Raw genomic sequence first — 57,671 nt, 5'->3', positions numbered from 1 at the left:
ATGCTTGCCTGAACCACTATTACCCTATATTATAACGCCTCTTTGATGTTCTTTAGAATTTCAAACTGCCTTGATAGCTCAGTCGGTAGAGCAGAGGATTGAAAATCCTCGTGTCCCTGGTTCGATTCCGGGTCAAGGCACCATATTTCTCTTTATTGAGACGAAAAAGCCCACAAGCAATTGTGGGCTTTTTTTTGTTCTAACTTAAGGGAGTACATAGGTATTTGAGGCTAATGATGAAAGTACCTTTGTCATATTCCCTTCGTTAATCATCTTAACTGTTTTTTACTGAGCCAAGCGTATTCTTGACGCTTACTTAGTTATGGGTTTAATCACCCAAATTGAAAACTATCACCACTCACCGTTTTATTCAGGTTATTCATCGCAGTAAATTTTTTGAAAGTAAACTTTTGTAAAGTCATTACAGCTTTTCATTAATACTGATTACAATTAAAGCATTAAAAATACTATAAGTGGTTTCATCTTTTATGGAAAACCGTTTTCGAATACAGATCAAACACAGTGTTATAACTGTTCTAGCAACAACCCTGTTGTTGGCTTGCTCGAGTACATCTGAGCTTGATAAAAATATTAGAAATATTAACTTACCTGCGACTTGGCAACAAAGTGAACAGAATTTGCAGGTTGAAAATAACTGGCTAGAACAGCTTGATAGTCCTCAAGTTCAACAATTAGTGAGAACAGCACTAGCATCAAATCACCAATTAAAAATTCAAGCGTATAATGTTGAAATTCAAAAGCAACAACTGATCATTTCTGGCAGTACACTTTGGCCATCGCTTGATTTGTCTTTGCGTTCGGGTCGAAATAAATACAATGACTCTGATACTTACACTAATTCAAGCTCAGTTAATTTGAATTTAACTTACGAACTTGATTTATGGGGGAAACTATCTTCAGCTGACCAACAAGCTAACTTAACGTTTATGGCTGAACAGTCGAATTTTGAGCAAAGTAAACAGCAATTAGTGGTTGATGTTGTCACTACGTGGTTCGCGGTTGTTGAGGCAGAAAAGCTACTGTCACTTTATCAAGGTCGTGTAAAAAACTCCCAACAAAATTTAGACATTATTGAATCAGGCTATAACAGTGGCTTAAGTGAAGCACTTGATGTTTACCTAACACGTAATGAGCTAAACAATGAATTAACTCGTGTTTGGGAACAAAAAACAGTAAAAACTCAATTAATTAGACAGTTGGAACGTTTAGTTGGTGAGTATCCCACAGGAACATTGTTAGTTGATGCTGATTTACCGCTACTAACCTCTGATATTCCCTTAGGATTGCCATCGGAGCTTATTAGCAGAAAACCTGAGTTAAAGTCTAGTTGGTATTTATTACTTGCTAAAGATGCTGGCCTCGCTTATGCACACAAACAACGTTTTCCAAGCCTAAGTTTAACAGCGTCGGTAGGAGACAGCGGCATTGATATAGATGACTTGCTATCAGGATCATCGTTAGCATGGTCATTGTTTGGAAATATTTCTGCACCACTATTTAATGCTGGTCGTTTGGCTGCTAATGAAGAGCAAGCACGGTTAGCGTTGAAACAAAACGAACAGCAATATCTTGAGCACTTATATAATGCATTTACTGAGGTTGAGAATGCGGTGACCCAAGAAAAAAGTTTAAAAAATAGCTATAAAAGTATGTTAGCTGCACAAGAAAATGCCAAAGTTGCCGCGACACTTTCTTTTGAACAATATCAAAGTGGTTTGGTTAATTATACTACGGTGCTTGATGCTCAATCACGATCGTTTGATGCACAAAGTACCTTGATAAAGCTTAAAAATCGCTTGATTGCCAATCGCATACAACTACATTTAGCACTCGGTGGCGACTTTACTGTGCCTGAGAAAACTGCCACAACTATTAATCCAAAGGCTGAATAATAATGTCTTCACAACCAAGTTTACATACAGAAATAACACAAAAACCAAGCACGCTAAAAAAATTGATCATCCTAGCTGTTATTATTGGCGTTACATTATCATTAGTCGCTTTGATTTATAGTAACCCGCCACAATCGAAAAGGGCTAAACCCTCAAAAGCGCCCCAGATGACAGTAGCAACAAAGATATTAGCGCCGCAACGTTATCAAGTTATGGTGGAAAGTTTTGGTACGGTAAAACCTCGTACACAAAGCATACTTTTTGCGCAGGTTGCTGGCCAAATTACTCAAGTTAGTGGTCAATTTCGTGACGGTGGGTTTTTTGAAAAAGGTGATGTTTTAGTACAACTTGATGATCGAGATTACCGGTCAGAAGTCAAAGTATCACAAGCAAATCTTTTATCTGCCAACCAAGTATTACTTGAAGAACAAGCAAGAGTTCAACAAGCAGAAGCTGACTGGCAGCGGTTGGGAAATGGTAAAGTAGCCGGTGTTTTAGTATTACGTCAGCCGCAACTTGAGTCAGCAAAAGCAAAAGTACTTTCTGCACAAGCGCAATTAGATAAAGCTAAGTTATCATTAGAACGCACCCAAATAGTGGCACCTTATGCGGGACGCATTTTGAAAAAACAAGTTGATATTGGTCAAGTTGTTACCAGTAACAGTCAACTTGCCACCATTTTTGCAGTTGATTATGTAGAAATTCGCTTACCGATTAATAATAAAGATCTTTCCTTGATTAACTTACCTGAAGTATATCGAGATATTGGTGAACAGGGTAATAAGGACGATGTAAAAATAAGCTCTGATTTAATTGGCCATCAATCATGGAATGGAAAAATAATTCGCACCGAAAGTGCTATCGATGAACAGTCTCAGCAGCTCTATGTTGTAGCACAAATTAATCGCCCCTATGATGCAACAACCTCTTTGGGATCACCGATAAAAATAGGTCAATATGTTACTGCCCAGATAACAGGGAAAGAACTAAGCAATGTTTTGGTTATTCCCAGCAATGTTATTTATCAGGGAAGCTATGTCTACACAGTCGAAAATGGCTTGTTAATTCGTAAAGAGGTTTTACTAGGGTGGCAAAACGGTAAAGAGTCAATTGTTGAGTCTGGGCTCGTTGCCGGTGATGAACTTGTGCTAACTTCTTTAGGACAAGTGAGCTCTGGAACTCCCGTAGCCATTGAAGGAAATATCCCGAGTAAAGCAAGACAAAATAACCCAAAAGCTCGTCAGAATAAGGCAAAACTTGAAGGCACTAAAAGATCAAAGGGTGAAGCACAATGATCGCCTGGTTTGCTCGAAATCACGTAGCTGCGAATCTGTTATTAATTACTATTTTAATTTTAGGTTTATTTAGTCTCTCTGTACGGATACCGGTTGAGGTTTTCCCCTCATTTGCCTCTGATCGTATCAATGTGAATGTCTCGTTACGTGGTGCTACGCCAGAAGATGTTGAAAAAAGTATTTCTATTCGCATAGAAGAGGCGATACAAGACCTAGAAGGTATTAAGCAAATTGCTAGTCGTTCATCTGAAGGCTCTTCAGCGGTTAACATCGAAGTTGAAAGTGGCTACGATGCACGAGAAGTTTTGGCTGATATTAAAAGTCGTGTCGACTCTATCAATACTTTTCCATCAGATGCTGAAAAACCTGTAGTGTCGTTAGCGACTCGAAAAAGAGAAGTTATCTCGGTTAGTGTCGCCAGTATTTATGGTGAAAAAGAAACGCGCGAGTATGCAGAGAAAGTACGCGATGAGTTGTTAAAAATATCTGAAATTACTCAGGCAGAGCTTAGTGGTGTTCGTAACTACGAAGTTTCTATTGAAATACCTCAAGATAAATTACAACAATATAACTTAACTATCTCCCAAGTGTCAGCCGCGATAAATAATTCTAGTACCGATGTTTCTGCGGGCAATCTAAGAACCGAAGGAGGGGATGTTTTATTATTGTCAAAGGGGCAAGCTTATCGTAAAAATGAGTTTTCTGACATCGCGATAAAGACTCACACTGATGGTTCTATTTTACGTTTGTCTGATATTGCGTTGATCACAGATGCTTTTGAAGAAACACCGGTAAGAACCCGCTTTAACGGTAAGCAAGCCGCCTTTATCGACATCTATCGTATTGGTCCACAAAGTGCCATTGACGTTGCCGATGCAGTAAAAAACTATATTGATGAACAACAAGGAAATGTGCCGGTAGGTGTTGAGTTAAGTTATTGGGATGACGACTCTCAAATTGTAAAAAATCGTATTGCAACGTTAACAACAAGTGCGTTGCAAGGTGGTATTTTAGTCTTAGCACTACTGAGCTTATTTTTACGCCCGTCGATCGCCTTCTGGGTTTTTATTGGCATTCCTATTTCATTTATGGGAGCTTTTATAGCAATGCCTTTTTTTGGCATAACCCTTAACGTTATGAGCCTATTTGGCTTTATTTTAGTACTCGGTATTGTCGTGGATGACGCCATTGTCACCGGAGAAAATATTTATACCCATTTAAAAACAGCTAAGTCAGGGGAAGAGGCAGCCATAAGAGGTACTGAAGAAGTGGCTACACCAGTTACTTTTGGTGTATTAACCACTATTGCCGCTTTTTTACCTCTGGCATTTATTGAAGGTGCGCGAGGGGCATTGTTCGCACAAATTCCGGTCATTGTTATTCCTGTTTTATTGTTTTCTCTAATCGAGTCAAAGTTTGTTTTACCGTCACATTTAAAGCATTTAAAACTCCGTAGTCAAAAAACAAAAACATCTAAATTTAGCCAATTACAACAACGCTTTGCGGATGGCTTTGAAAACACAATTTTACGTTATTATCAGCCTTTATTAAAAAAAGCCATTAATTTTAAAACAGCGACATTTTTTGGTTTTGTTGGTGTTTTCTTAATTATCATTACCTTGGTCATGAGTGGCTGGACTAAATTTATCTTCTTTCCAAGAATACCCAGTGAGACGGTAAGAGCTTCATTAACCTTACCAGCAGGCTCACCATTTGAGGTAACGAATAAACATATCTTAAAAATGACAGAGAAAGCGGAAGAGTTACGTGAGAAATATATTGATGAGGCGACGAATGAAAGTATCATTATTAATATTTTGGCGACAACGGGTGGCAGAGGTGGCACAACCAATCAAGGCAGTGTTCGTTTTGAAATAACGCCGCCAGAGTCTAGAAGCTTATCAATTGGTTCAACACAGTTAGTTCGCGAATGGCGGGAGCTTATTGGGCCAATTCCTGGCGCTGAAAGTATGACCTTTAGAGCCGAAATAGGTCGGTCATCAGACCCTATTCAAGTACAGCTAAAAGCAAGCTCTTTGGACTCGCTTAAAGAAATTACCGATAAGGTAAAAATACGCTTAGCTACTTACCCAACCGTTTTTGACATAGAAGATAGTTTGTCTGACGGAAAAGAAGAGCTACAAATCGAATTAACTGAGCAAGGCAAAGCGCTAGGGTTAACCAGAGTAAGTATATCTAATGAAGTACGCCGCTCGTTCTTTGGCTCACAAGTTCAGCGTATTCAAAGGGGTAGAGACGATGTTCGGGTAATGGTACGCTTACCTTTGAGTGAGCGTCGCACGACTGCTGATTTAGAAAATATTCTTATTGGAACTCCCAATGGTGGTTCAGTGCCTTTGGCGCATGTTGCTCGCTTAATTCCAGGGAAAAGTCCATCAACCATCTCTAGAATCGATCGTTATAGAACGGCAAATGTCAGCGCTGATGTCGATAAAGAAAACACCAATATGACAATATTACAGGCCGATTTAAAAACTTACTTGGATGAGCTTCTTTTACAATATCCTGGTGTCAGTCATTCGCTCGAAGGTGAAGCTAAAGAGCAACGTGAATCATTTGGATCGTTAGCTTGGGCATTAGTTTTTGTTTTCTTTATTATTTATGCTTTGCTGGCCATTCCATTTAAGTCTTATCTACAACCTATTATTGTAATGAGCGTTATTCCTTTTGGTATGATAGGTGCTGTTATAGGTCACTGGATCATGGGCATGGAATTAACGATTATGAGCTTATTGGGCATGCTGGCATTAATTGGTGTGGTGGTGAATGACTCCTTGGTATTAGTTGATTTTATCAATAAAAAAAGAGCCGAAGGTATTAAGCTTATGGAAGCAGTACTTACCGCGGGCGCTTCACGTTTTCGTCCTGTGATGTTAACTAGCTTAACCACCTTTATTGGTTTAATGCCGTTACTTTTTGAGCAATCAACTCAAGCACAATTCCTTATTCCAATGGCTGTTTCTCTTGGTTTTGGTATATTGTTCGCGACATTTATTACCTTGATTTTAGTGCCGGTTAACTACTTGCTTGTTGAACAGATAAAGGCGTTTTTTGGTGTTAAGCCTACGGGGTATGTTCTAGAGCAAGTTTAGCTTTTACATTTATGGTATTTCAAGCAATAAAAAACCCAGTTAAAAACTGGGTTTTTTCATTTGAAATAAAACTAGAAATCTTCCAGCATAAATTCTAACGAGTCTTCATATGCTTTTAGCTCTTTTTCTAATTGGAATCTTTCTTTTATAAGTTCTATTTCACGCCATTTTCTTTTCTTATTAGTGCTTTCTGAGGACTTAGGTCTTTTACCAAACGAGCCCATTACTTGTTCAAGTTTATCCATAGAACACTCCTTTTTATTTAACAGCACCTTTTTAATAACACATTCAAGATGATAAGCAAATAATTAAAGCAATAAACTCCGATAATACTTGGTGATAAAGTAACTCTTTTTAGGCTTTATTTTAAACTAACCGTATGAAAAATAGCTATTAAAGTAACTCAGCAAGCTGTTTTTCTAATTTTATCTGGTCAAGGGTAAAATTTCTGATCCCTTCAGCAAGTTTTTCTGTGGCCATAGCATCTTCATTCATTGCCCAACGATAGCTACTTTCTGATAATTTTTCTTGAGCGGCTAATTTGGGGTGCTCACTAAATAATTTTTGCTCAAGCGGGTCATTACACTTTGATAGTTCGTCTAATAGGTTTGGACTTATCGTTAAACGATCACATCCGGCAAGTTGACGTATCTCATCTATGTTTCTAAAACTTGCTCCCATCACCACCGTTTTATAACCTTTACCTTTGTAATAGTTATAAATGCTAGTTACCGAGATCACACCAGGGTCTTCATCCGCTGCGTATTCACTTTTGCCGCTATCCTTTTTGTACCAATCTAAGATCCGGCCAACAAAAGGCGAGATTAAGTAAACCCCTGATTCGGCACAAGCTTGTGCTTGAGCAAAACTAAACAATAAAGTTAGGTTACAGTTAATACCAACCTTTTCTAGTTGCTCTGCCGCTTTAATACCTTCCCAAGTTGATGCCAGTTTAATAAGGATACGATCGTTATTAATACCTGCTTCTTTATACATCGCCATAAGCTTATGTGCTTTGGCAATTGAAGCTTGGGTATCAAAAGATAAACGTGAATCTACTTCTGTTGAAATACGACCTGGTACAGTTTTTAAAATTTCTAAGCCAATTAATACTGATAGTTTATCAGCGGCATCAATAACTTGTTGTTCTGTATTTGATGACTGTGCTTTTGCCCATGTTACCGCTTCGGTAAGTAAATGTTGATAACCTTCAAGTGATGCTGCTTTTAATAATAGCGATGGGTTTGTGGTTGCATCTTGTGGTTGAAAATTTGCGATTGCTTCAATATCGCCGGTGTCAGCAACTACAGTAGTCATTTTTTTTAATTGAGAAAGCTGGTTAGTCATGTCCTTTACCTTTTTACGAAAAACTTAAAATTGGAGAATTATTACAACATAAATGGCTGAAAAAGTGATAAACCTTTGATGTAATGCCTAATATGACTATATTTGTAACAAATTTTCAATATATAGCAAGTATGTTCGACATTTTTTTAACTATGACGGTAATTGGCTTATCATTTATCTTCATGTTTAGCGGATTTATTGTATTATATGGGTTATATATTTTGATATTGTATTAAACGGGACCGTTATGCTACTTGTTGTTTCTCCAGCTAAAAACTTAGACTTTGAGTCACCATTACCCACTAATAAATTTTCTCAACCTGAGCTTTTAGCGCACAGTAAAGATTTAATTGACCATTGCCAAAAATTAACACCTGCAGAGATATCAACCTTAATGGGCATTAGTGATAAACTTGCTGGGTTAAACGCTGCTCGATTTGGTGAATGGTCAATGCCTTTTACTGTTGATAATGCTCGCCCAGCGGTATTAGCGTTTAATGGTGATGTTTATACCGGATTAGACGCCAAAACATTTAATGAAGATGATTTTGATTTCGCACAAAAACACATGAGAATTTTGTCAGGATTATACGGTTTACTCAAACCTCTTGATTTAATGCAAGCCTACCGCTTAGAAATGGGTTCAAGGTTAGCGAATGATCGTGGCAGCAACTTGTATCAGTTTTGGGGAGACATTATTACTGACCATGTCAATGAAGCATTGGCCCAGCAGGGTGATAAAGTGTTAATTAACCTTGCCTCTAATGAATATTTTAAATCAGTAAACAAAAAAAAGCTTCAAGGTGAAATAATTACTCCAGCATTTAAAGATTGGAAAAATGGTCAATTTAAAATGATCAGTTTCTTTGCCAAAAAAGCACGAGGTTTAATGGCACGTTATATCATTGAACATCGCTTAACAGAGGTTGAACAACTTAAATCCTTTGATGTTGCTGGCTATCAATATAGTGAAGAAATGAGTCAAGGTAATGATTTTGTTTATACCCGTAAAGAAACGCAATAGTAGCGCTAATGCATAAGCCTGCTTTAGTTTATTTACTTAGTTATACTTAACCCACTAAGCTTTAAGTGGTAAATACATAGCAAGAGAACACAAAAAAGGAAAAGGAATGCTTACATTACTCGCTAAACTGTTCAATGCACTGAACTCAGAAAGCTCTACTCGGCAAATATCATTGGCCATAGCGTTAGGTTTTATCGTTGGACTATCACCACTGCTTACCTTGCATAATATTGCTTTTATATTCGTGGTTTTATTTTTAAGAGTCAATATCGGCGGTTTTATAGTCGCTTGGGGATTCTTTAAAGGGTTAAGTTATTTGTTGTCATCATTGATCGTCACTGTTGGTGAGTCATTACTAACAGCAAAGTCATTACACCCTTTATTTGATGCTTTATATCAGTCTTCGTTATTTAAACTAGGCCATCTTCACCATACTTATACGTTGGGTGCTTTGGTGCTTGGCTGTTTATTAGCGGTGCCGTTATATTATCTAAGTAATTTTTTAATTGAAAAGTATCGACTACATATTAAAGCCTTCTTTGAGAAGTTCCGTATTGTTAAGGCATTAAAAGCATCAAAGTTCTACCGTATTTATAGCCACGTTTCTGGCCAAGGAGAGTTGTAATGAGTCGTTTTATTCGTTGGAAAGGGCTAGTCGGTTTTTTTGTGGTCATGGGATTGATGATCGCTTTTATTTATTTATTTGCAGACGCTTTAGTTAAGAAAGGTATAGAAAAATCAGGCGAATGGTATCTAGGTGCTGAGGTTAATGTTAGTGAAGTTGAAATTAACTATTTACCCTTAACACTGAGTATTGAAGGTTTCCAAGCAACTGATCCTGAAAAACCTAGCCATAATTTGGTGAGTTTTTCACAAGCCTCAGCCGGTGTCGATGTTTGGCAATATTTATTTGGTAAGTTATATATTAGCGAGTTAAACGTTGCTGAGTTAAGAATCGATCAGCCTAGGCAGTCTGTAGGTGAAGTCTACAGACTTGGTGATGAAACTGAAAATGGCAGTGACGGTGTAGGTGATTCAATGTTACCTAAACTTGATGTTAGCCTACCTAAAGCTGAAGATTTACTCAATAATAGTGATTTGCTAACGGTCAAGCGTGGCAAAGCTTTAGAGCAAAGTTATCAAATCGAAAAGAAAAAGCTGCAAGCTGCTTATGAAACACTTCCGACTAAAGACGCGTTAGCAGACTATAAAAAGCAAGTAGAGCAACTCGCTAATATTAAGATAGAAAGTTTAGCCGATCTTGAAAAGCTTAATAAAGATTTTACTGCGCTAAAAACGAAGTTTGAAGCTGATCAAGTGCTCATGAACAAAGCAAAGCAGCAAGTTAGCGCTTCAAAAACATTATTAAGCGAACAAACTAAAGCTTTAAAAGATGCGCCAAGCGCCGATTGGAAAAACATTGAGAGCAAGTACCAACTTGACAGTGTCGATGGTGCTGATTTTGCTCACTTGTTGTTTGGTGAACAAGCAAGAGAATACTTTGGTTATGCTGATACTGTTTATCGAAATATAGCACCGCTAATTAAATCTTCAAAAGTCGACAAAGAAGCACCAGTAGCAAGCGATCAAGGTCGTTATGTGCAGTTTAATGATGAAACACCATTGCCCGACGTACTTATCGAACAAGCAAATTTTTCTTTAATATTGCCACAAGGTGAATTTGCAATTAGCGGCAAAGAATTGACACATCAGCACTGGGTACGAGGTAATAACAGTGTTATTAACGTTAAAAGTGACAATGTACAGGGATCGGGGGAATTAACCTTAGGGTTAGCTTTCTCACTAGATAAGCAAGATGTTTTAACAGGTAAGGGGCAGTGGCAACTTGCCGATGTCATCTTAAAAGATGTTTCACTACAAAAATCAAGTGCTTTTACTTTAGATCTTAACAGTGGCTTATTATCAGGTAAGGGGGCTTTTTCATTCATTGATGACCAAATTGACAGTGAAAATAAACTTAACCTGGCTAATACTCAATATAGTGGTGCTGGCACTTCGAAGTTAAGTACACTCTTTATTGACACAGTTCAGTCTCTTAAGTCGTTGGCGTTAACCATAGCTGCAAAAGGTAAAATAACGGCTCCGACGTTATCTATCTCATCACCACTTGATAACCAATTAAAAGATTCAATGGTGCAGCAAGTATCAACTAAATTAACAAGCTTCAAATCTGACATTAAAGCAGGGTTAAACACTAAGCTTACTCAAGCTTTAGGGGGAAGTAATAAGGAAGCCGAGTCTCTAATGGATGTTGAAGCACTGATTGGAGATAGCGATAAAGCATTAGATGAGCTGATTAACTCAGATATCGTCGCAGCGAAAAAGAAAGAGTTTGAAGATAAACAAAAAGATAAGCTCAAAGATAAAGCAAAAGAAAAACTAGGGAAGCTATTTGGTTAGGCTTGCTTAGCTTACTCATCATTAATGACAAGTTTACGCTCAGCTATCGTAGTTGCCAAAGGGGAGCTGAGCGGCCAAGCTAAACTCGTTTAATAAAGTCGTTTTAGTTTTTTCTGTAAAAAAAGCCTCAGCTTATTATTAAGTTGAGGCTTTTTGTTGTTAATTAGCGTGTTGTTTTTACTAAGCTTTAATGCCTAAACTGCTAAGGCCACCACTTTTCTTGCCCTTACTATTGTAGGTCATTGATGAGCGGTTATGATTCTCAAGCAAGGAGTTTTTCATGCGTTCAGCGGCAAGTGAAGATTGCTGTATGATTTGACCGTTAACCTGATTTTTGTCTTTACAACGCAGTAAAATAGCTTCAATTTCAGCAATCTCTTGCTGATGAATACCTGATTTAACTTCGTTTTTCAAAATAATATTTTGAGCGTTTTGTTCATCAAGTTGCTGTATGGCTTTTAGCAAAGCCTCTTTTTGCTCAGTCACGGCAGTTAATGCTTGTGGGCTTTGTTTTTGTAAGACTTCTTTTTCAACACTGAGCAGCTCTTCAAGCTGCTGTAGGTTATGTAACTGTTGAGCAATTAATTGCTCTGCTGCTAACGCTGTCATCAGGTGTAACTCCTGTGATTAGGTTAACAGTAAACTGTTAGCCTAGTTTAAATTCGAAATTTGCTATACTGGCAGCAAGCTTTTCAGGATCAACTTTATACTCACCATTTGCAATGGCTTTTTTGAGTTGATCGATTTTTTTCTGATCAACGGCTGGTGCGTCATTCGCTTTCTTTTGTAACTCATTTAACTGTTGAGCTTGTGGTGTTAAAGAGACTGAATCTTTACCTACAGATCTTCCTTGTTCACTACTTGCTGCATTTTGTGTGGCTTGCTGTTTGACTTGTACTTGTTGATCAAGCTTTTGCTTTACCTGACTGTTGTTTGACAAGTTATTGATATTTATAGCCATAATACTATCCTATAGATAACGGGTTGATATTCACTATCTTGTTATCGGCAAGCAGCCTAATAACTTAACCATTATTATAAATTAATTATCACTTCGTTGATAGCCGATACTCGCCCTGTTACCGTTCTACCACTGCCTTCATTTTCAACCGCTATTTGCTCGCCAAGCCCGCCGTCTTCAAGGGCTATGCCGGAGGTTTTTATTGTCAAGGTATTCGATTGCGCAATAAGCGTGACATGGCTGCCTTTGCAAACAAAACAAATATTTTTTTTAGTTAGAATGACACCCGCCCTCAACTTTCTTTTAGCTCTGGTACCAATAACGATTCTGGTATCATCTAAGCTCTCACCACGAATTCTATATTTATCGCGATATTCAATGGTGACATTTGAACTATCAACTCTACTGCCCTTACTAATGATACTTTTTGCAACAACTACCGGTATGACCACTTGAATTTTTGCAGGAATATAAAGATACCAAGACGATGGGTCGTCGCAATTTATTTTAACATTTACGTTTCTACCATTATGATTTTCAGGTATATTTGCGATTAAAGGTGTTAAACAAGGTTTAATAATAATTCTGGGATCTAAAGTAGAGACTGAAACGTTTATCTTTCCTTGCTTTGGCAATGGCGTGTTATTTTTTATAAATTGGGTAACAAAATCTTGAAGTTGCTGTCTGTCCATCGTTTGGGCAAAGGCTATATTTGAAAAAAGCGCTGAGATTAGCGAAAGAATGATAAATATCTTGAATATGCTCATAAATTTGTCAACTATTTGCTAGGGAAATTAAAATACTCGTCTATGCTTAATTTATGTATAGTTTAACAATAATTAAAAACAGACGAATACGCACTAAACGTCAAAAAATTGAACGTTCAATATGTATCTGTAAGCACAATCAAGAAGTGTGCCTTTTTGTGAATTAAGTAAAATGAGGTTTGTATGGCAGGAATTTTAGACTCAGTAAATCAACGCACTCAGTTGGTTGGACAGAATAGGCTTGAATTATTACTTTTTCGTTTAATCGGACCACAACGTTTTGGTATTAATGTTTTTAAAGTACGTGAAGTTATGCCTTGTCCGCGCTTAACCTTACTGCCAGGACAAGACCCTTTTATTAAAGGTGTTGCCCATATTCGTGGCCAAACCATTTCAGTGATCGATTTGAGCAAATCGACAGGTGGCCCAGAAATAGTGCCAGATGAAAATTCCTTTGTCATTATTGCAGAATATAATCGCAGTGTGCAGGGCTTTTTAGTTGGCGGTGTTGAGAGAATCGTCACGTTAAGCTGGAAAGATATCATGCCCCCTCCAGAAGGTGCTGGCAAATCAAGCTATTTAACGGCGGTTACAGAAATAGACAAAAAAATGGTCTCTATTTTAGATGTAGAGAAAATTTTAAATGAAATTAGTCCTATTTCAACAGAACTCAGTGAAGGTGTTGTTGATGCGAGTGTCGGAGTTAGTCTTGGCGAACGGGTAATTATGATCGCGGATGATTCAACCGTAGCTCGAAATCAGGTGAGAAGAGCTCTAGAGCCATTAGGCTTAACAATGTTGTTAGCTAAAAATGGCCAAGACGCTTTAGATCAATTACTTGCTATAGAAGCCGAGTGTCATACATCAATTACCGAAAAAGTGGCTTTACTTATCTCTGATATAGAAATGCCTGAAATGGACGGTTACACCTTAACCGCTGAGATTAAAAATAATGATCGATTGAAAGCCATGCCGGTTATTTTACATACTTCGCTAAGTGGTGTTTTTAATAATGCCATGGTTGCTAAAGTCGGTGCAGAAGATTTTATTCCAAAGTTTCATCCTGATGAGTTAGCCACAGCAGTAAAAAAATGGTTAAAGAAAGATGAACTAGCAAATAATGCTAATTAACCCATTGTTTTTAGCGTATTCTATCGTTAATTAATGATAATAATAATTTAAGGCGGAATATCGAAGTGTCAATCCGACAGCTTGATGATAGCAGTTATCATCAGTTTAGAGTCTTCCTAGAGAAGCAATGTGGCATCGTCTTAGGTGAAAATAAACAATACCTAGTAAAAAGCCGTTTAGCCCCTTTAATGGCGAAATTTGATGTTACCACATTAGGTGATTTAGTCACTCGTACTCTCAGTCCAATTGAAAGGCAGTTACGCGCCGCAGTTATCGATGCCATGACGACCAACGAAACCTTGTGGTTTCGCGATGAGTACCCCTTTGAACTATTGAAAAAACGCTTACTTCCTGAGTTTAAAAATCAAAGAACGCCTTTAAAAATTTGGTCAGCGGCAAGTTCTTCAGGTCAAGAACCTTATTCTATTGCGATGGCAGTTCAAGAATTTAAGCAAAGTAATCCTGCTGCGTTTTCGGGGGGTGTTCAAATTATTGGCACTGATATCTCCAATACTATGCTTGAGCATTGTAAGTATGGCCATTATGACAATTTAGCTTTGTCACGAGGTTTATCAGCCGAACGCAAAAGAATGTTTTTTGAAAATGGCGATAAAGGTATGTCAAAAGTCAAAGACTCGGTTAAGAAAATGGTTAGCTTTAGACAACTAAATCTTCTAAATAGTTATAGTTTAATGGGTAAGTTTGATATTGTATTTTGCCGTAACGTATTGATTTACTTCGCACCAGAAATTAAAAAGCAAATAATATCTCAAATTGAAGGCGTGCTAAATCCTAACGGCTATCTCTTTCTTGGCGCCTCGGAATCCTTAACGGGTTTAAACCAAAACTTTGATATGGTTCGCTGTAATCCTGGTATCATTTACCAGAAAAAGACTTAATATCCCCCCACTAAACTCCCCGTTGGCATAGAAATTGTATAGTTATCTTCATTGATTTGGAGGTAACACTATGGCTATCACTTTTGAAAAAGCACTTGGCATTCACCCACAAACACTTGCTGTTCGTTCTAAACGTGCAGAAGTTATTGCTAGTAATATTGCTAATGCAGATACACCCGGCTATAAAGCCAAGGGCATGGACTTTAAGTCTGCCTTAGCGCAAGCCTCTCAAAAGCAACAATCAGGTATGTCACGAACCCACGAAAAGCATTTTGATGTTCGCATTGCAACCAATAATGGTGTGCAATTTAGAACACCAGATCAACCAGATACTGGCGATGGTAATACCGTAGATGCACAAGTGGAACGAAACTTGTATCTAGAAAACTCAATGCAGTATCAAGCCAGCATTCAATTTCTTACTGGCAGGATTAAAGGCTTGAAAAAAGCCATCACCGGAGCAGGGCAATAATTATGAGCCTATTTAACGTATTTACTATATCTGGCACGGGTATGAGCGCTCAATCTGTTCGCTTAAATACCACCGCAAGTAACATTGCTAATGCTGATAGTGTTAGCAGTAGTGTTGATGCAACCTATCGAGCACGGCATCCGGTTTTTGCCGCAGAGATGCAAAAAGCTGCCGCAGGACAAGATGACTCAGGCGTAGGTGTCAAAGTTTTAGGCATTGTGGAAAGCGATCAGCCTTTAAACATTCAGCACTCTCCGGGACACCCAATGGCAGATAAAGATGGTTTCATTTATAAACCCAATGTAAACGTGATTGAAGAAATGACCAATATGATTTCAGCATCACGCTCATATCAAACAAATGTTCAATTGGCTGAATCAGCAAAAAATATGCTGAATAAAACCTTACAGCTTGGCAAGTAACAATTAAAGGTGGGATAAAATATGGAAACAGTAAGCGGAAGTAAACCTTTAGATGGCATGCGCTGGCAAAAGGAAGATGTTACAACGACGGATAATGGCAATGGTATGTTAACGCAAGAAGATTTCTTTGCGTTACTGACCAAAGAGCTTTCTCATCAAGATCCGACTAAGCCCGTTGAAAATAATGAAATGATTTCGCAAATGACTGCGTTTTCAACGACTGACGGTGTGGCAACGCTAAATGAACAATTTACATCATTTGCTGCATCCATGTCATCGAGTCAAGCATTACAAGCCTCCTCGTTAGTGGGGCGTAGCGTTCTAGTTGATGATAATGTTTTTGGTATGGCTGAAGGTGAAGCCGTTAAAGGCAAAATGATCACTGATAAAGCGGCAAGTAATGTGAATATTTATGTTGAAAACACCGCTGGAGAACTTATTCAAACAGTTCCTGTTGGCAGTGTGGCTGCAGGTGAGTTTACCTTTAATTGGGACGGCAAGATGACAAATGGCGAGCCCGCTCCACAAGGTGCTTATCGTTTTAGAATTGCAGGATTAGTGGAAGGTGAAGCATCAGAATTACAAGCGATGACCTATCGTAAAGTTGATAGTGTGACGTTAGCCGGTGCAGGTGGAAATATTTTATTAAATCTTAATGGTGGCAGTTCCATGGCACTAGCAGATGTGGTGGAAGTATCAGAAGGTTAAATTAATAGTTCTTCGAACTAAATAAATTTAAGCCACTGTTATTTCAATGAAGAGTGAATACTCGAAAATTAGAAATAATTAAGATAAACAGTTTTTTATATGAGGTGCAATTATGTCATTTAATATAGCGTTGAGCGGATTAAACGCTGCTCAAAAAGATTTGGATGTTACATCAAATAACATCGCTAACGTTAATACCACCGGCTTTAAAGAGTCGCGTGCGGAATTTGTTGATGTGTATGCAGCATCATTACTTGCTTCTGGTAAAACAAAAGTGGGTGACGGTGTTTTGACGGCAGATGTCGCTCAGCAGTTTCAGCAAGGTAGTATTCAGTTTACTAATAACGCGTTAGATTTAGCCGTTACGGGTAATGGTTTTTATGCAACAGTACCTGAACTTGACTCCTTAGAAACGTCATATACCCGAGCAGGTCAGTTTAAATTAAACGATAGTAACTTTGTTGTTAACTCTGCGGGTGAGCATTTATTAGGTTTCCCCGTTAACCCTGACGGCACCTCTGCGTCGGTAAGTTTAAGTACGGCAGAGCCTATTCGTATTCCTACGGCCTCTGGTGCTCCTCAAAAAACCAGTGAAGTAGATGTACGAATGAACTTACCTGCGGGTGATTCTTTCATTAGTAGTGCGCCAGGTAACTTTGATCCCGATGATCCTTTGACTTTTAACCATTCAACTTCAGTGACTATTTTTGATTCATTAGGTGATAGTCATATAATGACTTATTACTTTATTAAAGATAATCCTTCGTCTGATGCTAACGAGTGGATGATGTTTGCTGGCGTTGATGGCATACCGGTAGATTTAGCTGATCCAGGTGGACAGACAGATCCAGATCCAACGGCAGCTCCAGGAACGCCAATAACAAATCCACAAGGTGGCGGTAGTTCAGGTCCGTTATCAGCAAGTGGCGGTGTTACTGGCATGCGTATGTACTTTGATTCTTCAGGTGATTTTGTTGCACAATTACCTATGCCAGGTGACGGTGGTGCTATTACCGTGGCACTTGGAGCGACAATATTAGCCAATGGTGCTGATCCAACTCAAACCGTGAAAATTAATTTTAATCTAGACCCTCTTGGCCCTAATCCAAATGAACCTACGCAGTTTGCTTCAAACTTTGAAGTGACTTCGCTTGAGCAAGATGGCTTAGCGGTTGGTCGATTAACCGGTATAGATATTGGTAGTGATGGTTTAATTCGAGCGACTTACAGTAATGGTACCTCAGAACCATTATCACGCATTGCTTTAGTAAACTTTGCCAATGAACAGGGCTTAACGCAAATTGGTAATACTTCATGGAAAGAAAGTATTAGTTCCGGTGAAGCATTGGCTGGTGAGGCGGGTTCAGGTACTTTTGGTACTATTAATTCATCGGCATTAGAGCAATCAAACGTTAACTTAACCACAGAATTAATCGACTTAATTTCAGCACAACGAAATTTTCAGGCTAACTCTCGTGCACTAGAAGTTGATAACCAGCTAAACCAAACTATTCTACAGATTCGATAAATAAATCTTTAAAATAATCTAGTCTATGATAAATAAAAGAGATAAAACGTAAAATGTTTTATCTCTTTTTATGTTCAGGATGAACGGTATAGATGTAGAGCGAAACATAGCTATTCTTAGGCATCCATGTCTTCATCGCATTAATACTTCTTTATGTGTCAATGCCCGAGCAGCGGATGGTCTTTATCAAACCACCTTTCTTTCAAAACCTCAGTCGGTTCCTTTTCGTTGACGATAAAACGATTATTTTTCCATCTTCCTTTTCCTGTTCTATTTCTTCTGGCACTGTTATTGCATTTCTCATTGTAAGATACAATTTTAGAGATCTGTTATGGACAAAATGCTTTATATCGCAATGAGCGGTGCGAAACAAAATATGCATTCGCTTGCCGTTAATGCTAACAACCTTGCTAACGCTAAGACTACGGGTTTTAAAGCCGATTTAGCACAGGCGCGTTCAATGCAAGCTTTTGGCGAAGGCTTGCCTTCTCGTGTGTTTGCCATGACAGAAAATGCCAGCCAAAACTTTGACAGTGGTTCTTTGATGCAAACTTCTAGAGATTTAGATCTTGCCATTCAAGGGCCGGGTTGGTTTGCTGTTCAAGCTGAAAATGGTACTGAAGGTTATACACGTGATGGCCAATTTAGACTCAACGAAGAAGGTGCTTTAGAAACCTCTAAAGGTGAGCTTGTCTTAGGAGATACTGGCCCGATATTTATACCTCTACCAGTCAATAATATTCATATCAGTAAAGATGGCACCATCATGGTTCAGCCTGAAGGAGCACCGAGTTCTCTTCAAGAAGAAGTGGGTCGTCTAAAAATGGTTAACCCGAGGGTGCAAGAGTTAGCAAAAGGTGCTGATGGCTTGTTTCGTCGAAAAGATGGACTAAATGAGAATGCTGACGTCAATGTCAAAGTCGAAAATGGCATGCTTGAAGCAAGTAACGTAAACCCTATTGGGGAGATGACCGCGATGATTTCTTTGCAACGTCAGTTTGAAATGCAATTAAAACTCATGAAAACAGCGGAAGAAGTTGATGCAAGTTCAGCATCTTTATTACGTGCTTTCTAATTTAAATAAATAATTTTTGAGGTGATTTATGAACCCAGCATTATGGATAAGTAAAACAGGGTTAGATGCGCAAACAAAAGATATTGCGGTAATTTCTAATAATTTAGCTAACGCCAGTACCATAGGTTTTAAGAAAAGTCGTGCCGTATTTGAAGATTTACTCTATCAAACGATTAATCAGCCAGGTGGTCGCTCTGCACAAGATACAGAGATGCCTTCAGGCTTAATGCTTGGCGCGGGTACAAAAGTGGTGGCTACGCAAAAAATTCATACCCAAGGTGATATGCAAACTACCGATAACGCTTTAGATCTAATGATCCAAGGTGAAGGTTTTTTTGAAGTGCAACTCCCTGACGGTACATCGTCATATTCAAGAAATGGTCAATTTACCATGGATGAAGAGGGCAATATGGTTACACCGGGCGCGGGTTATTTAATTCAACCACAAATAACTATTCCGCCTGATGCGTTAAGTATTATTGTTTCTCAAGATGGTGAAGTCTCTGTAACTCTTCAGGGGCAACCTGATCCTGCTGTTATCGGTCAAATTAATACAGTTAACTTTGTTAACCCGACTGGTTTGCAGCCAATAGGACAAAATTTATACATTCAAACAGCGGTTAGTGGTGCTCCACAAGAAGGGGTTCCAGGTTTAGAAGGTTTTGGCATGATAGTGCAAGGCGCGCTAGAAACCTCGAATGTAAATACCACCGAAGAACTTGTTAACTTGATTGAAAGTCAACGGGTATATGAAATGAACTCAAAAGTAATTTCAGCAGTTGATGAAATGCTTAGTTATATTAATCAGCAGTTATAGCGTTAAGGAATCTCTTATGAAAATTCACTTAGTCTTAGTTATCTTTTTTTTATCAATAACGGGTTGTGCCAGTGTTGAACAGGCAAAAACGTTACCTGACGATCCTGACTTTGCGCCGATTTTACCCGAAATGGAAGAAGCCTCTATTATCCCGACGGGTTCACTGTTTAGAGCTAACTACGTTAATAATATTTATTCTGACTCAAAAGCTCATCGTGTTGGTGACATTATTTCAGTGACGTTAAGTGAAAGTACACAAGCACAGAAAAATGCTAAAACAGAGTTGAGTAAAGAAAATAGTGCCAGTTTAGATCCTATTATTGGTTTAGGCGGCGCTGCAGTAAACTTTAAAAATAATGCCATTCAATTTGGCTATAACCAAGGCTCTGACTTTAGTGGTGATTCAAAGTCTAACCAAGGTAATAGCTTAAACGGTCATATTTCTGTACATGTTTTGCGTGTTTTGCCCAATGGCAATTTGATGATCCGTGGTGAAAAATGGATGACTTTAAATAACGGTGACGAATTTATTCGCTTAACCGGTGTTATTCGCGCACAAGATATTAGCTCTAGTAACACCATTGTTTCTGGTAAAATCGCCAATGCGCGCATTGAATATGCAGGTACTGGGACTTTTGCTGATGTACAAGAACAAGGTTGGTTATCGAGTTTCTTTACTAGCTCTTGGTGGCCCCTGTAGGGTTAATTGAACATAAACTTTCAATAGGTATTATTATGAACACTTTTTTCACAAGTATGAAAGTTACTGTCTTGGTGCTAACATTTTTGTTTAGTTCGATGAGCTCTGCACAGCGAATTAAAGATTTAGCCGATGTTGCTGGTGTCCGAAGTAATCAATTGATAGGTTATGGTTTAGTGGTGGGTTTACCTGGCACAGGCGAACAAAGTCCATTTACCGAACAAAGTTTTAAAACCATGCTAAGTAATTTTGGTATTACTATGCCGGCTAATTTAAAACCAAAAATTAAAAATGTTGCTGCGGTTGCTGTTCATGCTGAGTTACCCGCATTTACTAAACCCGGCCAAAGAATTGATATTACAGTTTCTTCAATGGGCAGTGCGCAAAGCTTACGTGGTGGAACATTAATACAAACTATTCTCATGGGTATTGATGGCAATGCTTATGCCGTTGCTCAAGGCAGTTTAGTCGTTAGCGGTTTAGGTGCTGAAGGTTTAGATGGCTCAAAAGTTATTGTTAATACCCCAACCGTAGGCCGTATTGCTAATGGTGCTATGGTTGAACGTGAAGTTATTTCACCATTTACTTCTGGCGATTATATTACCTTTAATCTTAGAGATTCTGATTTCAGTAGTGCGAGAAGTTTAGAGCGAGTCATTAATAGCGAGTTTGCTAACATTAACGATCCCGCCACTTTTATTGCTCGCGCTATTGATGCAACTTCTATTCAAGTCAATGCACCAAGAGATGCGAGCCAACGAGTCAGTTTTTTGGCTGCCTTAGAAAACTTAGAATTCGAACCTTCACGTCCGGCGGCGAAAGTTATTGTTAACTCCCGTACTGGTACCATCGTGATCGGCTCTGATGTGCGCTTATTGCCTGCCGCCATTACTCATGGTGGTATTACGGTAACGATTAATGAAACACGAGATGTCTCTCAGCCTAATGCTTTTGCTGATGGTAATACGGCGGTGACGAATCAATCTATTGTTAACGTTAATAAAGATGATAACCGGATGTTTGTTTTTGATCCGGGGGTAAGCTTAGACACACTCGTTCGAGCGATTAATGAAATTGGTGCCGGCCCTGGTGATGTTATGGCTATTCTTGAAGCGCTATCACAAGCGGGTGCATTACGAGGAGAATTGATCATTATTTAATGATCAATAAAGCTTATGATTACACCGAATCAATCATCATTAACTTCATTGGCACCGCAGGCATCTGTGACCGCTAATTCTCAGAATTTTTTAGACATCAATGGCTTGAATTCTATTCGCCAACAGTCTAAAGAAACTGATAAAGGCTCAAAAGATGCGGCTTTACAAACAGCGGCCAAGCAGTTTGAAGCGATTTTTATGCAAATGCTGATGAAAAGTATGCGTAAAGCACAAGACGTTTTAGAGTCAGATAGTCCCTTTAATTCAGAAAGTACAAAATTTTATCGTGATATGCATGACCAACAAATGTCATTAGAATTATCAAATAACGGCTCTTTAGGTTTATCGGACTTAATCGTTCGCCAGCTAGGTGGTGACACTGAAAGTTTTACCCCGCAGTCATTTTTACAAAGTGATAATCGCTTCAGTAAAAGTAACGGCTTACTCAGTGAAGATAATAATAAAGGCAAGTCAATTGTCGACACAGGGATCCTTATTTCGGCAGAGGATCGTCAAACTAATGACTCGGGTGATCGTTCAACTAATAATAGACAAGCATTATTTGATATGCCACAACGAGCGCCTTCTTCGTCTAATACGGTAAATTCGTTAGATAACAAACCGTCTGTTTATGAAATGCTTGCCATGCAAGAGCCTCAGTATCAGCAACCTAAAGACTTTGTTATGGCATTAACTGAAGATGCTAAACGTGTTGAAGAAAAGTTAAATATTCCCTTTGAAGTTGTTATAGCTCAAGCCGCATTAGAAACTGGCTGGGGACAAAAAATCATCAAAACAGAAAGTGGTCAAAGCTCTAATAACTTGTTTAACATTAAAGCCGATAAACGCTGGGATGGCGACAAAATCAATAAGGAAACCCTTGAATTTGAACAAGGTGCTATGGTTAAAAAACGTGAGCCCTTTCGCGTTTATGAAACCATTAGTGACAGCGTTAATGATTACATGCAGTTTCTCTCAAACAGCGAGCGCTATAAAAATGCATTAGACAAAGCTGGCGATGTGGAACACTTCCTGCATAACCTACAGAGTGCTGGTTATGCGACGGATCCCAAATACGCAGAAAAAATTAAGGGAACACTACGAACCGTAACCAGTTTACTAAATAAGTAAATAAGCGCTCAGCATATAAATGCATTGAGTTTTGGTTAGGTTAGGAGTGAAGTCATGTCGGTTAACTTATATAACACAGGTGTTAGTGGTTTACTTGCCGCACAGCAGCAGCTGGCGACAACGGGTCATAATATTGCCAATGTTAATACAGAGGGTTATAGCCGACAACGCGCAGAACAAAATTCATCGGTAGGTTTATTCAGTGGCGGCAACTATGTTGGCTCTGGTACCTATGTTAACGATATTACTCGCCTATACGAACAATTCTCCCATAAAGAACAACTGCTTAATCAAAGTAAACTCGGTAATGCTGACTTATTACAAGGGCGTTTAACACAACTAGACCAAGTAATGAGTACCTCAGGTAACGCCGTGGTGGGTTCACTTGACAGTTTTTACCAATCACTCAATGGCGTTGCTGACAATCCTAATGATTTAGGTTTACGCAGTATTGTGCTTAATCAAGCGAATATTTTAAGCAAAGACTTTAATGAGCTGACTAATAATTTTGACAATATGACCAAAGCGGTCAACGGTGAAATTGAACAAATTGCTACTAAGATTTCTGAAATATCCAATGAATTAGCAAAAATTAATGAAACCATTATGCAAACTCAAGGATTAAATCAAACAGGGCAACCTAATGATTTACTTGATAAACGAGATCGATTAATTGGTGAGCTAAGTAAGTTTACCAAAGTGACTACCGTAGAAGATGCTAACGGTGTACTCACTGTAATGATAGGACAAGGTACGACATTGGTTGCTGGTATTACGCCAATGACAGTACAAGTTAAGGCTGGCGATCCCGATCCAAATAAAACCCAGCTAAGTTTAGTCAGTGGCAATAGTCGTGTGGCATTAAATGGTTCTACGTTAGGTGGCTCTTTAGCGGCAAACTTTGAATTTAGAGACCAGCATTTAAATCAAACGCGTAAAGAAATTGATCGCTTAGCTATGTCTATATCGTCAATATTAAACGACAGTCAAGCCAGTGGTTTAGATCTAAATGGTGTTCAAGGGGCAAATTTTTTCACCGATATTAATGCGACACAATTACAACAAGGTCGTGTGCTAGCTCCTTCATCAAACACGGGGACCACACAACCTCAAGTGGTTATCAACGACGTTTCTTTATTATCTACTGATGACTTTGAAGTACGTTACGATGGTACTGATTTTACGTTATATAATTTGACTACCGGTGGAAGCGAAAATCTAGGGATGCCTGGTACAGGTACGCCTGCAGGTACTCATACTGCCACTTCACCCGATTACGGTTTCTCATTTATTGAAACAGCGGGTGGCACGCTTCAGGCAGGTGACAAGTTTACTATTGTACCGACCAAAAACAGTGCGGCATTAATGCAAGCGACATTAACTGACGCTAATGCCATCGCAGCAAGTACAGCGATTGCGGTGACACCGTCGAGTAACAATATTAGCAATGGTAAAATAGAAATTACTAATGTGACTAACCCTGTTGCGGCGAGTGCATATGATATCACTGTTGACGTATATGAAACACCACCACCACCACTGCCAGCACCTCAAATACCTACCGGTATATATGAGTATCGAGTCTATAACACATCAACGCCACCACCTGGAACGCCGGCCATAGCATCAGGCAGTTATGCAACAGGGGCGAGTGCTATTATTGATATTCCTGCCGGCTCACCTGATTTTCAAATTGAAATTAAAGGTGATCTTGCTGGTTCAGGCGCTAATGCACGTGAAACGTTTACCTTAGGTAACGCTTTTGGCGTTGGTAATGGTAACCATGCAGTTGCTATGGCAAAGACCCAAGAAATAGGTGTGGTCAATGCGGGAAAACAAACCTTTAGCGAAAGCTTAGCCGTTTCAACCTCAATAGTAGGTTCAAAAGCGAGTAATGCTGATTTATCAGCAGATACCGCACAGGCCTTATTTACTCAAGCTTATAACCGCAATCAAGCGACATCAGGTGTAAATCTTGATGAAGAAGCTGCCAACCTTTTGAGATATCAACAAGCTTATCAAGCGGCATCACAAATAATCTCTACAGCAAATACTATTTTTGACACCATTTTATCGGCAGTCAGGTAAGGAATTTTTATGCGCGTTTCTACAGCTCAGTTTTACTTACAAAGTTCACAGCAAATGAGCCAAAAAAGCTCTGATGTTAATGATCAAATGGCTTACTTATCAAGTGGTAAACGAGTGTTAACCGCAAAAGACGATGCTATTTCTTATAGTACCTTAGCTGGCTATAACAATGACTTAGCCAACATAGAAAAATATAAACGCAATATTACTATGGCTGAAAGTCATAATAATATGCAAGAAATTGTTTTTGCTGATGCAGATCTTATTCTAGATAAAATAAAGTCTGATATGTTGCTTGCCAATAATGGTCGTATGTCAAGTGAAGACCTACAATCGCTCGCTGAACAAGTAAAAAGTAGTTTTAGTCAATTACTTGATCTTGCTAATAGTCAAAATGAAAATGGTGACTATATTTTTTCTGGCTATCAAACCGAACAAAAACCTTTCAGCCAAAATGTTGACGGCAGTGTTGCTTATAATGGTGACTCGGGTGTTAGAGAGCTACAAATTGCTAAGAATATTAATATAGCCACTAATCAAGCGGGCGATGCAGCTTTTTTAAAGGTTGAAAACCCCATAGGTAATTTTACCGCTAATTATACCGCGAACACCTCAGGTGTTGCGGTTGAAAGTGCCCAAATAACTAACCGTGATAGCTACAACTCTAGTGCGCTGCCGCACGACTACACTTTTACTTTTGACGCGGTCACTAATGATTTAACCGTAACAGGCAGTGCCGGCATAGTTTTTCCTGCTGCGCCCTATACCGCAGGTCAAACCATTTCCTTTGACGGCATCGACGTTACCCTAAACGGCAATCCTTTGCCGGGTGATAGCTTTACCATCAGCGAGCAAGATGAAGTGAGTGTTTTTGACACCATTAATGAGACAATTTCTTGGATGGAGCGAGGAAGTTCTACGATTGATCAAGAACAGCATCAAGTAGATTACAACACCTTACTTAACCAGCTTGATTCAGCGATGAACCATATAACGTCAAGGCGTGTTGACTCAGGTATTCGCTTACAAACACTTGAAAGCCAAGAGAACCGTCATCTTGATTCAGCCCTAAATCTAGCTAAAGGAAAATCTAATATCGAAGATTTAGATTTTGCCAAAGCTATTTCTGAGTTTGAACAATCAAAATTAGCCTTACAAGCATCACAACAAGCGTTTAGTAAGGTACAAGGGTTAAGCCTCTTTAATTATATCTAGAGATTAAATACCGTCATTTATTAAGTGGCACAGTTCATGCTTTATTATTAGTACGAATAAAAGACAAATAAACAACAAAAGTCGATATTAAATAACGCAGTTGTTTTTCAATAAGAGTAAAGAGGCTTTTTAAAAAAGCTTCTAATAAATAACATTAATACATTAGGAGTTTTATCATGGCTTTATCAGTAGTTACAAATACCTCATCGTTAAACGCACAGCGTAATTTAACAAAATCTGGTGAAGGCCTTGCGACATCAATGCAACGCTTATCATCAGGTATGCGTATCAACAGCGCGAAAGATGATGCCGCTGGTTTGCAAATATCTAATCGCTTAACCTCACAAATTAATGGTTTAGCAGTGGCGCAGCGAAATGCTAATGATGGTATATCTATGGCGCAAACAGCTGAAGGTGCAATGCAGGCTTCTACAGACATACTACAGCGTATGCGTGAGCTAGCTTTACAATCGGCTAATGGTTCTAATGCAGATTCAGATAGAGAAGCTTTGCAGAAAGAGGTTAGCGCCTTGCAAACTGAATTAACGCGTATATCTGATACCACTTCTTTTGGTTCTCAAAAATTATTAGATGGTACTTTTGGTACTAAAAGCTTCCAGGTTGGTGCTAACTCGAATGAAACTATCTCGATGAGTTTGAGTAGTATCGCTGCTACAGATATTGGTACAAACCAATTAACGCTTGGTGGTACTGGTTTAGGCGCTGCAGTAGCAGGTACTGGTGCTAACGGTGTTACAACTTTATCACCAGCAGTAACCATCACGGGTAAAGATGGTGTAGCGACTGCGTTTGCAACTACAGCCGATGACGGAGCAGATACACTCGCAACAGCTATTAATGCAAAAACATCAACCACAGGTATAACTGCTGATGCAAGGACCGTCGTATCGATTGACAGCTTAAGTGCCGCTGGTGCGACATCATTCACGCTAAATGGCTCAGCTATTTCAGCGACAACATCGAGTGTTACTGATTACGCATCGCTTGCGGAAGCTGTTAATGAAAAGTCAGGGGCGCACGGTATTACAGCAACAGTCGATAATGCATTAGGATTGGTGTTAACAGATGAAAGTGGTAAGGATATCACTATAGGTGGCTTAAGTGGCACTACCGCTGATATTCGTGGTGTCGAGCATGATGGAACAACAGCAAATGCCGCGGTTTTGTCTGGCGTCACTTCAGCAACTGTTGCTGGCTCAGTTAAATTAAACTCAACTGAATCATTTGCGGTAACAAGTGCCAGTGTGGTAATAGAACCAACAGCGGCTCAAATTTCAGCAAGCGTTGATGTCGGAAGTATAAATTTAGGCACTGATAAGGGCGCTCAAGATGCGTTGGACATTATTGATGGAGCGCTTTCTCAAATTGATTCGCAACGAGCGAGCTTAGGTGCTATTCAAAATAGATTTGGTCATACAATTAGTAATTTAGCAAATATTCAAGAGAATGTATCGGCTTCACGTAGCCGTATTCAAGATACTGATTTTGCTGTAGAAACTGCTGTGATGACTAAAAATCAAATCTTGCAACAAGCGGGCACCTCAATTTTAGCGCAAGCGAACCAAATACCACAAGCAGCTATTAGCTTACTTGGCGGTTAGTCTGTTTGGTTCTAGTTTTATTATTTGAAGTGTATAAAGAAGGCAGATAATTGATTGCCTTCTTTTTTTTGTTTAAAGGAGAATATTATGGGAATTAAAGAAAAACTTAATCGTGCTGGTGTTCTTTATAAACAACAAAACTTTGAACCTGCCGTTGATATATTAGAAAAAATATTGAAAAAAAAGCCAAACCTTTTTGATGCTTGCCAACTGTTGGCGCTTACGTTACATGGAATGGGCCATAATGAAGCTGCAATTAAATTGTTTCATAAAACGATTATAAATAACCCAAACCATGCTAGCAGTGTTAGCAATTTAGCTAATGTCTATAGTGATAATGGGCAATTGGAACTTGCGGAAAGTACTTATTTAAAAGCATTAAAAATAGATGGTAATCATAGTGACGCTTTTAATAATTTAGCTAATGTGCAGCGAAAATTAGGTAGGTATTTTGAGGCAGAAAAAAACTATCGGAAAGCTATTTTTTGCGATGCAAGCAAAGCCGAATACTTCTTTAATTTGAGTATATTGCTAAGTGAGCAAGGAATGTTTAAGCAAGCTATTGATATACAATTAAAAGTGCTCGAATTAGATTCAAACTATTCAAATGTTTATATTCATATTTTTAATAACTTCATGCTATTACATCGCTATCAGGATGCATTAGAGTTTGCTGATATCGGTTTATTGAGTAACCGTTTAAATGAGTTTCAGTTATGCGAGCTATTGATTGGTAAAGCTATTTTGTTTTGGCTTTTTGATAATGAGGGAGAGGCGCAGCAAGCAATAATTTTAAGTGAGATAATACATAATATAGAAAATAATCACTTGAACTTGAAAAACCACAAGGTGTTTCATTTATTTATCAAGGGATTACTTGAGTATCGTCAGCGCAACAGATCGAGTTATCAAACAAGTGAAACCCCACCCATTTATTTTATTTCTGAAAGTCATGGCTTTGCTGCTAACGGTATGACGGTCGATTACAAAAGTAGTAAACATGTTATTAAATCCCTTCTTATAACTGGCGCTAAAATATTTCATTTTACGCAAGATAGAGAAAATCAGTCCAAAGCAAGTTTAAATGTGTTATTTAATGGCTTAGCGAAAGGCAGCACTATTGTTCTTGGTTTTGGGGAGATTGACTGTCGAATAAATGAAGGTATTTTTAAATACTGCACTAAATATAATAAAGACTATCATCATATTGTTGATGACATGGTTGAAAAATATATATATATGCTAAAATCAACGGCAAAGACGAATGATTTTAATCTTATTGTTTATGGTGTTCCTGCGCCGCATCCATTTGTTTTGGATCAACTTACAGAGGCGCAAAGAGAAAGTTTTAAGTCATTACTTGCTTATGTTAATCTAAAGCTATCTGTTCATTGTGAAAATAATGATTTACCTTTTTTGGATGTTTATAAGCTTACTAACCTAAATGGAGTCAGTAATTTAAATTATCATAGCGATATTTTTCATGTCAAACCTTCGACTGTACCTGATCTTTTTAAGCAATTAATAGAAAAGATAAAATAAAATAAAAAAAATTAAAGTTAATTCTGTTGTTGCCGTTAAAGGGTGTAGAACGGGAACTTGATGACACATTTGATAGTTCTAAATCTAAAACCTATTTAACGCATTACATAAAAGTAATCAGGAGTTTTAACATGGCTATTTCAGTAAATACTAATGTATCATCATTAAATGCTCAACGTAACTTATCAAAGTCAGGTAACAATTTAGCTACTTCAATGCAACGTTTATCATCAGGTATGCGTATTAACAGCGCGAAAGATGATGCCGCAGGTCTTCAAATTTCAAACCGTTTAACCTCACAAATTAATGGTTTAGGCGTAGCACAACGTAATGCTAATGATGGTATTTCTATGGCGCAAACCGCTGAGGGTGCTATGTCAGCCTCTACTGATATCTTACAACGTATGCGTGAATTAGCATTGCAATCAGCAAATGGTTCAAACTCTGATTCAGACAGAGAGGCACTACAAAAAGAAGTAGGCGCTTTGCAAACTGAATTAACACGTATATCTGACACTACCTCGTTTGGTTCTCAAAAATTACTGGATGGTACTTTTGGTACTAAAAATTTCCAAGTCGGCGCTAATGCAAATGAAAGTATTTCTATGAGTTTGAGTAGTATTGCGGCAGCAGATATTGGAACTAATCAGGTAACACTTGGTGGTACTGGTTTAGGTGCGGCAGTAACAGGTACTGGCAATAATGGTGTGGCTACAGCTGCAACCGCGTTAACCATAACAGGTAAGGATGGTTTAGCAACAACGTTTGCTAGTACTGCGGATGACGGTGCAAACACAATTGCTTCAGCTATTAACGCAAAAACAGCAAATACTGGTGTGACAGCGGATGCAAGAACTGTAGTATCAATAACTGCTTTGAGTACAGCAGGAGCTACATCATTTAGCTTAAATGGCTCAACTGTTTCTGCAACAACCTCAAGTATTACCGACTATGCTTCACTTGCAGCAGCTGTAAATGAAAAGTCAGGAGCTCACGGTGTTACAGCCACTGTTGATGATACCTTAGGTTTGGTACTAACAGATGAAAGTGGTAAAGATATCACTATCGGTGGCTTGAGTGGTCCTACAGCCACAATCCAAGGTGTTGAACATGATGGCAAAACACTTAATGCTACAGCAGCGCTAACTACAGCGACTACAGCAACAGTTGCAGGGTCAATTAAATTAAACTCTACAGAATCATTTGGAGTTTTAGGTGGGGATGCTTCTATAGAACCAACAACTGGACAAATTTCAGCAAGTGTTAATGTTGGGAGTGTAAATTTAGGTACAACCAAAGGCGCTCAAGATGCGCTGGATATTATTGATGGAGCATTAGCTGAAATTGATTCACAAAGAGCTAGCTTAGGTGCTCTGCAAAACCGTTTTGGTCATACGATTAGTAACTTATCTAATATCCAAGAAAACGTTTCGGCATCACGTAGTCGTATCCAAGATACTGACTTTGCGGTAGAAACAGCACAAATGACTAAAAACCAAATATTGCAGCAAGCAGGTACATCAATCTTAGCGCAAGCTAACCAATTACCACAAGCGGCATTAAGCTTAATCGGTTAAGTGAGTAATCGCTAAAGTATAGTTGGGCTTAGTCCAGCCTAAAATGTAAGAAAGGAAGAGGCTATTACACCTCTTCCTTATTTTGTTTAAATTAGTAGTATATTTAGAGTCGTTATTTTATGTTGATACAGGTTTTTTTCTTAACCTAGAGCAATAATAAAATAACCTAAGGAGTCTATAATGAGTGTAATAGAAAGTAGTACAAACGTAAGTTTGACTAACTTAACTCCTGAGTTTAAAGGAACAGGCGAATCGGCGAAGGCGATAGATGATTCAACTGTAAATAAACTCATAGAAAAAAATAACAAAGAGCAATCGGCTACTTCTGTTAATGAGCAAGTTAAAGAAGACAACCAAGCACCATTAACACCACAACAACTTGAGAAAGTGGCGCAGCAATTGCAGGATTTTGTTGGTGAAATGAACCGGGGCTTAGAGTTTATTGTTGATAAAGATTCAGGACGAGATGTTATCAAGGTTATTGATAAAAATAGTGGTGATTTAGTCAAACAATATCCATCAGAAGAGGTCTTAACCTTAGTGACTAAACTTTCTGATATGGTTGGTAGTTTTGTTAACGCGAAAGTGTAGGTTTTTTTTGTTGTAGTATACTTGTGTTGTTATAGTTAATTTAGTTACATTTATAGAGAAATAGAGGAGGTCTTATGCCTGACTTAACGTTTACAGGAATAGGTTCTGGATTACAGGTTAGCGAAATTGTTAGTGCAATTGTTGGTGCTGAAACTGCTCCTTATGTTTCTAGGTCTAATAAACAGCAAGCAGAGATCACCACTGATATCTCTGCTATTGGTGCATTAAAGTCCGCCTTAGAGAGTGTCTCTAACTCTATTGCTGATTTGGCTGATGCTGATAAATATCAACAACGAAGAGCTAGTGGCGCTGATGGTTTTGTTGAATTATCGGCAAGTAAAGATGCTCAAATGGGTAATTACTCTGTAAAAGTTGATGCTTTAGCGCAATCTCACAAACTAATATCTGGTGCTATTGGTGATGCTGAAGCTGTTGGTGAAGGGACATTAAATATTGCTGTAGCAACCAGTAATTTTGATATTGCCGTTTCAGCCACCGATACCTTAAGTGACATTCGTGATGCTATTAATGACAGTGTTGACAACGATTCTGTTATTGCCACTATAGTGACCGATGATCTTGGTCAACACCTTATTATGACCAGTAAAGAAACGGGTGTTGCTAATGCTATTACTACTACCGTTAGTGATGTTAGTGATGGGAATGATACTGATAATCTCGGCTTGTCTCGTCTTGCTTATGATGTTTCAGATGTCGATCCGCTTAATCATATTACAAATTTAGCAGAAGTTGATAAAGCTGTAGATGCGCAAATTACCATTGATGGTACTTTGGTTGTTTCTAGTAGTACGAACGAATTTAAAAATGTTATTGACGGTGTTGATATCACTGCAAAAAAAATGCATGACGTTGATGATGATATAAGCAAAATTAGTTTCAGTGCTAATAATGCTAATATACAATCTGGTGTTGAAAAATTTGTTGAAAGTTATAATGAATTACAAAAGTTAAGTAAGCAATTGGGAGCAGCTGGAGAGGGGGGAACAGGCCCTTTAGCTGGAGATTCTTTATTACGTGGGGTTATGGGTAAATTACGTCAAGAGCTCAGTAAAAGTTTTGATGCTGGTAATGGCAATAGTATGTCTTTATCTGAACTCGGTGTGCGAAGTGATCGCTTTGGTGTGTTGACTTTAGATACTGAAGATTTAAATGAGTTTATTGAAAGTGATGTTGGTGGTGTACAGCAATTTTTTGTTGGCAGCGATTCAAATAATGGTTTTGCTAGTTCACTAAAAGAGCTTACTAGTTTTTATACTGACTCAGACGGTATTATTCAAAACCGTATAGACAGTAGAACCAGTCAATTAGATAGAATAGATGATGACCGTATAGCGTTTGGCCGTAAGATTGAATCATTAGAGGCGCGTTTATATGCTCAGTATAATGCGATGGATTTAATTGTGGCGGGCTTGAATTCTACTAGCTCTTATTTAATGGCCCAATTAGACAATATGCCAGGAGTGGTTAGAAAAAATAACTAATAAGTTATGAAGTGAAGCATGAGTCAATAAACCAATTAAACTTTAACTCTCGATAATTAACATGGCTAATTGATAGTAAATATCATTCAATGTTTGTGTAGGGTGGGATCCAAAACTAAACAATTGGAACTTCGAAAAAAACTCTAAGAAGATGATTATCAGTAAATGTTAAGATAACTGCTCTCAGTAAATTACTCAGTAAACAGTCTAGTCACCAAAAGTAATTAGTGAAATAGTCACCAGCTAAGGACTAGTGCCATTTAATGGATTTATAAGTTGCATATCCTTCGATAAAATAATAACAAGCGATTTTATAGCAATGATGCTATTTTTATAAAGGTTAGTCGATTGGCTATTGGTTAAATTACCCTTTGTCTTTACTCTACCAATGGTTGAACTGCTCCTAATGACTTCGTTGGCATTACCTTCTATTTTTCTATTTGCGTTTTGTTTTGTTGTCTTGCAAGGCCAGGTATTGATATTTCGACAATATTCTTCAAACGATCACTTAAATCAGGCGCCAACGTCTTTTTCCAATTGCAGTGTCCTTTTGGACAACAAGTCTTCGCTGTATAACACTACTAGTAGTTAATGGATTAGCTATTGATATAAGATTACCAGCATTTTTTATGTAGGTAATGTTGTTTACCTCAAATTAACCATCATAAAGCTAAGTATAGTTACCATTGGTTAAAAATTAAACGTGTTATTTGTGGGTGTGGAATGTTAATTATACAAAATGGATGCTAATTACACCGAGCTTTAGATAAGAGTTTTACAAATACTTAAAATAAAATAAAATGAAGTCATAGCACTTAATATTCCGGTGAAGAAACTTTTGTAGGTGTTAGGCGTTTTTACGAACCAATATTTGGCTATTAGGAGTAAAAATAACGCAGATAAACACTTAAGGATCGTTATTGGGAAAATTTGATTATCAAACTTTAGTTTAACTAATACTGTTGATAGGACTTAGCCACTTTTTTGCTTTTTTTAAGTTTGATGGCTTGATCATAAATGCCTTGTTTACATAGCTCAGATTTAGTTGTTAATTTGTTATCGAGGTCAAGCATTTCTTGTACTAACTCAGGTTGAGCACTTATTTCTTGAGCTTTATGCTGTTTAAATAAGCGCGTAATTAATAGCTCTCGTTTAGACATTAATTCAGTTATTTCTTTATTGGAAGGGTGTACTTCAGTGTTTTCTAAATCTTGAAGAGTGGCCTGCGAGATCGTGTTAATTTCTAGTATACGCGACAATATTTGTCGCGATATTTTATTAATTGTATCAAGTGATTTTTTGGTGCTATCAACCATTAAAAACTCACCTGATTTTGGCTTTCAAGTGGAATAGAGTCCCAACCTGATTTTATCGGTAAAAGGATTTGGATAACCTCCTCTAGTTTGTCAGAGTCATTATTACTGCTAGCAATTAGTAACTGTTCTGAACAATATTTATAAAGTGAAGCTAGGTTTTCTGAAACTTCACCACCTTGTTTAAAATCAAGAGATCCCTCTAAAACACCAATAATAGCGATAGCGTTTGATAGTTCAGTGCCTTTTTTTTCAAAGTTTTTTTGTGAAATTGCGCCTTTAGCTGTAGCTATATTACCTAATAACTTTTGAAATAGCATAGCAACTAATTGATAAGGTGATGCCTGCTGAGCAGTACTTTTATTGGTTTGTTGGTACTTTTTAAGTGATGCATGTGTCATAGACACCTCCTAGTTAGCTATACCTTCAGTATAGAAAACTTGTAGAATTGAAACAATAGCTGTAGTTGATAACGTTAAAAATTCGCTAATTTAAACTAATGGCTGGTTATTTACGGTGACCGCAAAGCCTTCATTTTTTGCTTTTTGATAAGCCTTTAGTAACACATCATGAGTTATATCTTCTTTGTTATTTAAGACACCGTTACTTATTACCTCAATATTATCCCAACCGCGAGTGACTAAATACTCTTCTATTTGAGTGATTTGTTGTTCAAAAGGCATTTCTTTTGAAAACATATTGAACTCATGACGGGTTCCTTTAGTAAACTCTTTATTATCATGCATTAATTCAGCAGTGCCATTTATGATCAACATCTCATTTCCTATTATGTAAAATATGGTTATTAATACCAACTATGCTTTTTTTATGCCAAATATTTAGATTGATTTTATTAATATTATTTATTTTATTAAGTGATTGAAGTTAAATGTAAATTATGAACTTTAGATAATGGTGCTAACCGTGATAATTATAAAAATAAATAAATTCAGCGTGAGCGGATGGCAAATTTTTGACACTCGCTTTAGCCTAGTAATTTTAATATAGACTCTGCTGCTATGTTGCTCTGTGCGAGTAAAGCAGTTGTTGCTTGCTGCTTAATTTGTAAAGAGGTTAATTGCGCTGTTTCTGTTGCAAAATCGGTATCTTGTATTCGAGAACGACTTGCAGAAACGTTTTCACTAATATTGCTTAGATTTGAAATGGTGTACTCTAACCTGTTCATAAAAGCACCTAAGCCCGAACGTTGTTGACCTATATAATTAAGTGCATCATCAATTTTTTTGATTGCTGATTGGGAATCTTCAACAAGATCTACATTAGCGAGCCCCATATTTTTACTGGAAAATCCGGCAATTGCTAAATCTATAGTTTGGTTAGCATCTGCACCAATTTGAAAGTTAGTTTTTGAGCCTGCTAATGTAAATGCCGTATTATAACTTTCTAAGGCTACTTCGTCGAAAACATGACTATCCCAGTTAACACCAGCGCCATAATCACCAGCGTTATTATCGTCATCTCCACTTACAAAAAAAGCACTGAAATTAGCCGTTGTCGGAGCACCGTTTGCGCCGACGATAGTTTCTGCTCTGCTTGGGCCGCCCGATGCATCTAAACCACCAAAAGCGCCGTTGTCAGCATTACTGGTATTTATATCACTGGTAATAAAATCTTCAAAAGTAGTGCCCGCCATAATTTCAGACCTGAGCGCCTCAGTATTTGCATAACTTGTGGTAGAGTTTAAAGCAGCATCAAACGTTTGTCCGCCTGCAAGTGCGCCCATAAAAGATTTTATGCCCGTACTGCCAATCTGATTTTCTAGGTAACGCATAGCAATATAGCCGCCAGAATAGACCCCTGCCACTTCAGTTGGCGTTGAAAGTGGAGCACTATTATTGGAAAATATTGAGTTTAACTGTGATTTTATTGCAGGAACGCCTAGGTTTGATATATCAGCAGCGACTCTGGAATCAGCACCACTAACAGCTTCAGCGGTACCCTCTACAAACCAAGTAGGCGTGTTAGATAAGTCCATTTGGTTTGCCATAACGGCATGGACCACTTCATGCAACAATGTCGATTTTAAAAGTTTTGTTTTATCAGCATCAAGTGAAGAAAAATCAGCTAAATCTATAGTCATAGTTAAATTGGCGCCTGTGCCACTAGCATAGGCAACTGAAGCTAATACGCCGCCAATAGCGTCAAATTCTAGATCTATTTTAAATTTAGCCCCATCACCTGTTAAGCCTAATACATCTTGAATGATGTCTTCAGATTCGGCTAAAACACCACTTTGAAGAATTTGAAGAATATTTCGTTCAGCTTCAGTTCCTCCACCTGAAGCAACTTGATCCGTTTGCTCAAAAATATTATTACCCCCAAAAGAGGTGGTACTATTAATTCTGTCTAATTCTAGCTTTAATTGCTCTGATTCTTTATTTAGAGCGCCCTTATCGTCTGTAGATAAAGACCCATTACTCGCTTGTAGTGATAAGTCGCGCATTCTAAAAAGAATATTTGTTGATTCTGTTAAAGCACCTTCAGCGGTCTGAGCCATGGAAATACCATCATTAGCATTTCGTTGTGCCACCGCTAAGCCATTAATTTGTGAAGTTAGTCTATTAGATATTTGTAAACCAGCTGCATCATCAGCTGCTGAATTAATGCGCATACCAGATGACAGTCGAGCAAAGGTGACCGATAACTTATTCGTGTTATCGGTGAGTTGTCGTTGTAAAAACAAGCTTGTTACATTGGTATTTATGCTAACCATAGCACTCTGCTATCAACAAATTATCCTAGAGTATTTATCGGCAAATTTTTACTTATCTTTAGACATTTTATATTTATATGAAGATAGCGATATTTATCATTGAGATAGAGACTCGGTACCTGACTTGATTTATCGAGTGAAAAATTCCTATACTATTTAAGTCAATTTTATGACGTTACAGTGTCAATTTATTGTTGCTTATTTACTATATCTCGCTAGAATAAAATTATAGATAACAAAAATATGGTTTTTTTAGATATATGCAGGGTCAAAAACATGTACTTGTCGTTGATAACGACATTGCCAGACGCGATCAAATAGCGACCGTATTATCATTTGTCGGTGAACATTTTTATGTGTGTCCTGAAGATGATATTGAGCAGTATTTTAAAGAAACTGATAATATTCTTACGGTGGTTTTGTGTGGCAAGGTCAGTGATTTACTGGTCGATTTTGTTAAAAAACACCCTGAAACACCTTTTATCCTCCATGATGTACTCGACGCGACTTTATTAAGTGGTGCTGTTAATGTTTTAGGCAGTTTAGCTGTGCCTTTAAATTATGCTCAGCTTACCGAGCAAGTACACCACTGTCATCAATACCATAACCAATTACCCTCGAAGCGAAATCACAACGGTCCTAATTTGTTATTCCGCTCTTTAGTGGGCGCCAGTGAACCTATGTTACAAGTGCGCTTTTTAATTGAACAAGTGGCTAGTACGCAAGCGAGTGTCTTGGTTTTAGGTGAGTCAGGTACGGGTAAAGAAGTTGTCGCACGTAATATTCATAATTTATCTGACCGCGCTAAGGGGCCTTTTGTTCCGGTTAACTGTGGCGCTATACCCGGTGAATTATTGGAAAGTGAATTATTTGGTCATGAAAAAGGTGCCTTTACGGGCGCTATTTCTACCCGTAAAGGGCGTTTTGAAATGGCCGAGGGTGGCACGTTATTTCTTGATGAAATAGGTGACATGCCTCAACCCATGCAAGTTAAGCTACTTCGTGTTCTGCAAGAACGTACTTTTGAGCGTGTCGGTGGCGCAAAGAGTATTAAAACCAATGTGCGTATTATTGCTGCAACCCATCAGCACTTAGAAGATATGATCACCGCGGGCACATTCCGCGAAGATTTATTCTATCGTCTTAATGTTTTTCCTATCGAAACACCGGCATTACGTGATAGAAAAGAAGATATTCCATTACTGATTAAAGAACTTATTTCTCGTTTTGAAGCAGAGCAAGGACAAAGCGTTCGTTTTACTGAGCAAGCGATTGAATCTTTAAAATTACATGCTTGGGCAGGTAATGTTCGAGAATTATCTAACTTAATTGAACGTATGATCATTATGTTTGCTGAGCAAGTGGTTAATGTCAGTGAATTACCAGCAAAGTATCGTCATATTGATGTTGAAGAGTATCAACCTGAATACCCTGATGAGTTGCAAGAACGTGATGCGATAAATGAGCTATTTTCTGGCTTTGATTATGATGACGAAGAAGATACCAGTAGTTTTGCTGACCAACCAGAAGAAGCATCTGTGGTTGATGTTTTGCCAAACGATGGCTTGAATTTAAAAGAATACTTAGCGGAACTTGAAGTGTCGATGATAAACCAAGCACTTGAGAAAAATGACTGGGTTGTTGCACGCTCGGCAGAACTATTAGGGATGCGTCGAACCACATTAGTTGAAAAAATGCGTAAGTATAACTTACAAAAAAACACGAACTAATATCCTACGTTAACCAGGTGTATTGATTGTTATATCCGTTATTACACCAGCCGTTGTACTGGAAAGTATCGCGACGGTTAGCGTCTTTGTCTTTGGTTGAACTGAATATTATTAGACAGTAAAGCCAAATCTTTGACGGCAAGAATTGTTCTAAAAATCGCTTCTAACATCATGTAAATTAATATAAAACCTCTTTGGCATAATTAATGCTTTATTCAGTTGGTATTTTTAAATTGAGTAAAGTATATGGCCGTTGCAGTTTCACATTCATCAGCATCTTCTAAATTGTCTACACCCATTCATTGTGTGGAAGATAATCTGTTTCATAAAGCTAAATTTGCTTTTACTCCGCAGTCATTTGCTCATAGCGATACGTTAGAAAGTGAAGCATACCGTGGCGAGCTATCGTTACTTCGTCAAAAGTCTAATCAACTTGAGCAAATTATTGATGTTATGCCGACCGGGATGATAATGCTTGATGGTAACGGTATTGTTATTAAAACCAATAAAATTGCTAGTTTGTTACTCGATGAACCGATTCTTGGTCAAGCTTGGTTTGATGTTATTAAACGCTCGTTTAAACCTCGTGCCGACGATTGGCATGAAGTGTCATTGAAAGACGGCCGCCGGGTTAAATTAGAAATTACTGCTTTAGGTGATCAACCTGGCCAGTTAATTATGATCACTGATTTGACCGAAACGCGTTTATTACAAGATAAGCTTAGCCATATGCAGCGTTTATCGTCATTAGGTCATTTGGTTTCAAAGCTTGCTCATCAAATTCGCACACCACTTTCTGCCGCTATGTTATATGGCGCAAATTTAAAAAATAAAAAGCTTTCTTCAGAGGATCGAAGTAGCTTTCAAGACAAATTAATGGCGCGCTTGCACGACTTAGAACAACAAGTAAACGATATGTTGTTGTTTTCAAAAAGTGGCAAGCAAAAAGTTGTTGAACCACTTTCAATTAATAAACTCATTACGCATTCAGTTAACGCCGTAGAAGCATTAATTGTTCAGGCCAAAGCGAAAGTAAACATTAAGCTTTGTGATGATGATTGCCAAATCTTAGGTAATAAACGTGCGTTAAGCGGTGCTATTGAAAACTTAATTCACAACAGTTTACAAGTTATTAAGCAGGGTGCGGAGATTTCCATTACCACCTACTGCCAAAATGAATACGCTTATATTAGTGTACAAGATAATGGTCAAGGTATTAGTGAAGAGCTTGCCAATAAAATTTTTGAACCTTTCTATACATCAAGGGCACAGGGAACCGGCTTAGGTTTAGCGGTGGTAAAGTCAGTTGCTAAGGCTCATCAAGGCGATGTTCGCTTAGTGAGTAAGCCAGGAGAGGGCGCGCACTTTTGTATTCACTTACCTATTTTAGACACAAACAATGTTAACGGGGAGAACACTAATGAATCAAAGTAAAATATTAGTTGTTGAAGATGATGCAGGATTACGTGAAGCCCTGATGGATACTTTAAAGTTATCAGGTTATCAATGTATTGAAGCTCAATCAGGTGAAGATGCTTTACTCACGCTTAAAGAACAAAGTGTTGATCTCGTCGTTAGTGACGTGCAAATGGATGGTATGTCGGGCTTAACACTGCTCAATAGTATTAAAAGAAATTGGCCAAATTTACCTGTGCTGATAATGACGGCATACGGTACGATTCATGATGCTGTTCAAGCGATGCGTGATGGCGCCTGTAATTATATGGCAAAACCTTTTGCGCCAGAAGTGCTGCTCAATATGGTTAACCAATATGTGCCATTGAATGTGACTAGTCGGCATGAACCTGTGGTTGCTGACGCACAAAGTATTGAACTATTAGCGTTAGCAAAGAAAGTCGCGACCACAGATGCTTCTGTTATGGTGCTCGGCCCCAGTGGCTCTGGCAAGGAAGTATTAGCACAATACGTTCATTACCATTCGAACCGAAGTGATAAGCCCTTTGTTGCCATAAACTGTGCTGCAATTCCAGAGAATATGCTGGAAGCGACTTTATTTGGTTATGAAAAAGGTGCCTTTACCGGAGCCATTCAAGCGTGCCCAGGTAAATTTGAACAAGCACAGGGCGGTACTATTTTATTAGACGAGATCACTGAAATGGATCTTGGCTTACAAGCAAAAATTTTACGGGTCTTACAAGAGCGAGAAGTTGAACGCTTAGGAGGTCGTAAAACAATTAAGCTTGATGTTCGTGTTATCGCAACCAGCAACCGTGATTTAAGAGTTGCTGTAAAAGATGGCATCTTCCGTGAAGATCTCTACTACCGTTTAAATGTCTTTCCATTAACTTGGTTAGCATTAAATAAACGCAGAGATGATATTGTGCCATTAGCCAAACATTTAATTACTCAAGCATCGTTAGCGAATAACATGGCTATTCCAGAACTAACCGCTTCGGCGAGAAATAAACTGACGAGTTACGATTGGCCAGGCAATGTTCGTGAATTAGATAATGTTATTCAACGAGCCATTATTTTGCATAGCGACCAGATTATTAATGCCGGTGACTTGTTAATTGAAAATTTCGACAGTGAAATTATTACTGACGTGGCGTTAGAAAATAATAGCGAAGACATGCTTGGTAATGAATTAAAAATACAAGAGCATCAAATTATTCTTGATACCCTCACCGCTTGCCAAGGTAGCCGTAAAGATGTTGCTGAACGATTAGGCATTAGCCCAAGAACGCTTCGCTATAAAATAGCAAGAATGCGTGATTCGGGCATTCAAATACCAGCCTAACAATCGCTCAAAAGGGTAATTTTCCTATAAAGCCAATATTTTCATTTAAAATATTGGCTTTACTGCTATTTGCAGTTTTCACTCATTAAACCTTCCATAACCTCGATAATTCTTTAATTCTCATACTGGCACCATGCTTGCAATATCATCGTTATATCGTTACTTAAACCGTTATTTATAGGCTTAGTAGCAAAAAATTGACACAAGTGAGTAGTTCATGAATATCGATACCAATTCTTTATACGCACAAATGCAAAGTATGTCGCTTGGAAACTCTTCGGTGCAGGGGGCTTCATTTGAAAAAATGGGCAATAACCTTGGCATGGGAGACAGTGCTATTCCAGCGCTGAATAAGTCGACCAGTAATTTTGGCGATATGCTTAAAGATGCGGTGAATAATGTTAACGATATTCAAAAAGAGTCTGGAGCAAAGAAAATAGCTTTTGAAATGGGCGACCGCAGCGTTACGCTCGCTGATACCATGGTTGCTTCCGCTAAAGCTGGTATTGCTTTTGATGCTACCGTACAAGTACGTAATAAGTTTGTTGAAGCATATAAAGAAATAATGAATATGCCAGTTTAACAATACATTAGTATAAAATAGATAGTATTTCGTAATAAAATCAAGTGGTAGTGGAGAAATTAAGTGGCTGATACTGATAATAATTCAATGGTTGCTGCCGATGGCGGCACCGGGTTAATGGCAAGTGATGGTGCTGATAATATGGCTGATGAGCAAAAATCAGGCTTTGCTTCTGCTATGGGTAATGTCGATTTATTACGCCAAGTCACCTTAATTATGGCATTAGCAATATGTTTAGCTATCGCTGTTTTTGTTATTATGTGGGCAAATCAAGCCGAATATAGATTTCTTGCCAAACAACCTACCGAACAATTAATCAAAACAATGGACTTTCTAGACGCTAACCAAGTGGATTATCGTCAAGCAAACAACACTATTTCAGTACAAAGTGATCAATATCAAGAAATTAAAATTTTACTCGCTCGTGAAGGTTTATCTGATGAACCAACAGAAGGTAGTGAAATTATTATGCAAGATATGGGTTTTGGTGTCAGCCAGCGCCTTGAAACAGAACGTCTTAAGTTTTCTCGTGAGCAGCAATTGGCTCGCACCATTGAAGAACTGCAAGCTATCTCTAGAGCAAAAGTCTTACTGGCGATACCCCGCGAAAATATTTTTGCTAAACGCACCCGCAGCGCATCTGGCACTGTGGTACTAACTATGCGTAAAGGGCGGATGTTATCTGAAGAAGAAGTTGACTCTGTTGTTGATATTATTGCTTCTGCCGTTCAGGGAATGGAGCCTAACCGAGTTACAGTGACAGATCAAAATGGTCGTTTACTTAATTCAGGTTCACAAACCTCTGTTTCTTCTCGCTCACGCAAAGAGTTTGAAATGGAGAAAAAAAGAGAAAATGAATATTTAAACAAAATAGACAGCATACTCATCCCTGTTGTTGGCTTAGGGAACTACACCGCACAAGTTAATGTGACTATGGATTTTACCTCAAGTGAAGAAATGCAGCGTCGTTATAATTCAGATTTACCGGCACTGCGCAGTGAAATGAAAGTCGAAGACAACACGATTGGCGGTTTACTTGGTGGTATTCCTGGAGCGTTAAGCAATCAGCCACCACTTGATTCAAATATTCCAGAAAATGCGAATGGTGGTGCACAACAAAGATCAATGCCTGGTCGTAAACACCTTGAATCAACAAAAAATTATGAATTAGACGAAGCTATCAGCCATACAAAACAACAAGCAGGTGTCGTTCGTCGAGTAAGCGTTTCTGTTGCACTTGATTACTTGGCAACTGCTGATGCTGAAGGCGCGATTACCGATTCACCGAGATCTGTTGAAGAAATGTCAAATATTCGTCGCTTATTACAAGGGAGTATTGGTTTTAATTTACAACGTGGTGATGTATTAGAAGTCGTTACCTTGCCATTCTCTCGTCAAATTATTGAGGATGCTCCTAAAGTTCCTTTCTATGAGAATGCCGACATATTAAAGTTTTTCAAATTAGGCATGGGCGCATTAGTCATTATTGTATTGATACTTGCCGTTGTTAAACCTATGCTTAAACGTCTTATTAACCCAGATCAAACACCTGATGACTACGGTGATAAATCACTTGATAGCCACATTGATTTGGGTGATGAAACCATGGATATGCTAACATCAGATTTTGATGCGGCGGCAGTAGGTTTCGCGCCTGATGGTAGTTTACAATTACCTGATTTACATCGCGATGAAGATATACTAAAAGCTGTTCGAGCGCTTGTTGCTAATGAGCCTGAACTTTCCTCTCAAGTGGTTAAAAGTTGGTTGAACGAAGATGAGTGATGAAATGCAAGAGTTAGCCCCTGCACCTAAGGGTTTTGACGTTGACAAACTTGATGGTGCAGAGAAAGCTGCGATATTATTGCTAAGCTTATCTGAAGAAGATGCCGCGCAAATATTAAAACACTTAGAGCCTAAACAGGTTCAACAAGTGGGCATGGTTATGGCTGCCATGGAAGATTTCACCCAAGAAAAAATTACCGCTGTTCATAAGCTCTTTATCCATGAAATACAAAACTTCAGTACCATTGGCTTCCAAAGTGAAGAATTCGTTCGCAAGGCATTAACTGCAGCATTAGGTGAAGACAAAGCCGGTAATTTAATTGATCAAATTGTCATGGGAGGTGGCGCAAAAGGTTTAGATTCATTGAAATGGATGGACTCAAAACAAGTAGCCAATATTATTCGTAACGAGCATCCTCAAATTCAAACCATTGTACTTTCCTATTTAGACCCTGATCAATCGGCTGAAATTATGAGCCAGTTTGCCGAAAAAGTGCGTTTAGATTTAATGATGCGTATTGCCAACCTTGAAGAAGTTCAACCGGCAGCATTACAAGAACTTAATGAAATTATGGAAAAACAGTTTGCCGGTCAAGCAGGTGCACAAGCCGCTAAAATGGGCGGTTTAAAAGCAGCAGCTGACATTATGAACTATTTGGATACCAATGTTGAAGGTATGCTAATGGATTCAATTCGTGAACATGACGAAGAGATGAGTCAACAAATTCAAGACTTGATGTTTGTTTTCGAAAACCTTGCCGATGTAGACGACCGTGGTATTCAAGCGATATTACGTGAAGTACAACAAGATGCGTTGATGAAAGCAATTAAAGGCGCAGATGATGTGCTGAAAGAAAAAATTATGGCTAATATGTCCAAACGTGCCGCTGAAATGCTGGCAGATGACCTTGAAGCTATGGGACCTGTGCGTATTAGTGAAGTTGAAGCCGCACAAAAAGAAATATTATCTGTTGCTCGACGATTATCTGACGCTGGAGAAATTATGCTTGGCGGCGCTGGTGGTGGTGATGAGTTCTTATAAACCTTATATTTTTAGGTCAGTCAAAACTTACTGTTATAAAATATTATGAAATTATTAAATAAATCGAATGCTGAAGTTATTAAACATAATCCCGAACAAGAAACCGATGTTTGGTCATTGCCGACGGTTGAATCTGAAAATAAAATTAAAGATGAAACAACCAATGCTATGGGAAAGAAAGCCGCTTGGCGTTTCGAGCCCCCTGAAGATTTTGTTGAAGAAGAAATCGCGCCATTAACGGCAGAAGATATTGAAAACATTCGTCAAGCTGCATTTGATGAAGGCCTTAATCAGGGTAAGGAAGAAGGTTTTGCTAAAGGTTATGAAGAAGGTAAAGTCTCTGGCCATGAAGAAGGTGTGGTACTTGGTCACCAAGAAGGGCTTGAAACCGGCTTAGCCGAAGCAAAAGAAAGTATTGATGAACAATCAGCTGCATGGGCGTCACTTACTGAACAGCTTCATAAGCCATTACTCGATGTCGAAAAAAATGTTGAACAACAATTACTTCATCTTGTCGTAGAACTCACCGAAGCGATTACCTTAGAAGAAGCTAAAACTAACCCTGATATTATTATTGCTGCGATTTCTGCGGGTATAAAAGCTTTACCTAGCCAAGAAGCGCAAACGCAAATTTTATTACACCCCAACGATATTAAACGTGTTGAAAAGCAATTTGGCGCTAAACATGTGCAAGAACAAGGTTGGCGTTTACTCGCTGCCCCGCAATTAGTTCCGGGTAGCTGTCAAATTGAAAATAGCACCTCTAATATCGACCTGAGTGTTAAATCTCGAATAAAAGAAGTATTGGACTCGTTTTTGCAAGATGCACTACATCAGTAATTTCTTGTACAAAAGAGTCAAAATACCGCTATGGTTGATATTTCTCGCCTTAATGAAAGACTAAAAAACTGCCAAGAATTTGTGCACCCGCATAAAGTCTCTGTTGCTGGGCGTTTAGTCCGAGTAGTCGGATTAACGCTTGAAGCTGTTGGCGTAAAAGCGGCAGTTGGTAGCCAATGTTTAGTCGAAACGGCACAAGGCGATTTAATCGCTGAAATTGTTGGTTTTTCTAAAGACATAACTTTTCTAATGCCAGAGCAAAGCTTACAAGGTGTTTTACCGGGTGCGCGCGTTGTGCCACTGACAACTAAAGCTCGCTTACCCTTTTCAATGGATTTACTTGGCCGAGTCGTTGACGGTGTTGGTAAACCACTCGACGGCAAAGGGCCAATCAAGAACTCAGGCAATTATCAAATAAACAATAAGCCGATTAATCCGTTATCAAGGCGTGGTATCACTGAACCGCTTGATGTCGGTGTGCGCGCTATTAATAGTTTTTTAACGGTTGGTATTGGTCAGCGTATGGGCTTATTTGCCGGCTCAGGTGTCGGTAAAAGTGTCTTGTTAGGTATGATGACACGCGGCACAACTGCTGATGTTATCGTTGTGGGGCTAATTGGCGAACGTGGTCGAGAAGTTAAAGAGTTTATCGAAGAAATTTTAGGCGAAGAAGGGCGAGCACGTTCAGTTGTTGTTGCGGCGCCTGCCGATAATTCGCCATTAATGCGTTTAAAAGGCTGTGAAACTGCGGTACAAATTGCTGAGTACTTTCGTGATCAAGGTCTGAATGTCTTGCTACTGGTTGACTCGCTAACGCGTTATGCCCAAGCGCAACGAGAAATAGCACTGGCTGTCGGCGAACCACCGGCAACCAAAGGTTATCCGCCTTCGGTCTTTTCAAAGTTACCCCAACTGGTTGAACGAGCCGGTAATGGTGGCGATGGTCAGGGATCAATTACCGCATTTTTCACCGTATTAACCGAAGGTGATGATTTACAAGATCCTATTGCTGATGCGGCGCGTGCTATTTTAGATGGACATATTGTTTTATCTCGTGCCTTAGCCGATTCAGGGCATTACCCCGCTGTTGATATTGAAGGCTCGATTAGCCGTGTTATGCCGATGGTGACCAGTGATGAGCATCAACAACTTGCTCGGCAACTAAAGCAAGTCTACTCACTATACCAGCAAAATAAAGATTTGATTGCTATTGGCGCTTATAGCCGTGGTAATGATCCTCGCATTGATCAATCCATTGATTTAATGCCGGTGATCAAGTTCTTCCTACAACAAAAAATGTTGGAAATTATTCCTTATGATCAAAGCTTAACGCAACTTCAAGAAATACTTTCTGCAGCGCAAGCACACGCGCAAGCAAAACAAGGCCAGCAAAATGCCTAAACATAATAACGTTAACACTATTTTCGAAAAATTTATTAGCTGTTTAGCATTATCTAGGAGGACGTTATGCCATTAAAGCAACTGAATACCTTACATCGCTATGAACAGGATAAAGAAAAAAAAGCAGCGCAAGCACTGCAAACTGCTGAATTTGAATACCAACAAAATCTTGAACGTTTACAAAGTGTCAGTGACTATCGTCTTGAATATATGAAACGTTTGAATGCTCGCTCTATGGTGGGTATTGATAGCGCGACGTTTAGTCATTTTCATGCCTTTATTGCCAAGCTCGACTATGCAGCTGGGCAAGTTGATATTGCTATTATGCAGAGTAAGGCGATGGTGGAAAAGAGCAAACAGCTCTGGCTAGCTCAGCGACAGAAAATTCAAGCGGTAGAACTATTGCTTGATAAAAAAACACAAGCGCTGACTCTTATCGCTAACAAGCAAGAACAAAAAATGTTTGATGAAATTGCTACTCAACAATTTGTCCGTCGTAAAATGCGGGGATAAAGTGAATTAAATTGTAATTTCTAAGTGGAACAATACTTGCTTGTTTAACTAATATAAAAAGTATTCGCAATAAACGACGTTGTCATCATTGTAAATATAGCTCAAATTTACCATTGAAATAAAAAGGTTTACTATGCCGCAAGTTACTCCATTAGCCATAGATATTTCGCCAAGTAAGGACTTTAGCCCTGTTCAGTCAGGAGCGATTAGCACATCCAAAAATTCATCTAAAGATTTTGCACAAATGGTTGACCAGCATTATCAAAGTCAACAAAGCGGCAAAAAGCAACAGGCAAGTGGCAATAACATGAAACTTGCTAGCGAAATTAATGCTGAAAAGAAAGCACCCCAAGGAAAATCTTCCACAACGGATGTGCAACCAAAAGAAAAGGAAATGGGTGGAGTTTCTGATGAGAACGTTAATACAGAAATTAACCAAAGCGAAGCTTCAGAAAGATTGCCTTATGATGATACAGCGACTAGTGAAAAAAATGTTCGAGTAGAAAATAGCCAACAAGAGACACCGGAACACAAAGCTAGCGGATTAATTAATCTTGATACTAATTCCAGCGCACCTGAAAATACAGATAAAAGTACCGAGCAATTAATGTCGTTGTTATCTGCGTCACAACAACTATTAAATGATACGGTGAAAAATGACGGTGCGATACCATCACAACTTAATGAAAAACCATCAATAGTTGTGGCTGGTAGTAATCAACAAGAAAAAACACAGTTAGCAGCAATGTTAAGGCAAGTGCTTGGTGGCAATACCCAAGAAAATGTAGCGACCAGTGATAATACCTTAGCAAAAGTTAGCGTTGAGCCAGAGTTAGCTAAATCATTAACCGTTCCAGTAACGGTTAACAGTGAAATGCCATCAAAGAAAGTTGACCTAGCTAGCGAACCCAAAGTCGTTGCTGATAAAGTTGTGCAAGGGGAGGCTGAATTAGCCTTATCTTCATTATTGGAGAAAAAAACAAACAGTGAAGGACAAGAACCCTCGCTAAAAACAACGAATGTTAATAGCCAACTTTCCACTCAAACCGTTCCTCCTGCTCAAAGCGAAACGTCGTTAAAAGCAGAGCCTATTGTAGATAAAACCAATAATGTACCGAAACAGGCGATGCCTTTAAGTGATCTTGAAGCGCTATTAGCGGATATGGAAAAAGCGCCTACGGATACTGAACTTGAACAAATTAAAGCTGCACTTAACGCCAATCAGGACAAAGCTGTAATTCCTGACAAAAGTAATCAAAGTATCAGCAATAGTAAAGCGTCGGTCGATAAAGAGTTGGCCGGAGCGGTATTGCCTGTAACCCTTAAAAATGAAAGCTTGGATAACGAAATAGCAATTGATGCTGATAAGGTCAATACGGATAATGTTGTTTTTTCAAGCGTAGCTGTTCCAGGTGAAAAACAAGCTCAGGAAAATAATGCAAATAATAGTCGTGGGGTTAATCAGGTAAACCAGAAACCCCTTGAAATACAAAATTTAAATGCCGGTGAACAATTTAAAGAGCCAGCTAAAGATCAGTCGGCAGAGCAACAAAACCAAAAACAGGCACAAAGCTTAACTCAGCTTGATAAAGTGGCTAACAATGATGCTCAAGTCAAAGAAAAAACTATTAATGAAATATTTGATAAGAAACAAGTCAGTACAAGTATTGAGAATACTCTTAATAGAGATATGCATCGAGCCAATAATGAAGTAACCAAATCTACGGCTTCTGCGGAGGAAATGATCACTAAATTAACCAGTGACCATGTGCAATCAACGGCTCAATCAGCAACAAATGCCAAGCAAGTGACAGCGTTACAAAATGAAGCCTTATCGGTATACCGTAAAGACTTTACTGGTGCATTGAATGATAAAGTCATGGTAATGATGAACCAAAAGCTTCAGCAGGTTGAAATTCGTCTTGACCCACAAGAATTAGGTAATGTGAACGTAAAAATAAATATGCAAAATGAGCAGGCGGTTGTTAATTTTACTGTTCAAAATCAGCAAGCTAAAGAAGCGTTCGATCAAAATTTAGGGCGATTAAAAGAGATGCTTGCTGAAAGTGGCGTCAATGTCGGTGATGCGAATGTCGAACAGCAAAGTAAGCAAAATAATAATGAAGAAGAACTCGGTGAAGGTCGCCAAGGTGGTGGTGACGGTAACGAGAATGAATTTTCAGATTTAAGTGATACTCAAACACTAAATTTGGTTAAAGGTTCGTCAACTGGTATAGATTACTACGCATAAATGACAAAACTCATTGGCTCGCTGACCATTCAACGATATAGTTGACTGAAAGTAATTTTAACATTTAAATAGATAATAAAGGCTTGATGATGGCTGATGATAAAGGCGAAGGTAAAGAATTAGAATTAGACGGTAAAGGCAAAAGAAAAAAGATGATCATTATCATTGCTGCTGTTGTGATATTGGCTGTTGGCGGTGGAGCGGCTTATTTTTTTCTGGCTGGAGATGATGCTGTTTCTCAAGAGCAACTTGATGCTGAGCTAGACGGTGATAGTGCCAGTGAAGGCGAAGCCGCTGAAAGTGTTAGTGCCAGTACAGGCTCTGCGCTTTATGTACCTATGCCAAGACCTTTTCGCTTTAATGTTCCCGGCGCTGCCCGCGACAGATTTGTAGAAATCAGAGTACAGTTATTAGTACGTGGCGCTGATAATGAAGAAGCGGCAAAGAAGCATGTACCATTAATTGAAAGTACTTTACTAGCGACTTTTTCTCAATCAAATGCCGATGATTTAGCAACCAGTGCCGGAAAAACCTCATTGAAACAGAAATCTTTAGTAGCAGTTCATAAAATTATGAAAGAAGTTGAAGGTAGCAATGTGGTTGAAAAAGTATTATTTACCGGTTTTGTAATGCAATAAGGCTATGCGATAAAACAATGCATTTAATTAAAGAGACTATTCAGTGAGTGATTTATTATCTCAAGACGAAATTGATGCGCTATTACACGGTGTTGATGACGTTGAAGAAGAGGAGCTAGTTGAAGACTTTGCCCGTGAAGCTGGCGGCACGTCTGACTATGACTTTTCATCACAAGATCGCATTGTTCGTGGCCGGATGCCAACACTGGAAATGGTTAACGAACGTTTTGCACGCCATATGCGTATCAGTTTATTTAATATGATGCGCCGCACTGCTGAAGTATCAATTAATGGTATTCAGATGATCAAGTTTGGCGAATATGTTCATACCTTATTCGTGCCAACAAGCTTAAATATGGTACGTTTTCGGCCATTAAAAGGCACTGCATTAATTACCATGGAAGCACGGCTGGTCTTTATTTTAGTCGATAATTTTTTTGGTGGCGATGGTCGCTATCATGCAAAAATTGAAGGTCGTGAATTTACGCCAACAGAGCGTCGTATTATTCAAATGCTGTTAAAGTTAATTTTTGAAGATTACAAAGAAGCTTGGTCACCCGTGATGGATGTCTCTTTTGAGTATTTAGATTCTGAAGTTAACCCGTCGATGGCCAATATTGTTAGTCCTACCGAAGTGGTAGTGATCAGCTCTTTTCATATTGAACTTGATGGTGGTGGTGGTGATTTTCACATTGCTTTGCCTTACTCAATGCTCGAACCTATCCGTGAGCTACTTGATGCCGGTGTACAAAGTGATAAAGAAGATACCGACATGCGATGGTCGAAAGCCCTACGCGATGAAATAATGGACGTTCCCGTTGAATTAACCACTAAATTTATCTCTGTAGACCTACCTTTACAAAAGATTATGGACTTAGAGAAGGGCGATATTATTCCTATTGAGATGCCAGAACATATTACGGTATTAATTGAAGGTTTACCGTCGTTTAGAGCAAAATTAGGCCGTAGTCGCGATAATGTTGCGATTAAAATATCTGAAAAAATTAAACGTCCTGAATCAGTGAAAAACGAATTAACGATATTAACTAAAGGGGGTAAGCGCTTAGATAGCGACGCTGAATTACATCTTTTAGAAGACGATTTCGATTATTAATAATTTTATTAAAGCAGCAGTAAACAAAAAAATAAATTTGAGGCCAATGGCATGAGTGATAAAGACGATGATTTAGGCATGTGGGATGAAGCGATGGATGAACAAGCCGAAGCTGCAGCCAAAGCCGAAACTGTTGAGTTAGAAGAGCTTGAAGAAGATGCACCAATAACGGGTGATGAAAAACGTAAACTGGATGCGATTTTAGATATTCCGGTGACTATTTCAATGGAAGTTGGACGTAGTCATATTAGCATTCGTAATTTATTACAGTTAAACCAAGGCTCTGTTGTTGAGCTTGACCGAGTTGCGGGTGAATCCCTCGATGTATTGGTCAATGGTACGTTAATCGCGCATGGTGAAGTTGTTGTGGTAAACGATAAGTTTGGTATTCGATTAACCGATGTTATTAGCCAAATTGAACGTATTAAAAAGTTGAAGTAATACTGATGCGTTTTTTACTTTTTAGCTTGTTAAGCTTACTTACTTTTTTGGGCCATGCTCAAGAAAGTATCGTCGCAACAACCGTCGTTGAAACAGACGACGCTCCCGTGATAGCGCAAACAGCACCGGCGACCGTTGAAGTAGGACGACATGTTATGGGTAATATTGATGCCGGTAGCATGATCGTTTCATTATTGGCGGTACTCGTTGCTATTGTTATTGTTGCTTGGCTATTAAAAAAGCTTCAAGTAGGAGGTACGTCAGTAAATGGTTTGAAAGTGGTGACTAGTTTAAATTTAGGCTCCAAAGAACGATTAGTGGTGGTGCAAGTGGGTAAAAAACAATTGTTACTCGGTGTTACCGGTCAACAAATTAATATACTTGATACGCTAGCCGAACCTATTGAAGTTAAAAGTGGTGTGCCGATAGAACTTAGCCAAACATTAGCACGCTTTAGCCGTAATTCTGCGAATAAAGCCAATAGTGAAAAATACTCATGAAAGACTCGATATTAAACGATGGTGCTAAAACGGCGCAATGTTCTGCTAACGCAATGGCAAAAAGAAATCCACTCGAAAATTTACTGACCCGTTTATTTTCTGTAAAAGGTTTTATTTTTTTATTTTTCCTCCTTGTTGCTTTTTTTGCCAGTCAAACGGTATTAGCCGCTGACGATTTAGGTATGTCGGCATTGAAGCTGACCACTAACCCTGACGGTTCACAAGAATATACGGTAACCCTGCAAATATTAATGTTTATGACCGCATTAGGCTTTATTCCTGCTGCGATTATTATGATGACCTCTTTTACTCGTATTGTCGTGATCATGGCCATTTTAAGACAAGCGATAGGATTACAACAAACACCGTCTAATCAGGTGGTTATAGGTTTAACGCTTTTTATGACCATGTTCATTATGACGCCTGTCTATAATGAAATAAATCAACGAGCGATTGAACCTTATTTAGCCGACCAAATGACATCAGTACAAGCCATAGATAGTGCAAAAATTCCTTTAAGAGCGTTTATGCTTGAACAAACCAGAATTAAAGATCTACAAACCTTAGCCAATATGGCGGGTATTGTTGAAGTTGATCAACCCACTGATTTACCCATGACCGTGATTATTCCTGCCTTTATTATTAGCGAGTTAAAAACGGCTTTTCAAATAGGCTTTATGCTCTTTATTCCTTTTTTGATTATTGATTTAGTCGTTGCTAGTATTTTAATGGCAATGGGTATGATGATGCTATCGCCGATGATCGTTTCTTTGCCCTTTAAGCTAATGTTATTTGTGCTTGTAGATGGTTGGAACTTGGTGATAGGGACTATCGCAACGAGTTATGGCATGGGGAGTATTTAATGAATCCAGAAGTTTTTGTCGACATACTCAGTGATGCACTATTTTTAGTGATTGTTTTGGTGTCTGCGATTATTATTCCGGGTTTGTGTGTCGGCTTAATCGTTGCTGTATTTCAAGCGGCAACATCGATTAATGAACAAACATTAAGCTTTTTACCTCGACTAATCGTGACACTTTTAGCCCTTATCTTTGGAGGGCATTGGTTAGTACAAAAACTCATGGATTTTACTATCCGACTGATTGCAAGTATACCCAGTGTGGTGAGCTAGTGGAATTCACCGAGTCAGTTGTGATGCAATATATTGCTGACTTTATTTTACCTTTCGCGCGCATTTCTGCGCTTATTATGGCAATGATTGGCTTTGGTTCTAAAATCATTCCAGGTAAAGTAAAAATTTTTCTGTGCGTAACATTAACGGTCGCCGTTATGCCAGCAATCCCGCCAACACAAGTTGGCAGCCTGATTTCTTTTGAAACGGCGCTGCTTATGTTTGAACAAATGGTTATTGGTGTTGCGCTTGGCCTAGTTACCGTTATGGTACTTAATACTTTTACCTTAGCGGGTCAAATTATTGCCATGCAAACGGGCTTAGGTTTTGCTTCACTCGTTGATCCGGTTAGTGGCATGAATGTTCCTGCAGTTGGCCAGTTTTTCTTGATTTTATCTACCCTGATGTTTTGGGCGATGGACGGACATTTAGCCTATATACAATTTATTGTTGCCAGTTTTGAAACCTTGCCCATCGGGGAGTACAAGTTTACGGCCGATAAATTTAAAGAAGTGGTTGAATGGGGTGAGTGGATGTTTGTTACCGCGTTATCGTTAGCATTAGCGCCACTAACGGCTATGTTACTGATTAACTTTTCTTTTGGAGTTATGACGCGAGCAGCTCCGCAATTAAATATTTTTGCGATAGGTTTTCCGGTAACTATGTGTGCTGGTTTGTTGATTATGTGGTTAACGATGGGTAACTTTTTTACGCATTATGAATTGCAATGGCAACGGGCACTCGATTTTAGCTGTTACCTCATAAATTGTAAGGCGAACTAATGGCTGATGCAGGTAGCGGTGAAAAAACAGAAGAACCTACGGCTAAGAAAATTGCTGATGCGAGAAAAAAAGGTCAAATAGCACGTTCAAAAGATTTAGGCACTATGTTTGTGTTGGTGGGGAGTGCTGTTGCAATAATGCTGGTCGGCGGTATGTTGACTGAAAGCTTAGCCGGAATTATGAAACGGTCATTTAGCTTGAGCCGTGAAGAAGTCATGGACATTCATGCGTTATACAATGTGCTTAGGGGCTCGGTAGGCTCGTTAGTAGCGCCAATGTTGTGGATATTCTCTATTATTATTGTCGCCGCTTTTATTGGCAATACTATGTTGGGAGGGATGAGTTTTTCTGCTGAGGCTATGGCGCCAAAGGCTAGTAAGTTGTCACCTTTAGCCGGTTTAAAGCGTATGTTTGGCATAAAAGCTTTAGTCGAGTTATTCAAGTCGTTAATGAAATTTTTTGTGGTTTTTATTGTCGCGTATCTGTTGTTAAGTAGTTTGTTTCCAGAGATATTAGGTCTTAGTTTGGAGCTGATCCCACTGAGTTTAGAGCACTCGGTAACTTTATTACAGTGGATGTTTTTAGCATTAGCCTTATCGGTAGGTATTATTGCTGCGATTGATGCGCCCTATCAAACTTGGGATCACAACCGTCAGTTAAAAATGACAAAGCAAGAAATTAAAGACGAAATGAAAAATTCAGAGGGTAGTCCTGAAATCAAAGGTCGTATTCGTCGTACTCAATATGAAATGTCACAGCGTAAAATGATGCAAGAAGTGCCAGACTCTGATGTGGTTATTACCAATCCTACCCATTATGCGGTTGCGTTGAAATATGATGTCACCGCCGGTGGTGCGCCAATGTTAGTGGCAAAAGGTATTGATGAAATGGCGATGCATATTCGTACTATCGCTAAAGAAAATAATGTTGAAATTATTGCTTCTCCGGCATTAGCACGGTCTTTATATTACAGTGCAGACGCCAATCAAGAAATCCCAGAAGAGCTCTTCGCTGCAGTTGCTCAAGTGTTAGCTTTTATTTTTCAACTTAACGAACATAAAAAAGGTAAAGCCAAAAGGCCGAAACCGATTGCTAAAAATCTTCCTATCCCCGATGAATTCAAATATTAATACTATTTATAATCATTAAGTTAAATATTTTTTGTCGATTTATTCATCACTCTAATTATTTTTAATCGACGTTGGTCTACTTATTGCTATTTCATGGTATGCGTCAAAAAAATATCATAAGAGTAATATGCAGTTAATTGCTTCATTTAAAGAGTTCAAAAAAAGTAAAATAAACCTATTTTCTGGTTTAGGTACGCCAATATTAATCATGGCGGCGCTTGGTATGGTTATTTTACCTATGCCGGCATTTTTACTCGATATACTTTTTTCTTTTAATATTGCCTTATCTTTGGTGGTATTACTGATCACCGTTTATACCTTAAAACCTCTTGAATTTGGCTCTTTTCCTGCCGTACTGTTAATTGCCACTATTTTACGTTTAGCACTAAATGTCGCGAGTACACGAGTAGTGCTACTTGAAGGCCATGAAGGGCCTGATGCTGCTGGTAAAGTTATTGAAGCCTTTGGCTCTGTGGTTATTGGTGGTAACTATGCGGTTGGTTTAGTGGTTTTTGTTATCTTAATTATTATTAACTTTGTGGTTGTTACTAAAGGTGCAGGGCGTATTGCTGAAGTAACCGCGCGCTTTACTCTCGATGCTATGCCCGGTAAGCAAATGGCAATCGATGCTGATTTGAATGCTGGCTTTATTACTGCTGACCAAGCAAGAGAAAGACGTATCGAAGTCACCAGTGAAGCTGATTTCTATGGCTCTATGGATGGTGCCAGTAAGTTTGTTAAAGGTGATGCAGTTGCCGGCATATTAATTTTATTGATTAATATTATCGGTGGACTCGTTATCGGTATGGTACAGCATGATTTAAGCTTTGACAGAGCGGTTGAAATATACACCTTATTAACGATTGGAGATGGCCTAGTTGCGCAAATTCCAGGTCTACTTTTATCGGTAGGTACGGCGATTGTTGTTACACGACAAAACACCTCTCAAGACATGGGCGAGCAAGTCAGCAGCCAATTAGGTCAAGAACGTTCTTTGTATATTGCTGCCGCCGTTATGTTTGTCATGGGGGTTATTCCGGGCATGCCACACTTTGCGTTTTTATTCTTTGCTTTCATGATCGCTGGAACCGCCTTTTTAAGTGGAAAGTATAAAATTGCCAAAGAAAAACAATTAGCGGATAAGTCAGATGCTGAACAGGTTGAAACCCAGCAACAAGAAGCAGAAGTAAAAGACTTAGGTTGGGACGATGTTAACCATGTTGACATTATCGGCTTAGAAATTGGTTATCGCCTAATACCTCTAGTAGATAAATCTCAAGGTGGGGAACTCCTTAACCGTATTAAAGGTGTTCGTAAAAAACTTTCCCAAGAATTTGGCTTTCTAGTGCCAGCGGTACATATTCGCGATAATCTTGATTTAGACCCTAATGTTTATCAAATATCATTAATGGGCGTGACTATCGGTGAAGCTGAAATTAGACACGATCATGAATTAGCGATAAATCCAGGGCAAGTGTTTGGCAAACTTGACGGCGTGGCAACAATCGATCCTGCTTTTGGACTAGAAGCGGTATGGATAAAACCAGCACAACGCGAACATGCTCAGTCTTTAGGCTATACCGTGGTTGACGCATCAACTGTCCTTGCCACTCATTTAAGTCAAATACTAACAAATAACGCGGCACAGTTACTTGGTCATGAAGAAGTACAAAACCTTCTTGATATGCTAGGCAAAAATTATCCTAAATTAATTGAAGGGTTCATCCCTGATGTTTTATCACTGGGTACTTTGGTTAAAGTACTACAAAACCTAATGAATGAAGGTGTTGCTGTTCGTGATATGCGCAGTATTATTCAAACGTTAGTTGAATATGGTCCTAAGTCCCAAGACCCTGAAATTTTAACCGCCGCTGTTCGTATTACCTTGCGTAAATTCATTGTTCAAGAGTTAGTGGGACCCGTGACTGAGGTACCTGTCATAACTTTGGCGCCAGAGTTG

The 57,671-nt window shown here is 38.7% G+C and carries 52 protein-coding genes and 1 tRNA gene (1 of these 53 cut by a window edge); 44 read left to right on the top strand and 9 right to left on the bottom strand.

Features of this window, described 5'->3' with window-relative positions; translation table 11 throughout:
• Positions 1–67: 67 nt before the first annotated feature.
• The 4 genes from H4J57_RS01000 to H4J57_RS00985 all read left to right on the top strand — a co-directional run bounded on the left by H4J57_RS01000 (position 68) and on the right by H4J57_RS00985 (position 6,321).
• Positions 68–143 (top strand) — tRNA-Phe (locus H4J57_RS01000).
• A gap of 345 nt (positions 144–488) precedes the next feature.
• Positions 489–1,913, top strand: a complete 1,425-nt coding sequence (locus H4J57_RS00995; protein WP_182241693.1) for a TolC family protein — start codon at positions 489–491, stop codon at positions 1,911–1,913.
• A 2-nt stretch (positions 1,914–1,915) separates the two neighbouring features.
• Positions 1,916–3,208: an efflux RND transporter periplasmic adaptor subunit gene (locus H4J57_RS00990; RefSeq protein ID WP_182213477.1), complete on the top strand. Its 1,293-nt coding sequence runs from the start codon at positions 1,916–1,918 to the stop codon at positions 3,206–3,208.
• Positions 3,205–6,321 carry an efflux RND transporter permease subunit gene (locus H4J57_RS00985; RefSeq protein ID WP_182213478.1) on the top strand — a complete coding sequence of 1,039 codons (3,117 nt, stop codon included), beginning with the start codon at positions 3,205–3,207 and terminating at the stop codon, positions 6,319–6,321. The genes H4J57_RS00990 and H4J57_RS00985 overlap by 4 nt, the downstream gene beginning before the upstream one ends.
• A gap of 71 nt (positions 6,322–6,392) precedes the next feature.
• Here the strand turns inward: H4J57_RS00985 and H4J57_RS00980 are convergent, their stop codons facing one another.
• Both H4J57_RS00980 and tal read right to left on the bottom strand, forming a co-directional pair.
• The gene (locus tag H4J57_RS00980; RefSeq protein WP_083277925.1) at positions 6,393–6,566 is read right to left on the bottom strand and encodes a DUF3545 family protein; all 174 of its coding nucleotides are present in this window, start codon (positions 6,564–6,566) and stop codon (positions 6,393–6,395) included.
• A gap of 148 nt (positions 6,567–6,714) precedes the next feature.
• Positions 6,715–7,668, bottom strand: a complete 954-nt coding sequence (gene tal / locus H4J57_RS00975) for a transaldolase (RefSeq protein ID WP_182241692.1) — start codon at positions 7,666–7,668, stop codon at positions 6,715–6,717.
• A gap of 247 nt (positions 7,669–7,915) precedes the next feature.
• On the opposite strand from tal, the gene yaaA reads away from it, so the two are divergent.
• The 3 genes from yaaA to H4J57_RS00960 all read left to right on the top strand — a co-directional run bounded on the left by yaaA (position 7,916) and on the right by H4J57_RS00960 (position 11,113).
• On the top strand, positions 7,916–8,692 hold the full coding sequence (gene yaaA / locus H4J57_RS00970; protein ID WP_182176181.1) for a peroxide stress protein YaaA: 777 nt from the start codon (positions 7,916–7,918) through the stop codon (positions 8,690–8,692).
• 106 nt (positions 8,693–8,798) lie between these two features.
• Complete coding sequence (locus H4J57_RS00965; protein WP_070374661.1) at positions 8,799–9,317, top strand: TIGR03546 family protein; 519 nt, start codon at positions 8,799–8,801, stop codon at positions 9,315–9,317.
• Positions 9,317–11,113 carry a TIGR03545 family protein gene (locus H4J57_RS00960; RefSeq protein ID WP_182241691.1) on the top strand — a complete coding sequence of 599 codons (1,797 nt, stop codon included), beginning with the start codon at positions 9,317–9,319 and terminating at the stop codon, positions 11,111–11,113. Before H4J57_RS00965 ends, H4J57_RS00960 begins: the two co-directional genes overlap by 1 nt.
• A 180-nt stretch (positions 11,114–11,293) precedes the next feature.
• Here H4J57_RS00960 and flgN read toward each other — a convergent pair whose 3' ends face one another.
• The 3 genes from flgN to flgA all read right to left on the bottom strand — a co-directional run bounded on the left by flgN (position 11,294) and on the right by flgA (position 12,841).
• Positions 11,294–11,722: a flagellar export chaperone FlgN gene (gene flgN, locus H4J57_RS00955; RefSeq protein WP_182213485.1), complete on the bottom strand. Its 429-nt coding sequence runs from the start codon at positions 11,720–11,722 to the stop codon at positions 11,294–11,296.
• Between the two features lie 37 nt (positions 11,723–11,759).
• A complete protein-coding gene (flgM, locus tag H4J57_RS00950) occupies positions 11,760–12,074 on the bottom strand; it encodes a flagellar biosynthesis anti-sigma factor FlgM (protein ID WP_070374658.1) in 315 nt (104 codons plus the stop codon).
• A gap of 74 nt (positions 12,075–12,148) precedes the next feature.
• Positions 12,149–12,841: a flagellar basal body P-ring formation chaperone FlgA gene (gene flgA, locus H4J57_RS00945; RefSeq protein WP_182241690.1), complete on the bottom strand. Its 693-nt coding sequence runs from the start codon at positions 12,839–12,841 to the stop codon at positions 12,149–12,151.
• Positions 12,842–13,024: 183 nt separating this feature from the next.
• Between flgA and H4J57_RS00940 the strand changes: the two genes are divergently transcribed.
• The 18 genes from H4J57_RS00940 to fliD all read left to right on the top strand — a co-directional run bounded on the left by H4J57_RS00940 (position 13,025) and on the right by fliD (position 33,021).
• Positions 13,025–13,972 (top strand): chemotaxis protein, encoded by a 948-nt coding sequence (locus H4J57_RS00940; protein ID WP_182213488.1) that lies wholly within the window; start codon positions 13,025–13,027, stop codon positions 13,970–13,972.
• A 65-nt stretch (positions 13,973–14,037) separates the two neighbouring features.
• The gene (locus H4J57_RS00935) at positions 14,038–14,871 is read left to right on the top strand and encodes a protein-glutamate O-methyltransferase CheR (RefSeq protein WP_182213490.1); all 834 of its coding nucleotides are present in this window, start codon (positions 14,038–14,040) and stop codon (positions 14,869–14,871) included.
• Between the two features lie 70 nt (positions 14,872–14,941).
• Positions 14,942–15,343 carry a flagellar basal body rod protein FlgB gene (gene flgB / locus H4J57_RS00930; protein ID WP_070374654.1) on the top strand — a complete coding sequence of 134 codons (402 nt, stop codon included), beginning with the start codon at positions 14,942–14,944 and terminating at the stop codon, positions 15,341–15,343.
• A 2-nt stretch (positions 15,344–15,345) separates the two neighbouring features.
• Complete coding sequence (flgC, locus tag H4J57_RS00925; protein WP_070374653.1) at positions 15,346–15,765, top strand: flagellar basal body rod protein FlgC; 420 nt, start codon at positions 15,346–15,348, stop codon at positions 15,763–15,765.
• A gap of 21 nt (positions 15,766–15,786) precedes the next feature.
• Positions 15,787–16,473, top strand: a complete 687-nt coding sequence (locus H4J57_RS00920) for a flagellar hook assembly protein FlgD (protein WP_182213492.1) — start codon at positions 15,787–15,789, stop codon at positions 16,471–16,473.
• 112 nt (positions 16,474–16,585) lie between these two features.
• On the top strand, positions 16,586–18,001 hold the full coding sequence (flgE, locus tag H4J57_RS00915) for a flagellar hook protein FlgE (protein WP_182221081.1): 1,416 nt from the start codon (positions 16,586–16,588) through the stop codon (positions 17,999–18,001).
• A 331-nt stretch (positions 18,002–18,332) separates the two neighbouring features.
• Entirely contained in the window at positions 18,333–19,076 is a 744-nt protein-coding gene (gene flgF, locus H4J57_RS00910; RefSeq protein WP_146799142.1) for a flagellar basal-body rod protein FlgF, read from the top strand.
• Between the two features lie 28 nt (positions 19,077–19,104).
• Entirely contained in the window at positions 19,105–19,893 is a 789-nt protein-coding gene (flgG, locus tag H4J57_RS00905; RefSeq protein WP_070374649.1) for a flagellar basal-body rod protein FlgG, read from the top strand.
• Between the two features lie 16 nt (positions 19,894–19,909).
• Positions 19,910–20,593 carry a flagellar basal body L-ring protein FlgH gene (flgH, locus tag H4J57_RS00900; protein WP_070374648.1) on the top strand — a complete coding sequence of 228 codons (684 nt, stop codon included), beginning with the start codon at positions 19,910–19,912 and terminating at the stop codon, positions 20,591–20,593.
• Between the two features lie 35 nt (positions 20,594–20,628).
• Positions 20,629–21,753 (top strand): flagellar basal body P-ring protein FlgI, encoded by a 1,125-nt coding sequence (locus tag H4J57_RS00895; protein ID WP_404842388.1) that lies wholly within the window; start codon positions 20,629–20,631, stop codon positions 21,751–21,753.
• A 15-nt stretch (positions 21,754–21,768) separates the two neighbouring features.
• Positions 21,769–22,884, top strand: coding sequence for a flagellar assembly peptidoglycan hydrolase FlgJ (flgJ, locus tag H4J57_RS00890; protein WP_070374647.1), 1,116 nt, complete (start codon positions 21,769–21,771; stop codon positions 22,882–22,884).
• A 54-nt stretch (positions 22,885–22,938) separates the two neighbouring features.
• Complete coding sequence (gene flgK / locus H4J57_RS00885; protein WP_182241689.1) at positions 22,939–24,972, top strand: flagellar hook-associated protein FlgK; 2,034 nt, start codon at positions 22,939–22,941, stop codon at positions 24,970–24,972.
• A gap of 9 nt (positions 24,973–24,981) precedes the next feature.
• Positions 24,982–26,187, top strand: a complete 1,206-nt coding sequence (gene flgL / locus H4J57_RS00880; protein ID WP_182241688.1) for a flagellar hook-associated protein FlgL — start codon at positions 24,982–24,984, stop codon at positions 26,185–26,187.
• Between the two features lie 176 nt (positions 26,188–26,363).
• Positions 26,364–27,809, top strand: coding sequence for a flagellin (locus H4J57_RS00875; RefSeq protein WP_182241687.1), 1,446 nt, complete (start codon positions 26,364–26,366; stop codon positions 27,807–27,809).
• A gap of 87 nt (positions 27,810–27,896) precedes the next feature.
• Positions 27,897–29,351: a tetratricopeptide repeat protein gene (locus tag H4J57_RS00870; protein ID WP_182241686.1), complete on the top strand. Its 1,455-nt coding sequence runs from the start codon at positions 27,897–27,899 to the stop codon at positions 29,349–29,351.
• Between the two features lie 131 nt (positions 29,352–29,482).
• Entirely contained in the window at positions 29,483–30,928 is a 1,446-nt protein-coding gene (locus tag H4J57_RS00865; RefSeq protein ID WP_182241685.1) for a flagellin, read from the top strand.
• A gap of 180 nt (positions 30,929–31,108) precedes the next feature.
• Positions 31,109–31,519 carry a flagellar protein FlaG gene (locus tag H4J57_RS00860; protein ID WP_182241684.1) on the top strand — a complete coding sequence of 137 codons (411 nt, stop codon included), beginning with the start codon at positions 31,109–31,111 and terminating at the stop codon, positions 31,517–31,519.
• Between the two features lie 74 nt (positions 31,520–31,593).
• The gene (gene fliD, locus H4J57_RS00855; RefSeq protein WP_182241683.1) at positions 31,594–33,021 is read left to right on the top strand and encodes a flagellar filament capping protein FliD; all 1,428 of its coding nucleotides are present in this window, start codon (positions 31,594–31,596) and stop codon (positions 33,019–33,021) included.
• Positions 33,022–33,974: 953 nt separating this feature from the next.
• On the opposite strand, the gene H4J57_RS00850 is transcribed toward fliD, so the two are convergent.
• The 4 genes from H4J57_RS00850 to H4J57_RS00835 all read right to left on the bottom strand — a co-directional run bounded on the left by H4J57_RS00850 (position 33,975) and on the right by H4J57_RS00835 (position 37,068).
• A complete protein-coding gene (locus H4J57_RS00850; RefSeq protein ID WP_182241682.1) occupies positions 33,975–34,337 on the bottom strand; it encodes a hypothetical protein in 363 nt (120 codons plus the stop codon).
• Complete coding sequence (gene fliS / locus H4J57_RS00845; RefSeq protein ID WP_182241681.1) at positions 34,337–34,735, bottom strand: flagellar export chaperone FliS; 399 nt, start codon at positions 34,733–34,735, stop codon at positions 34,337–34,339. Before fliS ends, H4J57_RS00850 begins: the two co-directional genes overlap by 1 nt.
• A gap of 90 nt (positions 34,736–34,825) precedes the next feature.
• Positions 34,826–35,110: a hypothetical protein gene (locus H4J57_RS00840; protein WP_182241680.1), complete on the bottom strand. Its 285-nt coding sequence runs from the start codon at positions 35,108–35,110 to the stop codon at positions 34,826–34,828.
• A gap of 209 nt (positions 35,111–35,319) precedes the next feature.
• Positions 35,320–37,068: a flagellinolysin gene (locus H4J57_RS00835; protein WP_182241679.1), complete on the bottom strand. Its 1,749-nt coding sequence runs from the start codon at positions 37,066–37,068 to the stop codon at positions 35,320–35,322.
• 260 nt (positions 37,069–37,328) lie between these two features.
• Here H4J57_RS00835 and H4J57_RS00830 point away from each other — a divergent pair, with 260 nt between their 5' ends.
• The 19 genes from H4J57_RS00830 to flhA all read left to right on the top strand — a co-directional run.
• The gene (locus H4J57_RS00830; RefSeq protein ID WP_182241678.1) at positions 37,329–38,798 is read left to right on the top strand and encodes a sigma-54 dependent transcriptional regulator; all 1,470 of its coding nucleotides are present in this window, start codon (positions 37,329–37,331) and stop codon (positions 38,796–38,798) included.
• A gap of 246 nt (positions 38,799–39,044) precedes the next feature.
• Positions 39,045–40,232 (top strand): PAS domain-containing sensor histidine kinase, encoded by a 1,188-nt coding sequence (locus H4J57_RS00825; protein WP_182241677.1) that lies wholly within the window; start codon positions 39,045–39,047, stop codon positions 40,230–40,232.
• Positions 40,219–41,559, top strand: a complete 1,341-nt coding sequence (locus tag H4J57_RS00820) for a sigma-54 dependent transcriptional regulator (protein ID WP_182221069.1) — start codon at positions 40,219–40,221, stop codon at positions 41,557–41,559. Before H4J57_RS00825 ends, H4J57_RS00820 begins: the two co-directional genes overlap by 14 nt.
• Positions 41,560–41,776: 217 nt before the next feature.
• Positions 41,777–42,142, top strand: a complete 366-nt coding sequence (gene fliE, locus H4J57_RS00815) for a flagellar hook-basal body complex protein FliE (protein WP_182221068.1) — start codon at positions 41,777–41,779, stop codon at positions 42,140–42,142.
• 63 nt (positions 42,143–42,205) lie between these two features.
• Positions 42,206–43,927 carry a flagellar basal-body MS-ring/collar protein FliF gene (gene fliF, locus H4J57_RS00810; RefSeq protein WP_070374633.1) on the top strand — a complete coding sequence of 574 codons (1,722 nt, stop codon included), beginning with the start codon at positions 42,206–42,208 and terminating at the stop codon, positions 43,925–43,927.
• Positions 43,920–44,969 carry a flagellar motor switch protein FliG gene (gene fliG, locus H4J57_RS00805; protein WP_070374632.1) on the top strand — a complete coding sequence of 350 codons (1,050 nt, stop codon included), beginning with the start codon at positions 43,920–43,922 and terminating at the stop codon, positions 44,967–44,969. The genes fliF and fliG overlap by 8 nt, the downstream gene beginning before the upstream one ends.
• 45 nt (positions 44,970–45,014) lie before the next feature.
• Entirely contained in the window at positions 45,015–45,809 is a 795-nt protein-coding gene (gene fliH / locus H4J57_RS00800; RefSeq protein WP_182241676.1) for a flagellar assembly protein FliH, read from the top strand.
• Between the two features lie 30 nt (positions 45,810–45,839).
• Entirely contained in the window at positions 45,840–47,210 is a 1,371-nt protein-coding gene (gene fliI / locus H4J57_RS00795; protein WP_070374630.1) for a flagellar protein export ATPase FliI, read from the top strand.
• Positions 47,211–47,276: 66 nt separating this feature from the next.
• On the top strand, positions 47,277–47,723 hold the full coding sequence (fliJ, locus tag H4J57_RS00790; RefSeq protein ID WP_070374629.1) for a flagellar export protein FliJ: 447 nt from the start codon (positions 47,277–47,279) through the stop codon (positions 47,721–47,723).
• A gap of 133 nt (positions 47,724–47,856) precedes the next feature.
• Complete coding sequence (locus tag H4J57_RS00785; RefSeq protein ID WP_182241675.1) at positions 47,857–49,974, top strand: flagellar hook-length control protein FliK; 2,118 nt, start codon at positions 47,857–47,859, stop codon at positions 49,972–49,974.
• Positions 49,975–50,063: 89 nt separating this feature from the next.
• On the top strand, positions 50,064–50,612 hold the full coding sequence (gene fliL, locus H4J57_RS00780; protein WP_182241674.1) for a flagellar basal body-associated protein FliL: 549 nt from the start codon (positions 50,064–50,066) through the stop codon (positions 50,610–50,612).
• 43 nt (positions 50,613–50,655) lie between these two features.
• Entirely contained in the window at positions 50,656–51,726 is a 1,071-nt protein-coding gene (fliM, locus tag H4J57_RS00775) for a flagellar motor switch protein FliM (RefSeq protein WP_182230035.1), read from the top strand.
• Between the two features lie 51 nt (positions 51,727–51,777).
• Positions 51,778–52,167: a flagellar motor switch protein FliN gene (gene fliN, locus H4J57_RS00770; RefSeq protein WP_070374625.1), complete on the top strand. Its 390-nt coding sequence runs from the start codon at positions 51,778–51,780 to the stop codon at positions 52,165–52,167.
• Between the two features lie 5 nt (positions 52,168–52,172).
• The gene (gene fliO / locus H4J57_RS00765) at positions 52,173–52,667 is read left to right on the top strand and encodes a flagellar biosynthetic protein FliO (protein ID WP_070374624.1); all 495 of its coding nucleotides are present in this window, start codon (positions 52,173–52,175) and stop codon (positions 52,665–52,667) included.
• Positions 52,668–52,720: 53 nt separating this feature from the next.
• Positions 52,721–53,530, top strand: coding sequence for a flagellar type III secretion system pore protein FliP (gene fliP / locus H4J57_RS00760; protein WP_182202776.1), 810 nt, complete (start codon positions 52,721–52,723; stop codon positions 53,528–53,530).
• Positions 53,530–53,799, top strand: coding sequence for a flagellar biosynthesis protein FliQ (gene fliQ, locus H4J57_RS00755; protein ID WP_070374623.1), 270 nt, complete (start codon positions 53,530–53,532; stop codon positions 53,797–53,799). Before fliP ends, fliQ begins: the two co-directional genes overlap by 1 nt.
• Positions 53,799–54,581, top strand: coding sequence for a flagellar biosynthetic protein FliR (gene fliR, locus H4J57_RS00750; protein WP_070374622.1), 783 nt, complete (start codon positions 53,799–53,801; stop codon positions 54,579–54,581). The genes fliQ and fliR overlap by 1 nt, the downstream gene beginning before the upstream one ends.
• On the top strand, positions 54,581–55,711 hold the full coding sequence (gene flhB / locus H4J57_RS00745; protein WP_182241673.1) for a flagellar biosynthesis protein FlhB: 1,131 nt from the start codon (positions 54,581–54,583) through the stop codon (positions 55,709–55,711). Before fliR ends, flhB begins: the two co-directional genes overlap by 1 nt.
• A 127-nt stretch (positions 55,712–55,838) precedes the next feature.
• On the top strand, positions 55,839–57,671 hold the 5' portion of the coding sequence (gene flhA, locus H4J57_RS00740; protein WP_182241672.1) for a flagellar biosynthesis protein FlhA. 270 nt of this gene lie beyond the right edge of the window; only the first 1,833 of its 2,103 coding nucleotides appear in the window; it begins with the start codon at positions 55,839–55,841; the stop codon falls past the right edge of the window.

Origin of the sequence: Colwellia sp. BRX8-7 (assembly GCF_014077275.1) — a bacterium.
Lineage (GTDB): Bacteria > Pseudomonadota > Gammaproteobacteria > Enterobacterales > Alteromonadaceae > Colwellia_A.
Note: the sequence above shows the minus strand (reverse complement) of the source record. Positions and strands in the feature narration are given on the sequence as shown.

Coding starts and splice junctions, on each gene's coding strand:
- flgC (WP_070374653.1), top strand. CDS start 15,346: ATGAGCCTATTTAACGTATTTACTATATCTGGCACGGGTATGAGCGCT.
- fliO (WP_070374624.1), top strand. CDS start 52,173: ATGCGTTTTTTACTTTTTAGCTTGTTAAGCTTACTTACTTTTTTGGGC.
- H4J57_RS00865 (WP_182241685.1), top strand. CDS start 29,483: ATGGCTATTTCAGTAAATACTAATGTATCATCATTAAATGCTCAACGT.
- H4J57_RS00875 (WP_182241687.1), top strand. CDS start 26,364: ATGGCTTTATCAGTAGTTACAAATACCTCATCGTTAAACGCACAGCGT.
- H4J57_RS00920 (WP_182213492.1), top strand. CDS start 15,787: ATGGAAACAGTAAGCGGAAGTAAACCTTTAGATGGCATGCGCTGGCAA.
- H4J57_RS00980 (WP_083277925.1), bottom strand. CDS start 6,566: ATGGATAAACTTGAACAAGTAATGGGCTCGTTTGGTAAAAGACCTAAG.
- flgG (WP_070374649.1), top strand. CDS start 19,105: ATGAACCCAGCATTATGGATAAGTAAAACAGGGTTAGATGCGCAAACA.
- H4J57_RS00785 (WP_182241675.1), top strand. CDS start 47,857: ATGCCGCAAGTTACTCCATTAGCCATAGATATTTCGCCAAGTAAGGAC.
- flgH (WP_070374648.1), top strand. CDS start 19,910: ATGAAAATTCACTTAGTCTTAGTTATCTTTTTTTTATCAATAACGGGT.
- fliS (WP_182241681.1), bottom strand. CDS start 34,735: ATGACACATGCATCACTTAAAAAGTACCAACAAACCAATAAAAGTACT.
- H4J57_RS00995 (WP_182241693.1), top strand. CDS start 489: ATGGAAAACCGTTTTCGAATACAGATCAAACACAGTGTTATAACTGTT.
- fliG (WP_070374632.1), top strand. CDS start 43,920: ATGAGTGATGAAATGCAAGAGTTAGCCCCTGCACCTAAGGGTTTTGAC.
- flgA (WP_182241690.1), bottom strand. CDS start 12,841: ATGAGCATATTCAAGATATTTATCATTCTTTCGCTAATCTCAGCGCTT.
- flgM (WP_070374658.1), bottom strand. CDS start 12,074: ATGGCTATAAATATCAATAACTTGTCAAACAACAGTCAGGTAAAGCAA.
- H4J57_RS00940 (WP_182213488.1), top strand. CDS start 13,025: ATGGCAGGAATTTTAGACTCAGTAAATCAACGCACTCAGTTGGTTGGA.
- flhB (WP_182241673.1), top strand. CDS start 54,581: ATGGCTGATGCAGGTAGCGGTGAAAAAACAGAAGAACCTACGGCTAAG.
- flgJ (WP_070374647.1), top strand. CDS start 21,769: ATGATTACACCGAATCAATCATCATTAACTTCATTGGCACCGCAGGCA.
- fliP (WP_182202776.1), top strand. CDS start 52,721: ATGGCAAAAAGAAATCCACTCGAAAATTTACTGACCCGTTTATTTTCT.
- H4J57_RS00820 (WP_182221069.1), top strand. CDS start 40,219: ATGAATCAAAGTAAAATATTAGTTGTTGAAGATGATGCAGGATTACGT.
- H4J57_RS00840 (WP_182241680.1), bottom strand. CDS start 35,110: ATGTTGATCATAAATGGCACTGCTGAATTAATGCATGATAATAAAGAG.
- H4J57_RS00870 (WP_182241686.1), top strand. CDS start 27,897: ATGGGAATTAAAGAAAAACTTAATCGTGCTGGTGTTCTTTATAAACAA.
- H4J57_RS00960 (WP_182241691.1), top strand. CDS start 9,317: ATGAGTCGTTTTATTCGTTGGAAAGGGCTAGTCGGTTTTTTTGTGGTC.
- fliE (WP_182221068.1), top strand. CDS start 41,777: ATGAATATCGATACCAATTCTTTATACGCACAAATGCAAAGTATGTCG.
- yaaA (WP_182176181.1), top strand. CDS start 7,916: ATGCTACTTGTTGTTTCTCCAGCTAAAAACTTAGACTTTGAGTCACCA.
- fliN (WP_070374625.1), top strand. CDS start 51,778: ATGAGTGATAAAGACGATGATTTAGGCATGTGGGATGAAGCGATGGAT.
- flgK (WP_182241689.1), top strand. CDS start 22,939: ATGTCGGTTAACTTATATAACACAGGTGTTAGTGGTTTACTTGCCGCA.
- tal (WP_182241692.1), bottom strand. CDS start 7,668: ATGACTAACCAGCTTTCTCAATTAAAAAAAATGACTACTGTAGTTGCT.
- flgB (WP_070374654.1), top strand. CDS start 14,942: ATGGCTATCACTTTTGAAAAAGCACTTGGCATTCACCCACAAACACTT.
- fliQ (WP_070374623.1), top strand. CDS start 53,530: ATGAATCCAGAAGTTTTTGTCGACATACTCAGTGATGCACTATTTTTA.
- flgF (WP_146799142.1), top strand. CDS start 18,333: ATGGACAAAATGCTTTATATCGCAATGAGCGGTGCGAAACAAAATATG.
- H4J57_RS00985 (WP_182213478.1), top strand. CDS start 3,205: ATGATCGCCTGGTTTGCTCGAAATCACGTAGCTGCGAATCTGTTATTA.
- fliI (WP_070374630.1), top strand. CDS start 45,840: ATGGTTGATATTTCTCGCCTTAATGAAAGACTAAAAAACTGCCAAGAA.
- H4J57_RS00965 (WP_070374661.1), top strand. CDS start 8,799: ATGCTTACATTACTCGCTAAACTGTTCAATGCACTGAACTCAGAAAGC.
- H4J57_RS00835 (WP_182241679.1), bottom strand. CDS start 37,068: ATGGTTAGCATAAATACCAATGTAACAAGCTTGTTTTTACAACGACAA.
- H4J57_RS00990 (WP_182213477.1), top strand. CDS start 1,916: ATGTCTTCACAACCAAGTTTACATACAGAAATAACACAAAAACCAAGC.
- fliH (WP_182241676.1), top strand. CDS start 45,015: ATGAAATTATTAAATAAATCGAATGCTGAAGTTATTAAACATAATCCC.
- fliJ (WP_070374629.1), top strand. CDS start 47,277: ATGCCATTAAAGCAACTGAATACCTTACATCGCTATGAACAGGATAAA.
- fliL (WP_182241674.1), top strand. CDS start 50,064: ATGGCTGATGATAAAGGCGAAGGTAAAGAATTAGAATTAGACGGTAAA.
- H4J57_RS00860 (WP_182241684.1), top strand. CDS start 31,109: ATGAGTGTAATAGAAAGTAGTACAAACGTAAGTTTGACTAACTTAACT.
- H4J57_RS00895 (WP_404842388.1), top strand. CDS start 20,629: ATGAACACTTTTTTCACAAGTATGAAAGTTACTGTCTTGGTGCTAACA.
- fliD (WP_182241683.1), top strand. CDS start 31,594: ATGCCTGACTTAACGTTTACAGGAATAGGTTCTGGATTACAGGTTAGC.
- flgE (WP_182221081.1), top strand. CDS start 16,586: ATGTCATTTAATATAGCGTTGAGCGGATTAAACGCTGCTCAAAAAGAT.
- flgN (WP_182213485.1), bottom strand. CDS start 11,722: ATGACAGCGTTAGCAGCAGAGCAATTAATTGCTCAACAGTTACATAAC.
- flgL (WP_182241688.1), top strand. CDS start 24,982: ATGCGCGTTTCTACAGCTCAGTTTTACTTACAAAGTTCACAGCAAATG.
- H4J57_RS00825 (WP_182241677.1), top strand. CDS start 39,045: ATGGCCGTTGCAGTTTCACATTCATCAGCATCTTCTAAATTGTCTACA.
- H4J57_RS00850 (WP_182241682.1), bottom strand. CDS start 34,337: ATGGTTGATAGCACCAAAAAATCACTTGATACAATTAATAAAATATCG.
- H4J57_RS00830 (WP_182241678.1), top strand. CDS start 37,329: ATGCAGGGTCAAAAACATGTACTTGTCGTTGATAACGACATTGCCAGA.